Source organism: Cupriavidus sp. 21MJTG02-4, from assembly GCF_057798975.1.
The window spans coordinates 1-56,793 of the sequence record NZ_JBYOJP010000001.1 but is presented as its reverse complement, the minus strand read 5'-3'; the positions used below and the strand labels follow the sequence as shown (position 1 = coordinate 56,793).

General features: G+C 65.5%; 53 protein-coding genes and 1 tRNA gene (1 of these 54 only partly in view). 17 read left to right on the top strand and 37 right to left on the bottom strand.

Annotation, left to right across the window (positions count from 1 at the left end; genetic code table 11):
- The 12 genes from AC3FKH_RS00270 to AC3FKH_RS00215 all read right to left on the bottom strand — a co-directional run.
- On the bottom strand, positions 1-726 hold the 5' portion of the coding sequence (locus tag AC3FKH_RS00270; protein ID WP_483710478.1) for a lysophospholipid acyltransferase family protein. The gene continues 27 nt to the left of window position 1, outside the view; the window shows 726 of its 753 coding nt (coding positions 1-726); the start codon lies at positions 724-726; the stop codon falls past the left edge of the window.
- Between the two features lie 33 nt (positions 727-759).
- Entirely contained in the window at positions 760-1,338 is a 579-nt protein-coding gene (gene gmhB / locus AC3FKH_RS00265) for a D-glycero-beta-D-manno-heptose 1,7-bisphosphate 7-phosphatase (RefSeq protein ID WP_488671974.1), read from the bottom strand.
- A 38-nt stretch (positions 1,339-1,376) separates the two neighbouring features.
- Entirely contained in the window at positions 1,377-3,509 is a 2,133-nt protein-coding gene (glyS, locus tag AC3FKH_RS00260; protein WP_488671972.1) for a glycine--tRNA ligase subunit beta, read from the bottom strand.
- Between the two features lie 35 nt (positions 3,510-3,544).
- A complete protein-coding gene (locus AC3FKH_RS00255) occupies positions 3,545-4,177 on the bottom strand; it encodes a hypothetical protein (RefSeq protein ID WP_488671970.1) in 633 nt (210 codons plus the stop codon).
- Positions 4,174-5,130 carry a glycine--tRNA ligase subunit alpha gene (glyQ, locus tag AC3FKH_RS00250; RefSeq protein ID WP_488671968.1) on the bottom strand — a complete coding sequence of 319 codons (957 nt, stop codon included), beginning with the start codon at positions 5,128-5,130 and terminating at the stop codon, positions 4,174-4,176. The genes AC3FKH_RS00255 and glyQ overlap by 4 nt, the downstream gene beginning before the upstream one ends.
- 510 nt (positions 5,131-5,640) lie before the next feature.
- Complete coding sequence (lnt, locus tag AC3FKH_RS00245; protein WP_488671966.1) at positions 5,641-7,215, bottom strand: apolipoprotein N-acyltransferase; 1,575 nt, start codon at positions 7,213-7,215, stop codon at positions 5,641-5,643.
- A complete protein-coding gene (locus AC3FKH_RS00240) occupies positions 7,212-8,093 on the bottom strand; it encodes an HlyC/CorC family transporter (RefSeq protein ID WP_483710484.1) in 882 nt (293 codons plus the stop codon). Before AC3FKH_RS00240 ends, lnt begins: the two co-directional genes overlap by 4 nt.
- Positions 8,094-8,223: 130 nt before the next feature.
- Positions 8,224-8,979 carry an rRNA maturation RNase YbeY gene (ybeY, locus tag AC3FKH_RS00235; RefSeq protein WP_488671965.1) on the bottom strand — a complete coding sequence of 252 codons (756 nt, stop codon included), beginning with the start codon at positions 8,977-8,979 and terminating at the stop codon, positions 8,224-8,226.
- Positions 8,980-9,978, bottom strand: a complete 999-nt coding sequence (locus tag AC3FKH_RS00230; RefSeq protein ID WP_488671963.1) for a PhoH family protein — start codon at positions 9,976-9,978, stop codon at positions 8,980-8,982. It abuts the gene before it with no gap.
- 23 nt (positions 9,979-10,001) lie between these two features.
- Entirely contained in the window at positions 10,002-11,354 is a 1,353-nt protein-coding gene (gene miaB / locus AC3FKH_RS00225) for a tRNA (N6-isopentenyl adenosine(37)-C2)-methylthiotransferase MiaB (protein ID WP_488671962.1), read from the bottom strand.
- A gap of 83 nt (positions 11,355-11,437) precedes the next feature.
- Entirely contained in the window at positions 11,438-11,824 is a 387-nt protein-coding gene (locus AC3FKH_RS00220; RefSeq protein WP_488671960.1) for a hypothetical protein, read from the bottom strand.
- 106 nt (positions 11,825-11,930) lie between these two features.
- Entirely contained in the window at positions 11,931-13,622 is a 1,692-nt protein-coding gene (locus AC3FKH_RS00215; protein ID WP_488671958.1) for a ClcB-like voltage-gated chloride channel protein, read from the bottom strand.
- A 291-nt stretch (positions 13,623-13,913) separates the two neighbouring features.
- On the opposite strand from AC3FKH_RS00215, the gene AC3FKH_RS00210 reads away from it, so the two are divergent.
- Together AC3FKH_RS00210 and AC3FKH_RS00205 are read left to right on the top strand one after the other, a co-directional pair.
- Positions 13,914-15,422 carry a DEAD/DEAH box helicase gene (locus AC3FKH_RS00210; protein WP_488671957.1) on the top strand — a complete coding sequence of 503 codons (1,509 nt, stop codon included), beginning with the start codon at positions 13,914-13,916 and terminating at the stop codon, positions 15,420-15,422.
- A gap of 19 nt (positions 15,423-15,441) precedes the next feature.
- A complete protein-coding gene (locus AC3FKH_RS00205; RefSeq protein WP_488671956.1) occupies positions 15,442-16,482 on the top strand; it encodes a serine/threonine protein kinase in 1,041 nt (346 codons plus the stop codon).
- Positions 16,483-16,524: 42 nt separating this feature from the next.
- On the opposite strand, the gene AC3FKH_RS00200 is transcribed toward AC3FKH_RS00205, so the two are convergent.
- Positions 16,525-16,962 carry a universal stress protein gene (locus AC3FKH_RS00200; protein WP_488671954.1) on the bottom strand — a complete coding sequence of 146 codons (438 nt, stop codon included), beginning with the start codon at positions 16,960-16,962 and terminating at the stop codon, positions 16,525-16,527.
- 355 nt (positions 16,963-17,317) lie between these two features.
- Between AC3FKH_RS00200 and AC3FKH_RS00195 the strand changes: the two genes are divergently transcribed.
- Positions 17,318-18,385, top strand: coding sequence for a CaiB/BaiF CoA transferase family protein (locus AC3FKH_RS00195; protein ID WP_488671953.1), 1,068 nt, complete (start codon positions 17,318-17,320; stop codon positions 18,383-18,385).
- Positions 18,386-18,562: 177 nt separating this feature from the next.
- Positions 18,563-19,201, top strand: a complete 639-nt coding sequence (locus AC3FKH_RS00190) for a LuxR C-terminal-related transcriptional regulator (RefSeq protein ID WP_488671952.1) — start codon at positions 18,563-18,565, stop codon at positions 19,199-19,201.
- Positions 19,202-19,395: 194 nt separating this feature from the next.
- Here AC3FKH_RS00190 and AC3FKH_RS00185 read toward each other — a convergent pair.
- The 5 genes from AC3FKH_RS00185 to AC3FKH_RS00165 all read right to left on the bottom strand — a co-directional run bounded on the left by AC3FKH_RS00185 (position 19,396) and on the right by AC3FKH_RS00165 (position 24,206).
- A tRNA-Met gene (locus tag AC3FKH_RS00185) sits at positions 19,396-19,472 on the bottom strand.
- A 151-nt stretch (positions 19,473-19,623) separates the two neighbouring features.
- On the bottom strand, positions 19,624-21,318 hold the full coding sequence (locus AC3FKH_RS00180; RefSeq protein WP_483710495.1) for an MFS transporter: 1,695 nt from the start codon (positions 21,316-21,318) through the stop codon (positions 19,624-19,626).
- 267 nt (positions 21,319-21,585) lie between these two features.
- The gene (locus tag AC3FKH_RS00175) at positions 21,586-21,906 is read right to left on the bottom strand and encodes a DUF4212 domain-containing protein (RefSeq protein WP_488671950.1); all 321 of its coding nucleotides are present in this window, start codon (positions 21,904-21,906) and stop codon (positions 21,586-21,588) included.
- A complete protein-coding gene (locus AC3FKH_RS00170) occupies positions 21,903-23,447 on the bottom strand; it encodes a sensor histidine kinase (RefSeq protein ID WP_488671948.1) in 1,545 nt (514 codons plus the stop codon). Before AC3FKH_RS00170 ends, AC3FKH_RS00175 begins: the two co-directional genes overlap by 4 nt.
- Positions 23,448-23,516: 69 nt before the next feature.
- Complete coding sequence (locus AC3FKH_RS00165) at positions 23,517-24,206, bottom strand: response regulator (RefSeq protein WP_488671946.1); 690 nt, start codon at positions 24,204-24,206, stop codon at positions 23,517-23,519.
- Between the two features lie 268 nt (positions 24,207-24,474).
- Between AC3FKH_RS00165 and recA the strand changes: the two genes are divergently transcribed.
- The 9 genes from recA to AC3FKH_RS00120 all read left to right on the top strand — a co-directional run bounded on the left by recA (position 24,475) and on the right by AC3FKH_RS00120 (position 34,778).
- Positions 24,475-25,536: a recombinase RecA gene (recA, locus tag AC3FKH_RS00160; protein WP_483710499.1), complete on the top strand. Its 1,062-nt coding sequence runs from the start codon at positions 24,475-24,477 to the stop codon at positions 25,534-25,536.
- Between the two features lie 106 nt (positions 25,537-25,642).
- Positions 25,643-26,113, top strand: coding sequence for a recombination regulator RecX (gene recX / locus AC3FKH_RS00155; RefSeq protein ID WP_483710500.1), 471 nt, complete (start codon positions 25,643-25,645; stop codon positions 26,111-26,113).
- Positions 26,114-26,397: 284 nt separating this feature from the next.
- A complete protein-coding gene (locus tag AC3FKH_RS00150; RefSeq protein WP_488671943.1) occupies positions 26,398-27,072 on the top strand; it encodes a DUF2889 domain-containing protein in 675 nt (224 codons plus the stop codon).
- A gap of 87 nt (positions 27,073-27,159) precedes the next feature.
- Complete coding sequence (gene sucC, locus AC3FKH_RS00145) at positions 27,160-28,329, top strand: ADP-forming succinate--CoA ligase subunit beta (protein ID WP_211948887.1); 1,170 nt, start codon at positions 27,160-27,162, stop codon at positions 28,327-28,329.
- 88 nt (positions 28,330-28,417) lie between these two features.
- On the top strand, positions 28,418-29,299 hold the full coding sequence (sucD, locus tag AC3FKH_RS00140) for a succinate--CoA ligase subunit alpha (protein WP_483731297.1): 882 nt from the start codon (positions 28,418-28,420) through the stop codon (positions 29,297-29,299).
- A 273-nt stretch (positions 29,300-29,572) separates the two neighbouring features.
- The gene (locus AC3FKH_RS00135) at positions 29,573-30,268 is read left to right on the top strand and encodes a TerC family protein (protein WP_488671941.1); all 696 of its coding nucleotides are present in this window, start codon (positions 29,573-29,575) and stop codon (positions 30,266-30,268) included.
- A gap of 319 nt (positions 30,269-30,587) precedes the next feature.
- Positions 30,588-31,040, top strand: coding sequence for a pilin (locus AC3FKH_RS00130; protein ID WP_488671939.1), 453 nt, complete (start codon positions 30,588-30,590; stop codon positions 31,038-31,040).
- A 61-nt stretch (positions 31,041-31,101) separates the two neighbouring features.
- Positions 31,102-32,886: a PglL family O-oligosaccharyltransferase gene (locus tag AC3FKH_RS00125; RefSeq protein WP_488671937.1), complete on the top strand. Its 1,785-nt coding sequence runs from the start codon at positions 31,102-31,104 to the stop codon at positions 32,884-32,886.
- A 128-nt stretch (positions 32,887-33,014) separates the two neighbouring features.
- Positions 33,015-34,778 carry a PglL family O-oligosaccharyltransferase gene (locus AC3FKH_RS00120; protein ID WP_488671935.1) on the top strand — a complete coding sequence of 588 codons (1,764 nt, stop codon included), beginning with the start codon at positions 33,015-33,017 and terminating at the stop codon, positions 34,776-34,778.
- Between the two features lie 4 nt (positions 34,779-34,782).
- Here the strand turns inward: AC3FKH_RS00120 and AC3FKH_RS00115 are convergent, their stop codons facing one another.
- Together AC3FKH_RS00115 and AC3FKH_RS00110 are read right to left on the bottom strand one after the other, a co-directional pair.
- Positions 34,783-35,313: a hypothetical protein gene (locus tag AC3FKH_RS00115; protein ID WP_488671933.1), complete on the bottom strand. Its 531-nt coding sequence runs from the start codon at positions 35,311-35,313 to the stop codon at positions 34,783-34,785.
- Complete coding sequence (locus AC3FKH_RS00110) at positions 35,310-35,801, bottom strand: hypothetical protein (RefSeq protein WP_488671932.1); 492 nt, start codon at positions 35,799-35,801, stop codon at positions 35,310-35,312. Before AC3FKH_RS00110 ends, AC3FKH_RS00115 begins: the two co-directional genes overlap by 4 nt.
- A gap of 481 nt (positions 35,802-36,282) precedes the next feature.
- On the opposite strand from AC3FKH_RS00110, the gene AC3FKH_RS00105 reads away from it, so the two are divergent.
- On the top strand, positions 36,283-37,347 hold the full coding sequence (locus tag AC3FKH_RS00105; protein WP_488671930.1) for a GGDEF domain-containing protein: 1,065 nt from the start codon (positions 36,283-36,285) through the stop codon (positions 37,345-37,347).
- Between the two features lie 51 nt (positions 37,348-37,398).
- Here AC3FKH_RS00105 and moaC read toward each other — a convergent pair whose 3' ends face one another.
- Positions 37,399-37,878 (bottom strand): cyclic pyranopterin monophosphate synthase MoaC, encoded by a 480-nt coding sequence (gene moaC, locus AC3FKH_RS00100; RefSeq protein ID WP_488671928.1) that lies wholly within the window; start codon positions 37,876-37,878, stop codon positions 37,399-37,401.
- 73 nt (positions 37,879-37,951) lie between these two features.
- Between moaC and AC3FKH_RS00095 the strand changes: the two genes are divergently transcribed.
- On the top strand, positions 37,952-39,739 hold the full coding sequence (locus tag AC3FKH_RS00095) for a beta-barrel assembly-enhancing protease (protein ID WP_488671926.1): 1,788 nt from the start codon (positions 37,952-37,954) through the stop codon (positions 39,737-39,739).
- Positions 39,740-39,750: 11 nt separating this feature from the next.
- On the opposite strand, the gene AC3FKH_RS00090 is transcribed toward AC3FKH_RS00095, so the two are convergent.
- The 5 genes from AC3FKH_RS00090 to AC3FKH_RS00070 all read right to left on the bottom strand — a co-directional run bounded on the left by AC3FKH_RS00090 (position 39,751) and on the right by AC3FKH_RS00070 (position 43,272).
- Positions 39,751-40,329, bottom strand: a complete 579-nt coding sequence (locus AC3FKH_RS00090; protein ID WP_488671924.1) for a DUF2946 family protein — start codon at positions 40,327-40,329, stop codon at positions 39,751-39,753.
- Between the two features lie 35 nt (positions 40,330-40,364).
- Complete coding sequence (locus AC3FKH_RS00085; RefSeq protein WP_488671923.1) at positions 40,365-41,432, bottom strand: hydrolase; 1,068 nt, start codon at positions 41,430-41,432, stop codon at positions 40,365-40,367.
- Positions 41,433-41,484: 52 nt separating this feature from the next.
- Positions 41,485-41,925, bottom strand: coding sequence for a YybH family protein (locus AC3FKH_RS00080; RefSeq protein ID WP_483710514.1), 441 nt, complete (start codon positions 41,923-41,925; stop codon positions 41,485-41,487).
- Positions 41,926-41,942: 17 nt separating this feature from the next.
- Complete coding sequence (gene waaF / locus AC3FKH_RS00075; RefSeq protein ID WP_488671920.1) at positions 41,943-42,965, bottom strand: lipopolysaccharide heptosyltransferase II; 1,023 nt, start codon at positions 42,963-42,965, stop codon at positions 41,943-41,945.
- Positions 42,966-43,077: 112 nt separating this feature from the next.
- Complete coding sequence (locus AC3FKH_RS00070) at positions 43,078-43,272, bottom strand: zinc-finger domain-containing protein (RefSeq protein WP_483731322.1); 195 nt, start codon at positions 43,270-43,272, stop codon at positions 43,078-43,080.
- 239 nt (positions 43,273-43,511) lie between these two features.
- On the opposite strand from AC3FKH_RS00070, the gene AC3FKH_RS00065 reads away from it, so the two are divergent.
- On the top strand, positions 43,512-46,478 hold the full coding sequence (locus tag AC3FKH_RS00065) for a DEAD/DEAH box helicase (RefSeq protein ID WP_488671919.1): 2,967 nt from the start codon (positions 43,512-43,514) through the stop codon (positions 46,476-46,478).
- Between the two features lie 180 nt (positions 46,479-46,658).
- On the top strand, positions 46,659-47,663 hold the full coding sequence (locus tag AC3FKH_RS00060; protein ID WP_488671918.1) for a Bug family tripartite tricarboxylate transporter substrate binding protein: 1,005 nt from the start codon (positions 46,659-46,661) through the stop codon (positions 47,661-47,663).
- A 158-nt stretch (positions 47,664-47,821) separates the two neighbouring features.
- On the opposite strand, the gene AC3FKH_RS00055 is transcribed toward AC3FKH_RS00060, so the two are convergent.
- From AC3FKH_RS00055 to pgk, 11 genes are all read right to left on the bottom strand, one after another.
- Positions 47,822-48,142, bottom strand: coding sequence for a hypothetical protein (locus AC3FKH_RS00055; protein WP_488671916.1), 321 nt, complete (start codon positions 48,140-48,142; stop codon positions 47,822-47,824).
- A gap of 11 nt (positions 48,143-48,153) precedes the next feature.
- On the bottom strand, positions 48,154-48,789 hold the full coding sequence (locus tag AC3FKH_RS00050; protein ID WP_488671914.1) for a type VI secretion system amidase effector protein Tae4: 636 nt from the start codon (positions 48,787-48,789) through the stop codon (positions 48,154-48,156).
- A 2-nt stretch (positions 48,790-48,791) separates the two neighbouring features.
- On the bottom strand, positions 48,792-49,355 hold the full coding sequence (locus tag AC3FKH_RS00045; protein WP_488671912.1) for a PAAR domain-containing protein: 564 nt from the start codon (positions 49,353-49,355) through the stop codon (positions 48,792-48,794).
- A gap of 207 nt (positions 49,356-49,562) precedes the next feature.
- The gene (locus tag AC3FKH_RS00040) at positions 49,563-50,054 is read right to left on the bottom strand and encodes a GrpB family protein (RefSeq protein ID WP_488671910.1); all 492 of its coding nucleotides are present in this window, start codon (positions 50,052-50,054) and stop codon (positions 49,563-49,565) included.
- Positions 50,055-50,072: 18 nt separating this feature from the next.
- The gene (locus tag AC3FKH_RS00035; protein WP_488671908.1) at positions 50,073-51,059 is read right to left on the bottom strand and encodes an L-threonylcarbamoyladenylate synthase; all 987 of its coding nucleotides are present in this window, start codon (positions 51,057-51,059) and stop codon (positions 50,073-50,075) included.
- Between the two features lie 39 nt (positions 51,060-51,098).
- On the bottom strand, positions 51,099-52,343 hold the full coding sequence (locus AC3FKH_RS00030) for a 5-(carboxyamino)imidazole ribonucleotide synthase (protein WP_488671906.1): 1,245 nt from the start codon (positions 52,341-52,343) through the stop codon (positions 51,099-51,101).
- A 38-nt stretch (positions 52,344-52,381) separates the two neighbouring features.
- On the bottom strand, positions 52,382-52,879 hold the full coding sequence (purE, locus tag AC3FKH_RS00025) for a 5-(carboxyamino)imidazole ribonucleotide mutase (protein ID WP_488671904.1): 498 nt from the start codon (positions 52,877-52,879) through the stop codon (positions 52,382-52,384).
- 16 nt (positions 52,880-52,895) lie between these two features.
- Positions 52,896-53,804, bottom strand: a complete 909-nt coding sequence (locus tag AC3FKH_RS00020) for a phosphoribosylaminoimidazolesuccinocarboxamide synthase (protein WP_488671903.1) — start codon at positions 53,802-53,804, stop codon at positions 52,896-52,898.
- A gap of 102 nt (positions 53,805-53,906) precedes the next feature.
- Positions 53,907-54,971, bottom strand: a complete 1,065-nt coding sequence (gene fba, locus AC3FKH_RS00015; protein WP_488671901.1) for a class II fructose-bisphosphate aldolase — start codon at positions 54,969-54,971, stop codon at positions 53,907-53,909.
- A gap of 111 nt (positions 54,972-55,082) precedes the next feature.
- Positions 55,083-56,519, bottom strand: a complete 1,437-nt coding sequence (gene pyk / locus AC3FKH_RS00010; RefSeq protein ID WP_488671899.1) for a pyruvate kinase — start codon at positions 56,517-56,519, stop codon at positions 55,083-55,085.
- Between the two features lie 38 nt (positions 56,520-56,557).
- Positions 56,558-56,793, bottom strand: a 236-nt coding sequence (gene pgk / locus AC3FKH_RS00005; RefSeq protein ID WP_488671897.1) for a phosphoglycerate kinase, incomplete at its 5' end; no start/stop codon positions are given.

Here is a 56,793-nt window from a genome sequence, read left to right as displayed (position 1 = left end):
CGGCGCGTCGATGCGGCGCATGTCGCGCTCGATCCAGTCGCGCACTTCCTGGTTGAGCTGGTCGGCCGTCTTGTTGGCCGACGGGATCGACGGCCCGATCGAGATCGTGATCATGCCCGGGTACTTGAAGAACGAGTTGCGCGGCCACACCCGGCCCGAATTGACGGCCATCGGAATCACCCATGCGCCGGTTTCCACGGCGAGCCGGGCGCCACCGCTCTTGTAGCGCGGGTTCTCCAGGCCCGACGGCGTGCGCGTGCCTTCCGGGAACATGATGATCCATGCGCCCTCGGCCAGGCGCTCGCGGCCCTGGCGCGCGGCGGAGGAGAACGCCTTGATGCCTTCCTTGCGGTTGATATGCACCATCTTCAGCAAACCGAGGGTCCAGCCGAAGAACGGCACCAGCAGCAGCTCGCGCTTGAAGACGAAGCACAGTGGCTTGGGCATCAACGCCACATAGGCGATGGTCTCCCATGCGGACTGGTGCTTGGAGAGCAGCACCACGGGCTTGTCCAGCATGGTGTCCATGTGCTCCCGCCCTTCGATCTGGTAGCGGATGCCGCAAATCACACGCGCCGCGCCGATCGCCAGGCGGGTCCACCCGCGCACGAAATCGAAGCGCCGCGCGGCATTCATGAACGGGAAGACGATAAAGCAGACGGTTGCGTAGGGTGGTGTCAGCACCAGCAGGTACAGCGCAAACAGAAGGGAACGCAAAAAGGTCATCGAGGGGGCGCTTGATGGGGGTCAGCAGGGAATTCAGGAAGAAGCCGGGCGCGGCGCGGCGTCGCCGCCGGCCAGCCAGCGGGCGAAGGCGCGCAGATCGTCGTGAACGCGCGTGCCGGGCGGCAGGCCGCCCTTGTCCAGGGTCTTCTGGCCCTTGCCGGTCAGTACGAGGTGCGGGGTGCAGCCGACCGCCACGCCGGCCTCGAGATCGCGCAGCGAGTCGCCGACGATGGGCACGCCCTTGAGTTCGATGCCGAAGCGTTCACTGATCTGTTCGAGCAGACCGGACTTCGGCTTGCGGCAGTCGCAGGCGTCGGCCGCGGTATGCGGGCAGAAGAACACGGCGTCGACACGCCCGCCAAGGTTGGCCAGCGCCTTGTACATCTTCTCGTGCATGGCGTTGAGCGCGCTCATCTCGAACAGCCCACGCCCGATGCCGGATTGGTTGCTGGCGATCACCACGCGGTAGCCGGCCTGGTTCATCATGGCGATGGCTTCCAGGCTGCCTTCGATCGGCACCCATTCGTCGGCCGATTTCACGAACTGGTCGCTGTCGAGGTTGATCACCCCGTCGCGGTCGAGGACGATGAATTTGGGCGGTGTCTGCGGCATGTCTGGTTTCCGGTGTGGCGTGCGGCGTGCAGCCTGGGTCAGGCCGCCAGCTTGGAGATGTCAGCCACGCGGTTGGCCAGCGCATGCAGCGAGGCCAGCAGCGCGAGGCGGTTGGCGCGCAGCTGCGCGTCCTCGGCCATCACCATCACGTTGTCGAAGAAGCCGTCCACGGCCTCGCGCAGCTGGGCCAGGTCGCGCAGCGCGCTGGTGAAGTCGCCGCGGGCGAAGGCCGCTGCCACGGCCGGGCGCACCTGTTCGATGGCGCCGTGCAGCGCGCGCTCGGCATCTTCCTGGAACAGGGCCGGGTTGACGGCGGCGATGTCCTGCGCGGCGTCGGCGTTCTTTTTCAGGATGTTGGTGATGCGCTTGTTGGCGGCGGCCAGCGCTTCGGCTTCCGGCAGCGCGGCGAAGGCGCGCACGGCTTCCATGCGGCCGAGCACGTCGTGCAGCTGCTGCGGGCGCAGGCTGACCACGGCTTCGACTTCATTGGTGGTGTAGCCCTTGTCCTTCAGATAGCCGCGCACACGGTCATAGAGGAAATCGGCAATCGCCTCCGGAGCCGCCTTGACGGCCGGCACGCCGGCAAAGGCCTGCTGCGTCAGCGCGAGCAGCGCGTCGACCGACAGCGCCAGCGGCTTCTCGATCAGCATGCGCAGGATGCCCAGCGCATGGCGGCGCAGCGCGAACGGGTCTTTCTCGCCGGTCGGCTGCAGGCCGATGCCCCAGATGCCGACCAGCGTTTCCAGCTTGTCGGCCAGCGCCACGGCGGTGCTGACGGCGCCTTCGGGCAGCGCGTCTCCGGCAAAGCGCGGACGATAGTGCTCGGAGCAGGCCAGCGCCACGTCCTCGGCTTCGTCGTCGTGGCGGGCGTAGTAGGTGCCCATGGTGCCTTGCAGTTCGGGGAACTCGCCGACCATATCGGTCAGCAGGTCGGCCTTGGCCAGTTCGGCGCCGCGCATGGCAGCGGCCTTGTCCACGGCGACGCCGGCCGCGTTGAGCGCGTCGGCGATGTGGCCGGCAATCTGCTGCAGGCGCTGCACGCGATCAAGCTGGGTGCCGATCTTGTTGTGGTAGACCACGCTCGCCAGCTGCGGCACGCGCGAGGCCAGCGTCTTCTTGCGGTCCTGGTCGAAGAAGAACTTGGCGTCGGCCAGGCGCGGGCGCACCACGCGCTCGTTGCCCGTGATGATCGACTGCGGCGTTTCCGTGGCGAGATTGGAAACGATCAGGAAGCGGTTGCGCAGATGGCCTTCGGCGTCGGTCAGCGCGAAGTACTTCTGGTTGGTCTGCATCGTCAGGATCAGGCATTCCTGCGGCACCGCCAGGAAGGCTTCCTCGAAATGGCAGGCGTAGACGACCGGCCATTCCACCAGCGAGTTCACCTCGTCGAGCAGCGCATCGGGCATGACGACCTGGTCCGCGCCGGCGGCCTTCAGCAGCTGTTCGCGAATCGACTCGCGGCGCTGCGCGTAGCTCGCGATCACCTTGCCCTGCTGCAGCAGCGCGTCCGCATACTGCGTCGCGTGCGGGATCTCGATCGCGCCGTGCGACAGGAAGCGATGGCCCTGCGTCAGGTTGCTGGCCTGCAGGCCAAGCAGGGAGACCGGCACGATCTCGCCGCCGAACAGCGCCACGAGGCGGTGCGCGGGGCGCACGAAATGCACAGTGTCGCCGCTCGGACGCTGGTAGCTCATCACCTTCGGGATCGGCAGCTTGCCGATGGTGTCATCCAGCGCGGCCTGCAGGCCGGCGGCCAGCTCCGCGCCCCGGGCGGTGTAGCGATAGAAGAAGGCCTCGGCCTTGCCGTCGGAGGCGCGCTCCAGCGACTGCCAGTCGATTTCCGGCACGCCGACGGACTTGGCCAGCGCGGCCAGCTTCTTGGCCAGCGGCGCGGTGGGTTCGCCATTGGCGCCCAGCGCCACGGACAGCGGCAGGACCTTCTCGCGCTGCTCGCGGTCCGGCGCGCTGCGGCGTACGCCGGATACCAGCGCGGCCAGGCGGCGCGGCGAGGCATAGGGCGTGACGGCGGCACCGTCGTCAAGCAGGTCACGCTCGCGCAGTCCGGCGAACAGGCCCTGCGCGAAGGCCTCGCCCAGGCGCGACAGGGCCTTGGGCGGCAGCTCTTCGGTGAACAGTTCGATCAGCAGCGAGTCGGTCATGGGTTGCGACATGAATCGTTTCCAACAAGTTGTGGCACGCCCTGCAATCAGCAGTGCGGCTCGAGATTAGGTTCTACACCGGAGAGCAGCCAGAGGCCGTTCTGTTGCCGGAATTGCAGGGTGGTGAACGCGCATTGCGGCACGGCGACGGCACTTGCCGCACCGTTGCCGGCGGCGCGGCTGCCCGCGGCCGGAAAGCGCGCCTCGATACGGCGCAGGCGCTTGTCGTAGCGGATCTCGTCGATGCGCCCGCCCACCCAGAAATCGATCTTCGGCGGCAGCTGCGCGGCCGAATAGTAGGTGCGCATGACGCGGCGCGGCTTGCCGTTGCGGATTTCCGTATCGGTCCAGGTCAGCGGATAGCGAATCGCGCTTTCGTACGCGCGCAGCGGCACGCGGTGCCAGCCCAGATCGCGCGAGCCCGACAGGTCGCATGCGAACGACCGCACCAGCTGTGTCCACTGGTCGAGCGAGTTCAGCGACGGCTGCCAGTGGCGCGCCATGGCGACCTGCAGTGCCTGCGGTTCGGCTTCGCATACATTGGACAGATCGGCCGGCAGCAGCAGCGCTTGCGGGCTCGGCGCGGGCTGGGTCTTGGCACGCGCGGCGGCACCGCCCGTCAGCCCCAGCACTGCCATGACCATGGCGCAGCACAGCGCGCTGCGCGTCAGCGTCGTCATGCCTTGGCCCCGCCGCACATCGGGAAGCCCAGCGCTTCGCGCGAATCGTAATAGGCCTGCGCGACCTGGCGCGAGAGATTGCGGATGCGGCCGATATACGCGGCGCGCTCGGTCACGGAAATCGCCCCGCGCGCGTCCAGCAGGTTGAACGTGTGGGCGGCCTTGAGCAGCTGTTCGTAGGCGGGCAGGGCCAGGCGAGGGCCGGTGCCAGCTTGCGCTTGGGCGCCGCTGTCGGCTGTCTCGCCGGCATTGCCCATCAGGCGCTTGGCCTCACTCTCATGTTCGGCGAAATGGCGGAACAGGATTTCGGTGTTGCTGTGCTCGAAGTTGTAGGTGGACTGCTCGACTTCGTTCTGGTGGTAGACATCGCCATAGGTCAGGCGGCGTGTTTCGCCGTTCTCCTGCCACTCGGTCCAGACCAGGTCATAGACGTTCTCGACCTTCTGCAGGTACATGGCCAGGCGCTCGATGCCGTAGGTGATCTCGCCCGTGATCGGCTTGCAGTCGATGCCGCCGACCTGCTGGAAGTAGGTGAACTGCGTCACCTCCATGCCATTGAGCCAGACTTCCCAGCCCAGGCCCCATGCGCCCAGCGTGGGGTTCTCCCAGTCGTCCTCGACGAACCGGATGTCGTTCTGCTTCAGGTCCAGCCCCAGCGCTTCGAGCGAGCCGAGGTACAGCTCGAGGATGTTCTCCGGCGCGGGCTTGAGCACGACCTGGTACTGGTAGTAGTGCTGCAGGCGGTTCGGGTTCTCGCCATAGCGGCCGTCCTTGGGACGGCGCGACGGCTGCACATAGGCCGCGCGCCAGGGCTCCGGCCCGATCGCGCGCAGGAACGTGTGCACGTGCGAAGTCCCCGCGCCGACCTCCAGATCGATGGGTTGCAAGAGTGCGCAGCCCTGCCGGTCCCAGTAGGCCTGCAGGGTCAGAATCATTTGTTGGAAGGTCAGCATAGGAAGACTAGATCGGGAGTCCCGCCGCAATGCCGCGCCATTCAGGGCGCGGGCTGCAGTCAAAGTGCAGCGGGCGACGCATACGGTTGGTGCCAAACCCTGAATTCTATCGGGTTTTTGGGCGCCGGCCTGCCTTTGCGGGCCGCGGCGGCATGTCGGGCTTTCGCAACGCATGGGGAAAACACCGACGGGGGATTCAGGCTTGGGGTGCCCTTGCCGATAACGTTTTTGTATACAGTATGAGTAAGCAACCAGTTGTCAGAGTTGCTAAGAACCACCAAATGATGGGGACACGGTCATGGCATTACTTTCTCGCAAACCTTATCTGCTCGCCATCGCGGTCATGATCGCCGCAGCAGCTGTGACGAGCCTGCTCGCCTGATTCGGCGGCGACTGGAAGGAGATGGCATAGCCAGGCAACACCGCGGCGATGGCGGGCCTGGACGCGCACCGCACTACCCGTGACGGACGCGCCCTGGCAAACCTGCTGCCTGTGACCCGGCAGTCAGTTCAGCGTGCGCGCCGCGCGCGCCAGGCGGCCAGCGCAAGCGCGGCGGCAAACCAGGCCAGCACCGGCACATTTCCCCAGCGGATATAGGGCGTCAGCCCCTCCATGCCTTGCACCTGGGCCGTCAGCGTATCGACGGTAAAGGTCGGCAAGCGCGCCTGCACCTTGCCATCCGGCGTCACCACGGCCGTCATGCCGGTATTGGTTGCGCGCAGCATCGGGCGACGCATTTCCAGCGCGCGCATGCGCGAAATCTGCAGATGCTGGTCCAGCGCGATGGTGTCGCCGAACCACGCCAGGTTGGTCAGGTTCGCCATCATGTTGGCGGGCGCGGACTGGTGCCGCAGCGTCTGGGCGATTTCCTCGCCGAACAGATCCTCGTAGCAAATATTGGGCGCCACGCGGATGCCGCGCACCGGCATCGGCGGCTGCTCGAGGCCGCCGCGCCGGAAGTCGCCGAGCGGCATCTTCATCATGTCGACGAACCAGTGGAAACCCAGCGGGATGAATTCGCCGAACGGCACCAGGTGGTGCTTGTTGTAGCGGTAAAGCCCGCGTGACAGCGGGCCGATGCCGAATACGCTGTTGGTGAAATCGACCGGCGAATCGGCGCCGGCGGCGCCGAACAGCACGGCGGTGCCGGACTTTTCCATGAAGTCGCGCATGGCGACTGCAACGTCGACCGGCAGATCCTGCAGGATGACCGGGAACGCCGTTTCGGGCGTGACGATCAGGTCGGCCGGCGTGGCGGTGATCATGTCGCGGTACAGCTCGATCGAGCGCTGCACGCCGGCCTGCTCGAACTTGATGTCCTGCGGCACGTTGCCCTGCAGCAGCCGGACCGTGATCGGGCTGCCCGCAGGCGTGGTCCACGCAACCGGCGCCAGCGCTGCACCGGCGATCGGCAGCGCCGCGACGAGCACGGCGGCCACAAGGCCGCGGCCGCCGGCGCGATGCCCGAATGCACGTACGGCCAGCACCAGCAGCGCGGCCACGGTAGCGGCCAGCGCGCCGATGCCGTACACGCCGAACAGCGGCGCGAAGCCGGCCAGCGGGCCATCGGCATGCGCATAGCCGCCCGACAGCCACGGGAAGCCGGTGAAGACCACGCCGCGCAGCCACTCCGACAGTCCCCAGGCTGCACCGAAGGCCAGCGGGGTCCAGATCGACAGCCGCGGCAGGCGCGTGGCAAGGCGATGCCAGGCCGCGCCGGCCAGCGCCGGGTAGAGCGACAGGAAGGCGCTGAACAGCACCACGGCAAGCGCGGCCATCCAGGCCGGCATCTCGCCGTAGACATGCATGCTGATGTAGAGCCACCAGATGCCGGACAGGAACCAGCCCAGGCCGAAGGCATAGCCGGTGGCGGCCGCCACGCGCGCGCGCGGGGCATCGGCGATCAGCGCGGCCAGGCCGGCCAGCGACAGGATCTGCAGCCACCACCAGTCATGCGGGGCAAAGGCCTGGGTGTGGGCAATGCCAAGCATGCCGGCCAGCAGCAGGCGGGTGAGGATCGCGGTGGACACGCGCTCGCGTGCCGCGCCGGACGTGCCGGCCAGCACCGGGGCCGGGCGCTTCATGCGTCGGCCAGGTGGTTCGCGGGCGACTCGCGGTGCACGAGCAGCAGGTGGACCTGGCGCGCGTCGGCGCGCAGGACTTCGAAGCTGACCGGCGGCAACGTGATGATCTCGCCGCGATGCGGCACGTGGCCGAGATGGTTCGACAGCAGGCCGCCCACGGTATCGACGTCGTGGTCGGAGAACGCCGTGCCGAACACCTCGTTGAACTGCGAGATCTCGGTCAGGCCATGCACGCGCCAGCCACCATCGGGCAGGGGCAGGATGTTGTCCTGGTCCTCGTCGAGATCGAACTCGTCCTCGATGTCGCCCACGATCTGTTCCAGTACGTCTTCGATGGTGACCAGCCCGGCCACGCCGCCGTATTCGTCGACGACGATGGCAATGTGGTTGCGGTTGTTGCGGAACTCGCGCAGCAGGATGTTCAGGCGCTTGGATTCCGGAATGAACACCGCCGGGCGCAGCGTCTCGCGCAGGTCGAACTGCTCGTCGGTGTAGTAGCGCAGCAGGTCCTTGGCCAGCAGGATGCCGATGATATTGTCGCGGCTGCCTTCATACACCGGGAAGCGCGAGTGCGCCGTATGCTGCATGAAGGGGATGAAGGTCTGCGGCGCGTCCGCGATATTGACCATATCCATCTGCGAGCGCTGCACCATGATGTCGCGCGCGGTCAGTTCGGAGACCTGGAACACGCCCTCGATCATGGAGAGCGAATCGGCGTCGATCAGGTTGCGCTCATGCGCATCCTGCAGCACGGCAAGCAACTCCGCGCGGGATTCGGGCTCAGGGGAAATCAGGTCGGTCAGGCGTTCGAGGAGCGATCGGGGACGATCGGACTGCCTGAATTGGGCAGGCTTCGAACTGGGATAGGGGTCGTTCATTTCGCGGCAAGCGCGTGGTGGAGATCGTCTGAAGGATACACTAAAAGGCCGTCGACTCTCGTGACACAGCCGGCCGATGGGGCCGGCTGTGTGCGGGCGGACTCACTTCAAGTGCGAAGTGGCGCCGCGTTCAGTGCGCGACCGGACTGCGGTCGTCGCGGTACGGATCGTCATAGCCCAGGGCCTGGAGCGTTTCGGTCTCGATCGCTTCCATTTCCTCGGCTTCACCGTCGTCATCGTGCTCGTAGCCTTGCGCGTGCAGCACGCCATGCACGATCAGGTGCGCATAGTGCGCTTCCAGCGGCTTGCGCTGCTCGCGCGCTTCGGCTTCCACCACGGGGCAGCACAGCACGATGTCGCCGGTGACCGGGTCGTCCTCGGTCTCCGCGTAGGCAAAGGTCAGCACATTGGTGGCGTAATCCTTGTCGCGATAGGTGCTGTTGAGCTTGCGGCCTTCGTCTTCGCCAACGAAGCGAACGGTCAGGGCGGCGTCCGCGTACAGCGCCGACGTCACCCAGGTCTCGATCTGCTTGCGCGAGGGCAGGCCGGCGCGCTTGCCGACGCCGTCGCCTTGCTGCACTTCCAGTTCCAGCGCGGGCGGCGTGGCGGGCGTGCCCGTCGTGGTGACGACCGGCGTCGCGGTCACGGCCACCGACAGCGCATCGTTGTTGTCCGGGCGCACCAGCAGGCCGGCCTGCTGGCGCGTGTCGGTGTGCTCTGCGAGCAGGGCCACCACGCCGTCGGCGGCCTGGGACAGGTCGACGGTCAGGCTGCGGCCATCGGGCAGCTGCACGCGCACGGCGTGGGCGGCGCTCTTGCGCGCGCGGCCTTCGCCATCGAACAGGGTCAGGCTGATGCCGGAAGACTGGGCTTTCTTGGATTTCACTTACGCGTCCTTGTGCTGGGCGTGGTATTCGTCATAGGCGTCGACGATGCGGGCCACCAGCGGGTGGCGCACGACGTCGATGCTGGAAAAGCGCGAGAAGGCGACGCCGCGCACATCGCGCAGCACGTGCTGGGCCTCCACCAGGCCGCTCTTCTGTCCGCGCGGCAGGTCGATCTGCGTGGTGTCGCCGGTGATCACCGCCTTGGAGCCGAAGCCGATGCGCGTGAGGAACATCTTCATCTGCTCGGGCGTGGTGTTCTGCGCCTCGTCGAGGATGATGAAGGCGTGGTTCAGCGTGCGTCCGCGCATGTACGCCAGCGGCGCGATCTCGATCATCTGGCGCTCGAACATTTTCTGCGTGCGGTCGAAGCCGAGCAGGTCGTAGAGCGCGTCATACAGCGGGCGCAGGTACGGGTCGACCTTCTGCGCGAGATCGCCGGGCAGGAAGCCCAGGCGCTCGCCGGCTTCCACGGCCGGGCGCGTCAGCACGATGCGCTTGACCGTGTCGCGCTCGAGTGCATCGACTGCGCACGCCACAGCGAGATAGGTCTTGCCGGTACCCGCCGGGCCCACGCCCAGCGTGAGGTCGTGCGACAGGATGTGGCGCAGGTACTCGCGCTGCGTGGCGGTGCGGCCCTGCAGCCCGGAGCGCCGCGTATGCAGTACCGGGGAGTCGTCCTCGAACTCGGTGGTGCCGTTCTCGTTGTCGGCCTGCGGCAGGTAGCTGCCGTGCGCCGAGATCTGGCGGGTCTCCACCAGGCCCAGCTGCACGTCGTCGATCGACAGCGCGGTGCGCGCCTCGTTGTAGAAGCGCTCCAGCGCGAGGGCGGCATCCTGCGCGTTGGTCCCGCGCACGGTCATGCGATGGCCGCGGCGCTGGATGGTCACGTCGAGCGCCTGTTCGATCTGGCGCAGGTTCTCGTCGAGTGGGCCGCACAGGTTCTGCAGCCGCGTGTTGTCGTCGCGCGGGGCGACGAATTCTGCGGTAGGAATCTTCATTCTGGCGCGTGGGGTGGCTTCGCTCATTGGCGCACCACGATCTCGCCGCGCAGCGAGTGCGGGAACGCCTGCGTGACCGATACGTCGACCATCTGGCCGATCATGCGGTCGCGCTGCGCTTGCGGTACGCCCGGCAGCGCGAAGTTGACCACGCGGTTGTTCTCGGTGCGGCCGTGGAGTTCGGTCGGGTCCTTGCGGGACGGGCCTTCGACCAGGATGCGCTGCACCGAGCCGACCATATTGCGGCTGATGCGCTGCACGTTCTCTTCGATCGTGGCCTGCAGGTGTTGCAGCCGGCGCAGCTTGACCTCGTGCGGCGTGTCGTCGTGCAGGTTGGCCGCGGGCGTGCCGGGGCGCGGGCTGAAGATGAACGAGAACGAGGTGTCGTAGCCGATTTCTTCGACCATCGCCATCAGCTTGTCGAAGTCGGCTTCGGTTTCGCCAGGGAAGCCGATGATGAAGTCCGACGACATCGACATGTCAGGTCGCAGCGCGCGCAGCTTGCGCACGATGCTCTTGTATTCGAGCACGCTGTAGCCGCGCTTCATCGCCATCAGCACGCGGTCGGATGCGTGCTGCACCGGCAGGTGCAGGTGGTTGACGAGCTTGTCGCAGCGGCCATAGAGCTCGACCAGCCGGCTCGTGAATTCCTTCGGGTGGCTGGTGGTATAGCGGATCCGTTCGATGCCGGGGATCTCGGCCACGTACTCGATCAGCAGCGCGAAGTCGGCGATCTCGCTGGTGCCGCCCATGGCGCCGCGATAGGCGTTGACGTTCTGGCCCAGCAGCGTGACTTCGCGCACGCCCTGTTCGGCCAGGCCGGCCACTTCAGCCAGCACGTCCTCGAACGGACGCGAGACTTCCTCGCCGCGCGTGTACGGGACCACGCAGTAGCTGCAGTATTTCGAGCAGCCTTCCATGATCGAGACGAAGGCACTCGGGCCTTCCACGCGGGCCGGCGGCAGGTGGTCGAACTTTTCGATCTCGGGGAACGAGATATCGACCTGCGACTGGCCGGTGCGCTGCTTGCGCGCGATCAGGTCGGGCAGGCGGTGCAGCGTCTGCGGGCCGAACACCACGTCGACATACGGCGCGCGCGAAACGATGCTCGCGCCTTCCTGGCTGGCCACGCAGCCGCCCACGCCGATCACGAGATCGGGCTTGGCGGCCTTGAGCGCCTTCATGCGGCCCAGTTCGGAGAACACCTTCTCTTGCGCCTTTTCGCGCACCGAGCAGGTGTTGAACAGGATCACGTCGGCGTCTTCGACGTTGTCGGTGGGTTCCAGCCCCTGGCTGGCGCTCAGGACGTCGACCATCTTGTCCGAGTCATACTCGTTCATCTGGCAGCCGTACGTCTTCACAAATACTTTCTTCATGGTGCCGGTCTCAGTGGTTCACCTGGGGGCATCAGGGTGTGGCAACAACACGGACGGCGCATGCGCCTCCGTACTTCGGTGGGTCAGGACTTCGCTTTCAGCGCCTTCTGTTCCTGTTCGCTGAGCACCCATGCGGTCAGCAGCTGGCCGTACAGGTCGAGCTTGTAGCGCACCGGCAGCTTCTGCCCGGCGATGGCAGCCATGTTCATCAGCTCGTTGTCGGTGCTGAACACGCGCAGGCCCGGCGCCACGCCGATGGTCTTGCCATCGAGCGTGACCGTCTGCGGTGCGCCTGCCGACGGCGTGGCGACAACCAGCTTCGCCTGCGGCGCATCGACCGGGATCACGCGGATCGGCTGCGCCATGGCGCCGGCTGCACCGAGCCACAGTGCCGTGCCCAGCGACAGGGCCAGCAGCGGCTTGAAAAAACGCGATGAAGCACTCCGACGCAGGGAACGGCCAGCGGGCATATTGGCTCCGGAAAGGGCGCAGCTCAGGTTGAGATGGGGGCGGAAGGGCAACCGGGTATTTTACCCCGTTCGACCGGCACCGTGCCGTGCCGGATGGCCGCGTCGCCTAGAACAGACAAGATGCCTCTTGCAGCACACGTTGCTTGGAGACCGTGCCCATCAGCTCGCGGCTGTCCGCATCGCGCACCAGCGGAATGCGGTTGATGCCGTGCGCGGCAAAGACCTCCAGCGCGTCGCGCAGCCGCGATTCCGGGGTCAGCGACGGGAAGTCGCGCTCGGCCAGCGCCAGCACGCCGGGGGCGGAATTTTCGCGCTGCGCGCGTTGCAGCGCGTGGATCGACAGCGCGCCCAGCAGGCGGCCATCGGGCTCGACCAGGTACAGGTAGCGGGTGCCCGTCTCGGCAAACTTGTCGGCCGCGGCGGCCAGCGAGGCATCCGGCGCCAGCGTGGTATCGGTCGGATCGCACAGCCCGGCCAGCGTCATGGCGCGCGCGTGCTCTTCGGCGGCGGAGGCATGGGCGCGCTCGGCAATCACGCTGTAGAGCGACAGCGTCTGGCAGCGTGAGGCCGTGTAATACGCCGCCACGGCGCCGATCATCGAAGGCAAGAGCAGCGCGGGCGCAAGCGTCATCTCGAACACCATCAGCACCGACATCAGCGGCGCCTGGCTGGTCGCCGCAAGAAAGGCGCTCATGCCGACCAGCGGCAGCACCGGCGAGGCCGGTGCGCCGGGCACCACGGCCTGCATGACGATCGCCAGCAACTGGCCCAGTGCCGCGCCGACGAACAGCGAAGGCGTGAACACGCCGCCGACCGCGCCGGAGCCCATGCTGATGACCGTCGCGACCAGCTTGGCCAGCAGCACCAGGCCCACCGAAACCGTCAGCGGCTGTTCCTGCAGGATGGTCTGGATTGTCGAGAAGCCATTGCCGACGACTTCAGGCACGGCCATGGCCAGCACGCCCACCAGCGCGCCGCCCAGCGCCAGCCGCGCCACTGGTCCGCCGGGCACTTGGGCGAAGCGCCCGCGCGCCTTGCTCGCGGCGCGCAGGAACAGCGCGCCAACGATGCCAGCGGTGACGCCGAGGCCTGCCGCGGCCAGTATCAACTGCGGGCGCAGGTCCGGCTCGATGTGCAGGCCCGGATACAGGGGCTGGAGGCCGCCATGCCACTGGCTGACCATGGCGCCCGCCACCGAAGCCAGGAACAGCGGCATGAGCCGTTGCACCGCTAGTGCACCGAACACCACTTCAGCCACGAACACGGCGGCCGATAGCGGCGTGTGATAGACCGTGGCCAGTCCGGCGGCGGCACCGCAGGCGGTCAGCATGCGGCGCATGTTCGAGGCGCCATCGGGCCGGCCGATGCGTGTCGAGGGAAACAGTGAGCCGCACAGCGCGGCGAGCTGGATCATCGCGCCTTCCTTGCCGACGGAGCTGCCGCTGACGATGGAGCAGAACGACGACAGCGAGCGCAGCAGCGTGACGCGCACCGGCAGGCGGCCACTGCCGTTGGCCACGGCTTCCATGTAGTCGGTCGCGCCGCCGCTGCCGGAAAAGCGGTTGGCGGCGGAGAGCAGCAAGCCCGCCAGCGCCCCGCCGACGGCCGGCACCACGATGCGCCAGGCCAGCGCCAGCCCGGCAAACACGGCAACCACGTCCGCGTTGCTGGAGAAGATGACAACGCCGGCCCGTTCCAGGGCTTCCTTGAACAGGGTGGTCGCTATGGCTGCCAGAATGCCGACCGGAATCGCCGCGAACAGCGTGACTTCCTGGTCTTCAAGGAATCGGAACCGCATGAGTGCTTGCGTGGGTGGCGCGACGCCGCGCCGTCGCCCCGGGACGGGTGGTGGCCGCATGATAGCGCAGCGCCACACCCGCGCGCCGCGTGCCGGTGTGTATCAGCCGGCACGGCACGCCCATGTGCCGAAAAGGTTTGCCCTTGGCTGTTACACTACCGACCTTTGTTTCGTAAGCGGATGCCGCCGGCCCCCGCTTCGCCGGTCCCCCGACCGGCGTTGTTTCAGATCACACAGGTCGCCTGCTGGCTGGCGCGCCCAGCGCGCAGCAGACGGCCGAAGCATCCATTCATGTCTTTCTCCGAACTCGGCTTGTCCGACAAGCTTGTGCGGGCCGTGGCCGAACAGGGCTACACCACCCCGACTCCCATCCAGGCCCAGGCAATTCCCGCCATCCTCAAAGGCGGCGACCTGCTTGCCGGCGCCCAGACCGGTACCGGCAAGACGGCCGGCTTCACGCTGCCGATGCTGCAACTGCTGTCCGAATCCGGCGCGCAGCGCCCGGGCCGGCCGGTGGTGCGCGCGCTGGTGCTGACCCCCACGCGCGAGCTTGCCGCCCAGGTGGAAGAAAGCGTGCGCAATTACGGCAAGCATCTCAAGCTGCGCTCGATGGTGATGTTCGGCGGGGTCGGCATCAACCCGCAGATCGAACAATTGCGGCGCGGCGTGGACATCGTCGTGGCAACGCCTGGCCGTCTGCTCGACCATGTGTCCCAGCGCACGATCGACCTCTCGCACGTCGAATTGCTGGTGCTCGATGAAGCCGACCGCATGCTCGACATGGGCTTTATCCACGACATCCGCAAGGTCCTCAACGTCCTGCCGCCGAAGCGCCAGAACCTGTTGTTCTCGGCTACGTTCTCGGACGAGATCCGCGGGCTGGCGGACCGGCTGCTGAACAACCCGGCTTCGATCGAGGTCGCGCGCCGCAACACCACGGCCGAGACCGTCGAGCAGCGCGTCTATCCGGTGGACCGCGAACGCAAGCGCGAACTGCTGGCACACCTGGTGCGCCAGCATGACTGGCACCAGGTGCTGGTGTTCACGCGCACCAAGCACGGCGCCAACCGCCTGGCCGAGCAGTTGACCAAGGAGGGCCTGTCGGCGCTGGCGATCCACGGCAACAAGAGCCAGTCGGCGCGCACGCGCGCGCTGTCGGAATTCAAGGCCGGCACGCTGCGCCTGCTGGTGGCGACCGATATCGCAGCGCGCGGCATCGACATCGACCAGTTGCCGCACGTGGTCAACTTCGACCTGCCCAACGTGCCCGAGGACTATGTGCACCGCATCGGCCGTACGGGCCGCGCGGGCGCGGAGGGCGAGGCGATCTCGCTGGTCTGCGTGGACGAGCACGGCCTGCTGCGCGATATCGAACGCCTGATCAAGCGCAAGTTGGAGCAGACGGTACTGCCCGGCTTCGAGGTGGATCCGAGCATCGCGGCGGAGCCGATCCAGAAGGGCCGCCAACAGCGTGGCCAGGGTGGCGGCGGTGGTGGCGGTGGTGGCGGACAGGGCGGTGGACGTGGCCGCGCCCAGCCCAAGGCGGCAGCGCCCGCGGCAGGCAAGCCAGCACAACCGCGCCAGCGTTCTGCCCAGAATGCGCCACGTGGCGGCGCCAGCCATGCCGGTGGCGAATCCGGCCGCGGGCAGGGTGGCGCAAGCCGCAATGCCGCGCCGGCCCAGCCGCGCAGCGCAGGCCAGCCGCGGCCGACGCAGGAAGGCGCCGGCGCCCCCGCACGCAACCGTCGCCCGGCGCAGGCCGCGCTGCTTGGCGGCACGCCGGCCAAGCGCGGGCGCTGAGCCCTCCAGGCCCGAAGGCATGAGCGCACGTCACGCATCCGGCGACAGCGGCATCCCGTTCGCGGGGCTGACGCCCGAGCTGATCCTCGATGCGCTCGAGTCGGCGGGCATGCGCCCAGACGGCCGGCTGCTGGCGCTCAACAGCTACGAGAACCGGGTCTGGCAGATCGGCATCGAGGACGCCAAGCCTGTGGTGGCCAAGTTCTATCGGCCCGGCCGCTGGCCCGACGCGGCCATCCTCGAAGAGCATGCCTTCGTGCAGCAACTCGCCGATGCCGAGATTCCCGCGGTGCCGGCGCTGGCCGGACCGGACGGCAGCACGCTGCAACGCCATGAAGATTTCCGCTTTTCGGTCTTTGCCCGCTGCGGCGGCCGCGAACCCGCGCTGGACCGCACCGACACGCTGACCTGGCTCGGCCGTTTCATCGGGCGCATCCACGCCGTGGGTTCTACCCATGCCTATCAGGCGCGACCGGTGCTCGACGTGCAGACCTTCGGCGTGGCATCGCGCGACTGGCTGATCGCACACGACTGTATCCCGGCCGATCTGCGCGAACCGTGGCAGGCAGTGGTGGACCTTGCGCTGGACGGCGTGCGCCGCTGCTATGACCGCGCCGGCGACGTGCGCCTGCTGCGCGTGCATGGCGATTGCCATCGTGGCAACGTGCTGTGGATCGACGGCGACGACGCCCGGGCCACGGGGCTGGCCGCCGCAGGTCCGCATTTCGTGGATTTCGACGATAGCCGCATGGCGCCCGCCGTGCAGGACCTGTGGATGCTGCTCGAAGGCGACCGTGCCGCCATGCAGGACCAGCTGGCCGATATCGTCGCGGGCTACGAAGACTTTGCCGAGTTCGCGCCACGCGAACTGTGGCTGGTGGAAGCGCTGCGCACGCTGCGGCTGCTCCATTACAGCGCCTGGCTGGCCAGCCGCTGGCGCGATCCCGCTTTTCCGGCGGCGTTTCCGTGGTTCGGAACGGCGCGCTACTGGCAGGACCGCATCCTGGAATTGCGCGAGCAAGTCGCGCTGATGGAAGAAGCGCCCCTGTGGGGCGCCTGAGACTCTGCTGGAACGGCGAGGTAGCGGTCGACCCGCTCCCCTTCAGCCCTTTTCGGGCGCCTTGACCAGCAGCACCGGGCATGGCGCCTGCGCCAGCACGCGGCCCGCCACGGATCCGATCACCGCATCAAAGAACGAGCCCCGGCCGTGCGTGCCCATGACGACGGCCTGTGCATCCGCCGAGCGCGCGTAGGCGACAATGCGCTCCGGCGCGAAACCGTGCAGCGCATGGCGCTCGAACGGAATGCCGGCCGCAGAAAGAATCTCGCACACGCCGGCCATGGCCTTGTCGCTGGCCTCCTGATGCCAGGCGTCGATGGTTTCCTTGCTGACAAAGGCGCGGACCTGTCCGCTGACTTCGGGCGCGACGTGCACCACATGGACGGTAAAGCCGCTTTGCAACAGCTTGCCTTCGGCGATGAAGCGGGCGGCCGCGTCGCTGAAGGCCGATCCGTCGGTGGCGAGCACGATATTGGTCATGGCGGGAATCTCCTGGAGGGGGCGCTGAACGGACACGCCAGGTTATAGGATAGGCAGGATCGGCGCCGCGGATCGATGAAGCGGCGGCGGGCCGTCCCTCACCATCATGGCAGCAAGTCTTTCGCCACAATCAGATTTAGATCAAGTGACTCGGAGATTTCCTCTTGCGGTTCCAGTGTGGAAATGCAGCAGGATATGTCAAGGCGCCTGACACATTTAGCCATTGCCGCCCACTGGTAAGCCCGCTTAGCATGTGCCCAGCCCGGCTGGCGCTGCCGCGACATGGCGCCCGGCCTTTCTACCCCAGAACATCAGGCGATCCGGCGGGCCGGACGCGTCGACGGAGACAGCAAACATGAGTGAAAGCGGCAACCTCCTGCCCCTGCGTGGCGTCAAGGTAGTGGAATTCGAAGGGATCGGTCCGGGGCCGCTGTGCGGTGCCATGCTGGCTGGCCTTGGCGCGGAAGTTACGCTGGTGACCCGTCCGGTTGCCCCGGATGCGCGGCGAATCCTGCGTGGGCAGAACGTGCCGGCAGAGATGGAACTCGAGCATGGCAAGACCGTGGTGCAGCTCAACCTGAAGTCTCCGGAGGACGTGGCTGCCGCGCTGGACCTGGTGGCCGGCGCCGACGCGCTGATCGAGGGACTGCGCCCGGGCGCCATGGAACGCCTGGGGCTGGGTCCGGCGCAATGCCATGCGCGCAACCCGCGCCTGGTCTACGGCCGCATGACCGGCTGGGGCCAGACCGGCCCGCTCGCGCACAGCGCCGGGCACGACCTGAACTACATTGCGCTGACCGGCCTGCTGTCGATGGCCGCGCGCGACGGCGCGCTGCCGATGGTGCCGCCCACGGTGGTCGGCGATGCCACGGGGGCGCTCGGCCTGGCGTTCGGCATCACCAGCGCCATCCTGCACGCGCGTTCGAGCGGGCAGGGCTGCGTGGTGGATGCGGCGATCACCGACATCGTCGCCATGCTCGGTTCGCTGGTGCAGGTATCGCGCGCGGCCGGCACGCTGGGCGGCCCGCAGCCCAGCGCCTTCCATGACTCCCCGTTCTACGATGTCTATGCGTGTGCCGATGGCCGCGCCATCACGCTCGGCGCGCTCGAGCCGCAGTTCTACCGCGAACTGCTCGAGCGCCTCGAACTCACGGACATCGATCCGGCCGCGCAGTATGACCGCGCGCAGTGGCCGACGGTGAAGGCGCGCATCGCGGCGCTGATCGCTTCGCGTCCCAGCACGCACTGGGAATCGCTGCTCGGCGGTACCGACGTCTGCTTTGCCCGCGTGCTCACGCTGGACGAAGCGGCACGCCATCCGCACAACCAGGCGCGCGGCACCTACCGCCTGCACCGCCAGGGCGATCGCGAAGTCGCGCGCTCCACGCCGGCGCCGCGCTTCTCGCCGGCCAAGCCGTCCTGAGCGGGAGCTGACCGCGTTACGGGAGGCGGGCGTATAGCGCGCCCCGAGCCCGCCCCGGACGCAGAAATTCTTCGGCTCGGTTGCGACAAGTATGCATGCAAATGCAGCCGTTTCGCCGATCCGGCGTGGAGCCCACGACCTAATCTTCGCGGTAGTCCTTCAACAAGGAGCCGCGCGTTGGACCCCACCTCGTTCGATGAAGCCCTGATCGTCGATGCACGGCCTGCGCCGCCCGGCGAGGCATCGTGGCAGATCGCCCATGCGCTCGGCGCGCGCCGGACGCTGCTGGCCGACAACGTGCGGCTGGCCCGGCAGCTGGTGCGTGATCGCCAGCCACGGCTCGTGGTGATCGAGCTGGACACGCTTGGCCAGGCCGGCATCGCGCTGATCAGGCGGCTGGCCACCGGCTATCCGGCGGTGCGGCTGCTGGTGTTGTCCGACAGCGATGCCACGATGGCGCCGGTGCAGGCGCTGCGCGCAGGGGCCCATGGCTTCGTGTCGCGCCAGCGGGACCTGGCGGAAATGGTCCAGGCCGCGCAGGGCGTGATGTCGGGCTACCTGGTGTTTCCCACGCAGACGCTGGAAGCCGCACGCCTGCTGCGCCTGCCGTCTGCCGGCAGGCTGGCGCGGCTGACCGAGCGCGAACTCATGGTGCTCCAGTACCTGGCGCGCGGACACTCGAACAAGGAGATCGCCGCGCTGCTGCTGATCAGCAGCAAGACCGTGAGCACCCACAAGACCAACATCATGTGCAAGCTGAATGTGGAGTCCGTCGTCGAGATGGTCGACTATGCGCGACGGCACCGGTTGCTGTGATGGCTGTCCCTGGTAGGTCAGGTGCCACCGGACCACGCCGAGATGGCAGGCGAGACCGAGCGCGGGAAGTGCGGCCATTCTGAATGACCGCGTCGCAGTAGCGTAGTCGCTGGCGAAGACGGGACCGCTTAACGGAACCCGGAACCCGGAAAGACAAAGGGGGTTAGCTTGCGCTAACCCCCTTTGAGAATAGATGGTGGCGAATCAGGGACTCGAACCCCGGACCTGCGGATTATGATTCCGTCGCTCTAACCGACTGAGCTAATTCGCCAACAGAGACCGCTATTCTACCGGGAATTTACGACCTGTCAACACCTCTTTGAAAAGATGATGACACGGGCGTGAAAAGAAAACCGGCAGGCCTTGCGGCCTGCCGGCTGGAGCGACCGATTACCGGATCGGTCTTGCCTCAAAGGGTTGGCTCAGTCGTTCGCGTAGATATCCACGTCCTTGGTTTCGCGCACGAACAGCGCGCCGATCACGAAGGTGACTGCGGCGATGATGATCGGGTACCAGAGGCCGTAGTAGATGTTGCCGTTCTGCGCCACGAGCGCGAACGAGATGGTGGGCAGCAAGCCGCCGAACCAGCCATTGCCGATATGGTAGGGCAGCGACATCGAGGTGTAGCGGATGCGCGTCGGGAACATCTCGACCAGCATCGCCGCGATCGGGCCGTAGACCATGGTCACGTAGATCACCAGGATCACCAGGATCACCAGCACCATGATCGTATTCATCTGGGCCGGATCCGCCTTGGTCGGGTAGCCGTGCGCGGACATCTCGGCGCCGACGGCCTTCTTGAACTCGGCGATCTGCTTCTTGCTGGCGTCGTCGAACGCGCCCGTGGTCACCGTGGCGTCGAAGGACTTGATCTCCTTGTCGCCGATCTTCACCGATGCCACCGTACCGGCCGGGGCGGCTACCACTTCATAGCTGGCCGATGCCTGGGCCAGCGTACGCTTGACGATGTCGCACGAGCTGCGGAAGTCGATTTCGCGGGCGATCGGGCTGCCCTGGAACGAGCAGCTTGCCGGATCCGCGGTGACCACGATCTGTGCCGACTGCTGGGCGCGTTCCAGTGCCGGGTTGGCATAGTGGGTCATCGCCTTGAACAGCGGGAAGTAGGTCAGCACGGCCAGGGCGCAGCCGATCATGATGATCCACTTGCGGCCGATCTTGTCCGACAGCGAGCCGAAGAACAGGAAGAACGGCGTGCCGATCACCAGCGCGCCGGCGATCAGCAGGTTGGCCGTCTTGGCGTCGACCTTCAGCACCTGGGTCAGGAAGAACAGCGAGTAGAACTGGCCCGTGTACCAGACCACGGCCTGGCCGGCGGTCAGGCCCAGCAGCGCCAGGATCACGATCTTCAGGTTGCGCCACTGGCCGAAGGATTCGGTCAGCGGAGCCTTCGAGGTCTTGCCTTCGGCCTTCATGCGCTGGAACGCCGGCGATTCGCTCATCGACAGGCGGATGTACACCGACATGGCCAGCAGCAGGATCGAGACCAGGAACGGAATGCGCCAGCCCCAGGCGTCGAAATTGGCGCCGGTCAGTTCACGGCACAGCAGGATCACGATCAGCGACAGGAACAGGCCCAGCGTCGCGGTGGTCTGGATCCAGGCCGTGTAGGACCCGCGCTTGCCGTGCGGCGCGTGTTCCGCCACGTAGGTGGCGGCACCGCCGTACTCGCCGCCGAGCGCCAGGCCCTGCAGCATGCGCAGTGCGATCAGGATGATCGGGGCGGCCCAGCCGATGGTGGCAAAGCCGGGCAGCAGGCCGACGATGAACGTCGACAGGCCCATGATCAGGATCGTCACCAGGAAGGTGTACTTGCGGCCGATCATGTCGCCGAGGCGGCCAAACACCAGCGCGCCGAAGGGGCGCACGATAAAGCCGGCGGCGAAGGCCAGCAGTGCGAAGATGAAGGCGGAGGTGGGATCCAGGCCGGCGAAGAACTGCTTGGCGATCACTGCCGCCAGCGAGCCGTACAGGTAAAAGTCATACCACTCGAACACCGTGCCGAGCGACGAGGCCAGAATGACCTTCTTCTCCTCGGTCGTCATCGGCGCATGTTGCGCGCTGCCTCCAGGCATCGCTACGTTCTGCGGGTTTGCCATGTTGTTGTCTCCCTCCGTCTGAAATGGTTCACCGGCGAGGCCGCGGACGCACCGCAAGACATGGCGCGCTGCGGAGCCATAGGCACCGGAGCTGCATGGATTTTGGGAGGCGAAACTTACTGAGTTCTGACAGATTTCCGCCGTCTGGCGCGCAAAGCGTCGGGGTATACGCTAGCCCGCACAGCGCATGAACCGGCACTTTTGTTGCTGCATTGCGAGGAGGCAAGTGCGGCGAACGCCGTGCGCTCGCGCTATGCCGGCTTGGTGCTAAGCAGCATCCTTGCCGGCGTCCGCATTGATGCCCTGCGAAGGTGGGGGAGCGTCGGCGGCGCCCTCGTCAGCTTCGTCGTCGGACCGGTTCATGCGCCAGGCATAGAGCGCGGTCATCAGGACGTAGACCACCAGCGCGCCCTGGGCCCCCATCCAGAACGAGAACGGCCAGCCGAAGAAGTCAAAGCGCAAGTCGCGGGCGAACCAGCTGACGACGAAGGTGACCACGAACCAGATCGCGAGCAGTGCGCAGATCCAGTGCTGGTTGCGCCGCCAGGCGCGCTTGAGCGCCGGATCGGGCGGGGCAGGCGTGCTCATGCCGCCAGCTCCGGTGCCGGCTGCCGCAACGTGATGCGGAACCGCGCGCCGGCCAGCCGAGGCTCCTGCTGGTAGACGTGGTCGTCGATCCGGATTTCGCCGCCATGCTGCTGCACGATCTCCCGGACGATGGCCAGGCCCAGGCCGCTGCCTTCGGTGTTGGTGCCCAGCACGCGATAGAACCGTTCCATCACGCGCTCGCGGTCCGCCGGCGCAATGCCCGGCCCGGTGTCCTCCACATCAAGATAGGCGAATGGTTCGAACGCATCGGCGCTGACGCGCACGGTGGCATGCCCGTGGGGCGGTGTGTAGCGGATGGCGTTGTCGATCAGGTTATTGAGCATTTCGGTGAGCATCAGGCGATTGCCCTGGACCATGACCGGATGGTCGCTGGCATCGAGCCCCAGGTCGATCTGCCGGGCCCAGGCGCGCGGCAGCCAGTCCTTCACCACGTCGCGCGCCAATGCGGCCAGGTCGAGCGCGGCCATGCTGCCCGCGCCAGCCAGGTTCTCCATGCGCGCGAGCGACAGCAACTGCGTGACCAGGTGCGCCGTGCGTTCGGAACTGCCCGCAATCTGCGCCAGCGACCGGCGCAATTCCTCCGGCGACTGGTCGCGCTGCGCCAGTTCCGCCTGCATGCGCAGTCCGGCCAGCGGAGTCTTCATCTGGTGCGCGGCATCGGCGATAAAACGCTTCTGCGTCTGCACCGACTGGTCCAGCCGCGCCAGCAGCTCGTTGAACGACGCGACCAGCGGCGTGATCTCTTGCGGCGCGGCGCGCTCGTCGATGGGGCTGGTATCGCCGGGATTGCGCGCGCGGATACGCTGCTGGATCGCCGTGAGCGGCGCGAGCCCGCGCGTGAGCCCGAACCACACCAGCACCACGGCCAGCGGCAGGATCACGAACTGCGGCAGGATCACGCCCTTGATGATCTCGTTGGCGAGACGCGCGCGCTTGTCGAGGGTTTCTGCCACCTGCACCAGCACGGGCTGGGTACCGCCGACGTTCTTGAGATCGACATAGGTGTAGGCCACGCGCACGTCGTTGCCCGCCACGCGGTCATCGCGCAGGGAGACCAGGCCGGGATGGCCCTGGTCTTCTTCGGATGGCAGCGGCAGGTCGTGGTCGCCGGCGACATACTCGCCGCGCTTGCCGACGACCTGGTAGTAGATGTTGTCGGTCTCGTCCGCGCGCAGGATCTCTCGCGCCGACAACGGCAGTTGCAGCGTGACGCGCCCGTTCACTTCGCGGACCTGCTGCGACAGCACGATGGCGCTGGCTTCGAGTGCGCGATCAAACGGCCCGTTGGCGATCGACTTCGCCACCAGGTACGTGACGGCGATGCTCATCGGCCACAGCAGGAGCAGCGGCGCCAGCATCCAGTCCAGGATCTCGCCGAACAGCGAGCGCGGGGCGGGGTGGGCGGTGCTTTCCTCCAGATGGGGCAGGGCGTCGGCCAGGTCGTCGGGATCGGAGGCGCCGGAAGGGGGCGCGGGATCCTTGGCGGGCCGATGCCGCCATGGCAGTCGCAGCTGGCTCATCTCGGTAAAGGTTGTAGGCGGTTTCGGTCGAGTGATCGGCTGCGTGGACGGGAACGGCGCGCGGACGCCTTAGTTCGGGGCGGCCACGGCCGGCTGGAATTTTTCCAGGCAATAGCCCAGTCCGCGCACGGTGGCGATGCGGATGCCGCCGACCTCGATCTTCTTGCGCAGCCGGTGCACGTAGACCTCGATCGCGTTATTGCTGACTTCCTCGCCCCATTCGCACAGGTGGTCGACCAGTTGTTCCTTGGAGACCAGCCGCCCGCTGCGCGTCAGCAGGATTTCCAGTAGTCCGATTTCGCGCGCCGACAGGTCCAGCATCTGATCGTTCATATAGGCAATGCGACCCACCTGGTCGAAGGACAGGGGGCCATGGCGCATCAGCGTGGCGCCGCCGCCTGCGCCGCGTCGTACCAGCGCGCGCACCCGGGCCTCAAGTTCGGTCAGCGCGAACGGCTTGGCCATATAGTCGTCGGCGCCCAGATCCAGGCCCTTGACGCGCTCGCCCACGCTGTCCGCGGCGGTCAGGATCAGCACCGGCAGCATGGCGCCGCGCGCGCGCAGGCGCTTCAGGACTTCCAGGCCCGGCATGCGCGGCAGCCCCAGGTCCAGGATCAGCAGGTCGAAATTCTGGGTCGATAGCGCGGAATCGGCCTCCAGGCCATTCGTGACATGGTCGACGGCATAACCGGAGTGACGCAACGAGCGCGTCAGGCCGTCGGCCAGCACATCGTCATCTTCGGCGATCAGAATGCGCATGGTTGTCTCCACCACGGCCGGCATTGCCAGCCGCCACGCAAACAATGCGGACAGGGCTTGCCAAGCATACTGTTTTTTTATACAGTACCCGCACATTCCGCGCAGGCCGCAGCAGAAGGCGGCTGTGCAGGCAGTCGGGTGATTTTGCAGTTGAGGCGCAAGATCGGTAAACCGGTCGGCAGCAATCGGAAAAGTCTGAAATGCCGGTGCCGCGCCACATTCGACCCTTTATACCACCATTGACTCAACATTTGACTCAAGGACGACCATGGACGACAAGAAGGCAGGTGCCGGCGTGAGCGCCGAGAAGCAGAAGGCGCTTGCCGCCGCGCTCTCCCAGATCGAGAAGCAGTTCGGCAAGGGCTCGATCATGCGCCTGGGCGATGGCGAGGTCGAAAAGGATATCCAGGTGGTGTCCACGGGCTCGCTCGGCCTGGACATCGCCCTTGGCGTCGGCGGCCTGCCGCGCGGGCGCGTGGTCGAGATCTATGGTCCGGAATCGTCGGGCAAGACCACGCTGACGCTGCAGGTCGTGGCCGAAATGCAGAAGCTGGGTGGCACCTGCGCCTTTATCGATGCCGAGCACGCGCTCGACGTCAACTACGCGGGCAAGCTGGGCGTGAACGTCGGCGACCTGCTGATCTCGCAGCCGGACACCGGCGAGCAGGCGCTGGAAATCACCGATGCGCTGGTGCGCTCGGGCTCGGTCGACCTGATCGTCATCGACTCGGTGGCCGCGCTGGTCCCCAAGGCCGAAATCGAAGGCGAAATGGGCGACTCGCTGCCCGGCCTGCAGGCGCGCCTGATGAGCCAGGCGCTGCGCAAGCTGACCGGCACCATCAAACGCACCAACTGCCTGGTGATCTTCATCAACCAGATTCGCATGAAGATCGGCGTGATGTTCGGTTCGCCCGAAACCACCACGGGCGGCAATGCACTGAAGTTCTATGCCTCCGTGCGCCTGGATATCCGTCGTATCGGTTCGATCAAGAAGGGCGACGACGTGATCGGCAACGAGACCAAGGTCAAGGTGGTCAAGAACAAGGTGTCGCCGCCGTTCCGCGAGGCCTTCTTCGATATCCTCTACGGCCAGGGTATTTCGCGCCAGGGCGAGATCATCGACCTGGGCGTGGACGCCAAGATCGTCGAGAAGTCGGGCGCCTGGTACAGCTACAACGGCGACAAGATCGGCCAGGGCAAGGACAATGCGCGCGAGTTCCTGCGCGAGAACCCGGACATTGCCCAGGAGATCGAGAACAAGGTCCGCACCGCGCTGGGCGTGGCGCCGATGAATGGCGTGCAGGCGGCCGCGGTCGTGGAACAAGACTGAGCGCTGCCGAGAGGCACGCTCCAGGGGCTGGCGCATTGCCGATGCGCCAGCCTTTTTTGTTTCCCGCCTTACCCGAATTCCGAATTCCGAATTCCAAATTGCGCCGATGGCCACCCGACCCCCGCTTTCCCTCAAGGCCCGCGCCGTAGGCTACCTGTCGCGCCGCGAGCACAGCCGGGCCGAACTGGCGCGCAAGCTGGCGCCGCACGCGGAATCCCCCGAGCAGCTCGAACAGCTGCTCGACGCGCTCGAGCGCGAGAACTGGCTGTCCAACCAGCGCTTTGCCGATAGCCTGCTGCACCGGCGCGGCAGCCGCTACGGTGCCGCCCGCGTCATCCAGGAGGCCAAGACTCACCAGCTTGGCAGCGAGCAATTGGGCGAATTGCGAGATCGCCTGCGTGAGTCCGAGCCCGAGCGCGCGCGCGAGGTCTGGCGCAAGCGCTTTGGCACCCCGCCCGCCACGCCGGAAGAGCGGGCCAAGCAGATCCGTTTCATGATGGCGCGCGGTTTTTCGCGCTCGGTCATCGGCAAGGTGATCCAGGGCGCCGAGGACGAGTATCCCGACGGGATGGAATAGGGGGCGGCCGGCCCGCGTATCGGGCCTGTGTTCAGGGCAATACCAGTACTGGCGACAAGTGTATTCGGCCGTATGCCGGCTACGCCGCGGGCCGAGTCCGCCACCGGGAGCGGCCATATGGCTTTTATCCGCCGGTTTTCCGCTCCGGTTGGCCGACAATCCGGCGCCGACACTTGGCGCATGCGGATGTTCCCGGGCAAAGCGGTCCGGCATGTTAAACTCTTCGGGTTTTTCGGCGCCGTTGCCTTTCCACGGTACCTTGCCCCCGTATTCCCAGTCTGGTCATGCCTCTTTCCCAGCCCGTCAACCGTTCCCTGCGTCATACCCGCGCCATTACGGCCCAGGCTTACCTCAGGGAAGACGGCTTGTGGGACATCGAGGTCAACCTGACCGACACCAAGCCGCGTGACATTGACCTGGCGGGCGGCCGGATCCGACCGGTTGGCCAGCCACTGCACGACCTGTGGCTGCGCGTCACGATCGACGAGCAACTGAACGTGCTGGATGCAGAGGCTTGTTCCGACTGGGTGCCGTATCCGACGCAATGCGACCAGATCGGCCCGGCTTACCGCAAGCTGATCGGACTGAACCTGCGCAAGGGCTTCCGCAAGGCGGTGCGCGATCGCCTGTCGGGCATCCAGGGCTGCTCGCACCTGACCGAAGCCGCCGGCGTGCTGCCTAGCGCCGCAATCCAGGCATTCGCGGGCGAAGTCATCAGCATTCGCGATGGTGCCGACGACGATCCCAATCCCGAACCCCCTTACCAGTTGAACGGCTGCCACGCGCTGCGTTTCGATGGCGAGGTGGTTCGAGAGTTTTACCCACGCTGGTATGGTCACCAGCCGAAGCCCAAGGTTCGGGCCGAGGCGGAGCAGGCCGCTGCTAACACGCCTCAGGCGCAAGCGGCTGCCGGCCACGGCAATGTTCCGTACGACCGGCCAACCGGCACTTCCGGCTGATCCTCAGGATCGGCCACGGACGAGAGAGTTCGTCTTCTTTCAGATTCTTCCCTTCTACCTTTTACGCCTACCCGAAAGGAAACACGCATGAATATCCATGAGTACCAAGGCAAGGAAATCCTGCGCAAATACAATGTGCCGGTTCCGCGCGGCATCCCCGCGTTCTCGGTTGCCGAGGCCCTGAAGGCCGCAGAAGAGCTTGGCGGCCCGGTTTGGGTGGTCAAGGCACAGATTCATGCGGGTGGCCGCGGCAAGGGCGGCGGCGTGAAGGTTGCCAAGAGCATCGACGACGTCAAGACCTACGCCACCAACATCCTGGGCATGCAGCTGGTCACGCACCAGACCGGTCCGGAAGGCAAGAAGGTCAACCGCCTGCTGATCGAAGAAGGCGCCGACATCAAGAAGGAACTGTACGTTTCGCTGGTGGTGGACCGCGTTTCGCAGAAGATCGCCCTGATGGCATCGAGCGAAGGCGGCATGGACATCGAGGAAGTCGCTGCCCACACCCCGGAAAAGATCCACACGCTGATCATCGAGCCGTCGACCGGCCTGACCGACGCTGACGCCGACGACATCGCCCGCAAGATCGGCGTGCCCGACGCATCGGTGGCCCAGGCTCGCCAGGCCCTCCAAGGCCTGTACAAGGCGTTCTACGACACCGACGCTTCGCTGGCCGAAATCAACCCGCTGATCCTGACCGGCGAAGGCAAGGTCATCGCGCTGGACGCCAAGTTCAACTTCGACTCGAACGCGCTGTTCCGTCACCCGGAAATCGTCGCCTACCGCGACCTGGATGAAGAAGACGCCAACGAAATCGAAGCCTCGAAGTTCGACCTGGCCTACATCTCGCTGGACGGCAACATCGGCTGCCTGGTGAACGGCGCCGGCCTGGCCATGGCCACCATGGACACCATCAAGCTGTTCGGCGGCGAGCCGGCCAACTTCCTCGACGTGGGCGGCGGTGCCACCACCGAGAAGGTGACCGAAGCCTTCAAGCTGATGCTGAGCAACCCGAACGTTGAAGCCATCCTGGTCAACATCTTCGGCGGCATCATGCGCTGCGACGTGATCGCCGAAGGCGTGATCTCGGCGTCGAAGGCCGTGAACCTGACGGTGCCGCTGGTGGTCCGCATGAAGGGCACCAACGAAGACCTGGGCAAGAAGATGCTGGCCGATTCGGGCCTGCCGATCATCGCTGCCGACACCATGGAAGAAGCCGCCCAGAAGGTTGTGGCTGCTGCCGCCGGCAAGAAGTAATCCGGGCGCCGAAACCACATTCAAGCGGACTGGGGCAGCGCGCGTGGCTGCGTGCCCGTGCTGCCAGAGCCAAGCAAAGGAATAACGTATGTCGATTCTGATCAACAAAGACACCAAGGTCATCACCCAGGGCATCACTGGCAAGACCGGCCAGTTCCACACCCGTGGCTGCCGTGACTACGCCAACGGCAAGAACTGCTTCGTCGCAGGCGTGAACCCGAAGAAGGCCGGCGAAGACTTCGAAGGCATTCCCATCTACGCCAGCGTGAAGGATGCCAAGGCCCAGACCGGCGCCACCGTTTCCGTCATCTACGTGCCGCCCGCAGGCGCCGCTGCCGCCATCTGGGAAGCCGTTGACGCCGACCTGGACCTGGTGGTCTGCATCACCGAAGGCATCCCCGTGCGCGACATGATGGAAGTCAAGGACCGCATGCGCCGCGAGAACAAGAAGACCCTGCTGCTGGGACCGAACTGCCCGGGCCTGATCACGCCGGACGAAATCAAGATCGGCATCATGCCGGGCCACATCCACCGCAAGGGCCGCATCGGCGTGGTGTCGCGCTCGGGCACGCTGACGTACGAAGCCGTGGGCCAGCTGACCGCGCTGGGCCTGGGCCAGTCGTCGGCTGTCGGTATCGGCGGCGACCCGATCAACGGCCTGAAGCACATCGACGTCATGAAGATGTTCAACGACGATCCGGATACGGACGCCGTGGTCATGATCGGTGAGATCGGCGGTCCGGATGAAGCCAATGCGGCCCACTGGATCAAGGACAACATGAAGAAGCCGGTGGTTGGCTTCATCGCTGGTGTCACTGCGCCTCCGGGCAAGCGCATGGGCCACGCCGGCGCGCTGATCTCGGGTGGTGCCGACACCGCCCAGGCCAAGCTGGAAATCATGGAAGCCTGCGGTATCACGGTGACCAAGAACCCGTCGGAAATGGCTCGCCTGCTGAAGGCCAAGCTGTAAGTCACACATCCAGGCCCGGCGCGCTCATGCGGCGCGCAAGGCCCTGTGTGGAACCGCTCCGGCGTGGCTGGGAGCGGGATTGCCCCCGCCAAGTGCGGGGGCAATGTCATTGTGGCGAAGGGCTTCCTAGGGTATTTCCCGAGAAGTTTGCCTCTGACTTGAAATCGAATCGAAAGGTTCGCACGCTATACATGTCTGTTTTTTCAGACATCCGAACTGCCGCAATCGGGCGCGGTCGGACATATTAGATAGAAAACCTCGAGGAGCACTGCCGTGGAACTGCTGTCTTCCACCACGTTCTGGATTGCGTTGGGATCGATCATCCTGACCAACATTGTCCTGTCCGGCGACAACGCGGTCGTTATCGCGCTCGCCTCGCGCAACCTGCCGCCCGCGCAACAGAAGAAGGCCATCTTCTGGGGCAGCGCCGCCGCCATCATCATGCGGGTGGTGCTGACGGTGGCAGCCGTCAAGCTGCTGAGCCTGCCGTACCTGAAGATCGTCGGCGCCGTGCTGCTGGTCTATATCGGCGTGCAACTGCTGACCGGCGAAGATGACGAAGACGGCCACGACGCCAAGGACAACATCTGGCAAGCCATTCGCACCATCCTGATCGCCGACCTCGTCATGTCCCTGGACAACGTGGTGGCCGTGGCTGCTGCCGCGCAGAAGGGCCCCGAAGGCAGCCAGCTGATGCTGCTGATCCTGGGCCTGGGGCTGTCGATCCCGCTGATCGTGTTCGGCAGCACGCTGCTGCTCAAGGTCATGGAGCGCTTCCCGATCATCATCGTGCTGGGCGCCGCGCTGTTGGGCTACCTGGCTGGCGAAATGCTGGTGAGTGATCCGATCGATGCTGCGTGGTTCGAACTCAATGTGCCGCACGCCCACCTGGTGTTCGGTATTGCCGGGGCGATCCTCGTGGTGGTGGTCGGCAAACTGATGAGCCGCCGCGCTGCGCAGACGGCCTGACGAAGCGGGCGTGCTGAACGCCGCATAGCAAAGGGCAGCCCTGGTGGCTGCCCTTTCTGCTGATGGATGCCCGGAAATTCGGGACTAACTTATGTGAGTTATCGCATATTTTGTCGGTGTGCCAGGAGACATTGGCAGACAACTGACAATTTTTGGTGCTGGAGCATGGGTGCACGTTTAGCGGGTGACGAAATTTGTCGCCTGGCCCCCTGTTAGTGGGGTATCGATGCCTGGCACAGTACCTGCTCTATCCTCCCCGCACTTCACAAATCGAAGACGTGCAGTGCATCAACCTAAAATCTCTTCGAGGGGTCATCTCATGCAACGGGTACAACAAATCAAAAAGCTGGGCCGTCGGGTCCAGAAGGGCTTTACGCTGATCGAACTGATGATCGTGGTGGCGATCATTGGTATTTTGGCGGCGATTGCGATTCCGCAGTATCAGGATTATGTGACGCGTAGCCGTTGGTCGGATGTGTATTCGCAGGTGGCGCCGCTCAAACAAGCTATTGCGCAATGTACGCAAACCAATGCAGGTGGTTTGGGCAGCTGCGACTCCGTTCCGAAACTGACCAGTGAAGTCGGCTATGCGACGTTGCCGGCGCCGGCCAACGCCTCGGTTTCGATCGGGACGGGTGCAGCCATCACCATGGCTGCACAGGGCCAATTGGGTACGGGCTGTAGCGTTATCCTGACCCCTACGCTGACTTCAAACGCTGTAACCTGGGCTGCTTCCAATTCGGGTTGTACCAAGTCGCAAACGGGCGTTTAAGCTACTTTGCTGTGAATCGAAAGGGCATCCTTGGATGCCCTTTTTTCATGAGAATCGTTTCGTGAAATCTGGATTCGATGAGTGGAATCTGAGGGTGGCGATGGTGTTATGTAGCGCCATCTGGTCAGCACCGTTTTTGGTGGCGCCGCATACGTTACCCATATCGACCTTCTATGCGGAGTCACTTGCGATTGCTATAGCCATTTTAGTGGGTATCCTAGCAATAGCGACTGGTGTAAGGCAGGGGGATTCGTTGCCGATTGCCGCTGCTGTAGCGGCACCGACTGGTTTTATCGTCGTCCTGCTAGTACAACTGGGCATGACTCGTGCTGGGCGGCCGGTGGAGCCTTTTCTGGCAGTTTTTTTTGCACTGTGTGCGATAAGTGCCATTCAGGCTGGTGTGTTGTTTGGCCAAGACCGCGAGGCGGTCAAGCGTTTGCTACAGGCATGCGCGGTCGGAACCCTGGCAGCTGGATTGTTCTCGTCTGGCATTGCCTGGTTACAGGCGTTTGGACTGGAGTCCCACTACCTCCCATGGATTGCTGAGTTTCCGCCTGTTCCCGTTGGCGCGGGACGAAGACTATTCGCCAATCTCTACCAGGCCAATCACTTCGGAACCGTATGCTTACTGGCGGTGGCCAGCGTCGTCTATCTGCGTCGTGTTGGCAAATTAAGCCGCCTGACACTGATTTCCTCATTGCTCATTCTGGGTATTGGGGCGGCATTCACGGCATCGCGTACTCCGCTAATTCAAGCCGCAGTAATTGTCGTCTGCGCGACAGCAATGGCGCGCATGCGACTCAGTTCGAGACATCCTTATGCCGGATGGTCGCGGGCATCGTTGTTTGGCCTGTTGCCCTTTGGCTTTCTGCTGCTCGCTGTGATGTTTGTAGGTTGGCTCAACCAGACTTTCGAACTTCGACTCGCAAGTTCGTCTGTCCAGCGTATGGCGGGTGAGGGAGGGATTTCACTAAGGTTGGCGTTGTGGCGGTATGCCACCGAGGTTTTTCTTCAACACCCGCTATTTGGTGTCGGCTGGGGGGAATATGTTCGCGCCCAATTCTTGATTGCAGATCGTCTAGGCCCCGTAGAGATGGCCAACAACGCGCACAACATTGTGTTGGATCTGCTCGCCAAAACAGGTCTCATTGGCGCCATTGTTGTATTCCTGCCGTTCATGCTGTGGGCTTGGCGCGTTATTCATGAGGTACGCAAGAACAATACCGATATAGAGCGCTTATATTGTCTTACCATGGTTGCCGTGGTGGCGGTCCATGCAATGTTCGAGTTTCCTCAGAACTACGCATTCTTCCTACTGCCAGTCTGCTTATTGGTTGGTCTGGCTGAAACACGCAATTGGCGTGGCATGACGAAGGCGCTATCACTGAGTGCGAGCGCTGCTCTGCTTGGTATCATGGCTATTGGACTCGTGTTCGCGGGTTTCGATTATCGGAAGGCCGAGGTTGCATATCGGCCTCGCGGTGAGTTGCTTTATTTCGCTAACCCGGCATTCATTTATGCCGACTGGGCGCGATATGGCTTGGTAAGCCAGATGCCGCTCGACAAGGAACTCTTGCCGGAAAAGATCTCGATGCATGAGAGTGCACTTGCTATTTCGGCGTCTCCGAACTTCATCCGCCGGTACATTATCCTTCTGGCTTTGGACGGACGCACCGACGATGCCCTGCTTCAGGTCAAGCGGCTCCGGTCTTTCGCCTTGGACCAGTTCAACCAGCAGTACGAGTGGCTTGTTGGCATGTGCGACGAACAGAAGGGCCAGGTAAGCGAGTTCAAGGCGCGCTTGTTGGCGCTGTACGGTCCACCTAGCCCACAGAACGCGAAGTAATATTGAGGCAAGCCTATTCGCATTCCCAGGTGTGCATTGGCTAGCGTGACGGTCGAAGGGGCTTCGGATATGATCCGCCTCTTCGACAGGTTACGGACAGAACCCAGCTGGCCGCAAGCGAATGCTTTATGCCTTTGTCCTTTGTATTAGTTCTTCCGTTGCTGGTCTCCCGGCACACTTTGCCGCTTGCAACGTTCTACGGCGAGTGGCTTAGCGCAGCGCTTTTCTGCACAATCTGTTTGGTGTCGTTCGTTCGGAATCGCGATGTGCAAGATAATAGATCCATACCATGGATCGCAAATCTGCCGATCTGGTTACTAATTGTTAGCTTTCTCCAGATGGCCTCCGGGTCTCCGGATATCACAGGAAGCCGTCTTGCTACTCAACTGACGCTTGTGGCGGGCGCAATTGTTATGGTCGCGACGTGGCATCGGGATCAGTCGGTTTCCGGAAGTCGACTGAACGTCGCCACAGCTCTCGCGACTGCTTTCCTCTTCGCCGGCCTTTTCGGCTCGTTGTCTCAGTGGGTCCAACTCTTCCATCTCGAACCCCACACCTTCGGCCTAGTCTCCTCCTACTTCTACGACGACAACCGCCGCCTCTGGGGCAACGTCAACCAGCCCAATCACCAGGCCACCATCGACGGCATGGCATTGGTCGCCGCAACATGGCTAGCCTCGCGCGGCAAGCTGCGTTTCCCGATGTGGCTGGTTGCCGTGATCCTGCTGGAAAGCGGCATCGTCCTGTCAGGCTCACGTACTGGCGTCCTGCACGTGGGCATCGCTGCGCTCTACGCCCTCATCGCCGCATGGCTTGCGCGCGGTGCTCGACGCGATATCGATCCCATGCAGAGACCGGTCGGCCTTCTGGCAGCGGCAATCGCCACGGTCGTCGTCCTGCTGGCGCTACAGCCGACCATCAAGGCCGCAAGCCACGCCTTCGACTGGCGCCTGTTCGATACCGTCGCACAACTAAAGTCCGCGGACCAGACATCCGCACGCCGCGCACTGTGGACCCACGCCTGGGCCATGTTCCGCACGCATCCATGGCTGGGCGTAGGCTGGGGCGAATTCGGCTGGGCCCAGTTCCAGCAGTTGCCGCAGGTCGGCGTGAAGGTCGAGATGGCCCTGCATTCCCACAACGCGATACTCGACCTGCTGGCCAAGACTGGTATTGTCGGGACAGCAGGCGTGGCCATTGCGTTGGCGGGATGGTTGTGGCGCGTGGTGCGTGTCCGGCTGGTGCGGGCGAATAACGACGAACGAGCGCAAACCGTCGTCGTCCTGACATGGCTCGCCATGCTGTGCGCGCATTCGATGCTCGAGTATCCGCTGCACTACCTGTACTTCTTCCTGCCGTTCTGCTTCATGCTGGGCTGGCTCGAACCGCGCGGTTTCGGGCGATGGCGCATGCCGCGCTGGCTGTCGCTAGGATTGCTGGCGGGGTTCGCCGCGGTCAGCGCGATCGTGCTCGCTACGATGTGGCAGGACTACCGGCGTGCCGAGGCGCGCGAGTATGCCAGCCGCGAGCGTCGTGTCACGCTGCCGATGCCTGCGTACTGGTTCCGCCAATATGCGGCGGCCGATGTCGCCGAGCGCGCCATCATCACGCCCGCCAATGCCGCACAACTGTTGCCTTCCCATATCGCCGCCGTGCATCTGCTGCCGACGCCGACGATGATCGCCCGCACCGCATGGCTGATGGCGCTGACGGGTGACCCCGCGCAAGGGCGCGCGTGGCTGGAGCGCCTGCGCTTCTACTATGTGGGGGATGAACCGGCACAGTACGCCGCGCTCGAACAGGCCTGTCGCGACGTCGACGATACGGCGCGTCCGCGCGAGTTCTGTCGATGGATCCGCGAGCAGGCGCGGCGCATGCCCGATCAGGGCTGACCGCTCAATACGACCCACCGTACCCCGGTGGCGGAGGCGGCGGCGGATAGTAATAAGACGGCGCCGGTCGCGCCGCCGTTGCCATGTTGCCGTGGACCGGCACGCGGTGGCCGCTGGCATACATGCACTGGAGATAGGCCGCATCATAGTGTTGTTGCGTGCCATAGCCCGAGTACTGCGCATTGCCCGCGCCGAACGCCGCACCGGTCAACAGACCCACGCCGGCGCCCACGGCTGCGCCCTCGCCGCCGCCGAATGCCGCGCCCGCGGCGGCGCCCAGCGCGGTACCGACCACCGTGCTGCCCACCGCACTGGTATTCGCCGCCTGCGCGGAACTGACGCCGCCTACCTGTCCGAATGCGTACTGGCGGCAGTTGCCGTCGTCCGCCCGGAACTGGTCAAAGCTCTTGCCGGTACCGGGCAGCACCATGACGGAGGGGCCCGATGGCATCACGGCGCAAGCACCCAGTGCCAGCGTTGCCACAATCAGTGCCACAGCCTGCGAACGACGGATAAGGTAAGCACGTGCCTTCATGACGACACCCCCGGCGCAGGCGATTCAGGGGTGGCCGAACCGGACGGCGGCTGGGCCGGCACCTTCTGCCAGCCGCCAGGGCAAGCGTGGATATAGGGGTAATAACCTTCGGGCTGGTTGCAGTGGTACCACCAGGCCTGGGCCGGTGCTTCCGGCATGGCGCCTTCAGGTCCGGGCGCGGCGACCGGTCCGTCGGGACCCTGTTCGATGTATTGCGGCGGTGACGCCGGCGCGGCCATGACTGCTGGCGGATAGTAGTAAGGGTACGGATAGTAGCCATAGGGATACCCGCCGTACACGAATCCGGGGCCGAAATACACGCCCACGCCGACACGCGCAGGGTAGTAGCCGCCGCGATAGTAACCACCGTGGTAATAGCCACCGTGATAGCCGCCGCCATGGTAATAGGCCCGGCCGGCGACTGCCGCGCCGCTGGTGGTGACCGCCGCCAGAGCCAGCGCCAACTGGCAAAGCTTGCGCCCGTTCATCGAACTCACCCTATGCGAATGCGCCAGGCCGCGCCGGCACTGCGGTGCCGGGGCCTGTCCGGCCATGCTGGCCTGATTGATATTGAATACCAATTTACGCCCGCTGGCGGTGCCGCAGGCACCGTGAAATGCGGCGTTACCTTTATTACGGCACGATGCGCCGACCGTACGCCGGGCGATCCACCGTCCCCCGGGGCGTTGCAAAACGCACTTTGATTTTTCTACTTCACCGCACCGCGGCTGAATTTGTAATAAAGTGTTTCGAAGTTATCACGCACACAAGACCGTGAACCTCGAATCCCCATCTGAATTTGCCATTGACCCGTTGCGCGTGGAGTTCCGCCAGGCAGAAACTGAGCTGGCATTCCAGCGCCACCACCTGACGCGCAGCCGGTCGTCCCTTCATCTGACACTGCTGTTCTGCTCGGCCTTCTATCTGGCCTTTTCGATGACGGATGTCGCGGCGCTGGGCTATGGGCGCGTGGCGCTGGTCCTGTTCGTCGGCCGCATGCTGGTCGCGATCACGGCAGTCATGGGCCTTTATCTCCTGCGCGACGAGTCCGAATCCATCGTGGCGCACTGGTTCGTGGCCAGTGCTGCCGAGGTCGTGGGCATGGCAACCTTCATGCTGATCGTCTGGTACCGGCCCAGCGAGATCCCATGGCACGCGATGTCACTGTGCATCATGCTGATCGTCGTCTATATCTTCATTCCCAACCGGCTGGTCATTGCAAAGGGCATCGCTATCGCTGCCACCGCGGTCTTCATCCTGATCGCGGTGGAGAAGGGTAACCTGACCCATTCGGATGCCCTGACCATGACGATGCTCTTGCTGCTGGCCAACAGCTTCGGGATGGTGGCGGCCCGCCGCTACCATCGGCTATGGCGCGACGAGTACCGCTCGCTGATCGAGCTGAAGCACCAGTCGACCCGGGACCATCTCACCGGGTGCTACAACCGGCGCCATTTGCATGAAACGCTGCTGCCAATGGAAATTGCGAGGGCGGAGCGGTACAAGCATTGGCTGACCCTCGTGGTTTGCGATATCGACCACTTCAAGCGCATCAACGATACCTTCGGCCATCAGACCGGCGATGCCGTGCTTCAACATGTGGCGGACCTGCTTCAGGCGATGACGCGCCGGCATGTCGATAGCGTGGTGCGCTACGGCGGGGAAGAATTCCTGCTGGTCCTGTCGCAAACGGACCTTGACGGTGCCTTGACCGTTGCCGAGCGGTTGCGAGCGGCGATTGTGGATAATCCGACCGCCGACGCCGCCAGCGGCAACATCCCGACAACGGCCAGTTTTGGCGTGCTGGCCGTGGATTTTTCCGTGGCGAGGCACGGTGCCACCGAAAAGACTTTGATTGCCGCAGCCGACGCCCTGCTGTATGAAGCCAAGGAAGCGGGCCGCAACAGTATCCGGTGCAGCGAATGGTCCGATGCAGCCGTCGGGCGCGTGACCGGTTCTCTTCCGCTGACGATTTACGATTCAGGATCGTCGGACGGGCATCGGCTTCTTGCCGACTGGACAGAGGCGCCGTAGACGAGGCATTGCGAATCGCCGATGGCTGCCTCCGGTTGTCATGGCTTCGGTCTAAGCGCCAGCCACCCAGTCGCCTGACTTTCCGCCATGCTTCTCCAGCAATTGCACACCGCCCATCACCATGCCCCGGTCCACCGCCTTGCACATGTCGTAGATGGTCAGCAGCGCGACCTGCACGCCGGTCAGCGCCTCCATCTCCACACCCGTCTGCCCGCGCGTTTCGGTGCGTACCGTGCAGGTAACGCTGGCGTTCGCCTCGTCCAGCGCAAAGTCCACCGCCACCTTGGTCAGGCCGATCGGGTGGCACAGCGGAATCAGGTCGGCGGTACGCTTGGTCGCCATGATCGCGGCGATCCGCGCGATGCCCAGCACGTCGCCTTTCTTCGCGGTGCCGTCGCGCACGAGCGCAAAGGTATCGGGCAGCATGGTGATGGTGCCGGTGGCCACCGCCACGCGATGGGTGCTGGCCTTGTCGCCGACATCGACCATGTGGGCCTGTCCGGCGGTATCGAAATGGGTGAGCTGCGTCATGGCGGGTTCCTGTACGGCAACGTGCGGCAAACCGCTAATGGGAACGGCTTGCGGAGGCCGCTATCATAGCAACATGCCCAAGACCCCATTGCTTCGCAGGCCCGGCCCCGCCGGCCTTTGCGGACGGCCAGGCGCTGCGCCTGCCGGCCCGGCATCACATGTCCCGGCACGGCATGCGAGGCCATGGCGCCGCTCGCTGGTGGCGCTGATCGCGCTGACCATGGTGACTCCCGCGTGGCCGCAGGGCAGCGCGCCGGCGGGGGCGTCGGGCGCCGCGGCCAAGGTGGCGATCGCGCCCCCCGTCGAAACCAGCGACCAGGTCTACGATAACCTCAACCGCAGCGTCAAGGCGGGGCAGAAATCCGAGTTCGGCCTGCGCACCAATAATCCGGTAGTCGATGTTGGCGGCGTCCAGTTGCCGGACATGGGCGATCCGTCCACGGCGGCACTGTCGCCGGACATGGAAAAGCGCCTGGGCGACCGCATCATCCGCGATATCCGGCGCGATCCGGCCTATGTGGCCGACCCACTGCTGTCCGACTATCTGAACGCGCTGGGCTACCGGCTGGTGCAGGCCGCGCGGCGCCAGAGCATCTCGGGTTCGAACGGCTCCGGGACCTTCGCCACCGGCTTCGACCTGTTTGCCGTGCGCGACCGCAGCATCAACGCTTTCGCGCTGCCGGGCGGCTATGTCGGCGTGCATACCGGTCTGCTGGTGCAGTCCGAGACCGAGTCGGAACTCGCGTCGGTGCTCGGCCACGAAATCGGCCACGTGATGCAGCGCCATATCGCGCGCGGCATCACCCAGCAGGACCAGTCGATGTGGATCGCACTGGCCTCGATGGTGCTGGCGGGGCTGGCGGCCACGCGCAGTCCCGATGCCGCCGCCGCGCTCGCCATGGGCGGGCAGGGCGCGGCCATTGCCAACCAGCTGTCCTTCTCGCGCGGCGCCGAGCGCGAAGCCGATCGCGTCGGCTTCCAGATCATGACGGCTGCCGGGTTCGATCCGCAGGGCATGCCCGACTTCTTCCAGCGGCTGCAGCGCTCATCGGGTACGGCCGAGAATTCGGTGCCCTCGTATGTACGCACCCACCCGCTTACGTCCGAGCGGATTGCCGACATGCAGGATCGCGTCAGCCACGTGATGGCCCGCAAGGTGTCGAACACGCCCGATTACGAGTTTGCGCGCGTACGCGCCCGCGTCATCCAGGAAAGCTCGCCCAGCGATCTGCAGAACTTGCGCAATGCCATACGCGCCCAGCTGGCCAGCGCCTCCGTGGTGCGCTTGCCGGCGCTGCACTACGGCCTGGCCTTTATCGAACAGCGCCTGGGCCGCTACCCGGCCGCCGAGCAGGAGCTGGCGGAGTCGCGCCGCCTCTACGGCAATATTCCCGGCGCCAGTTCGGGCAGCCCGATGCTCGACGTGATGGCGATCGAACTCGCGCGCCAGCAGGGCCGCGTGCCGGAGGCGATGAGCCAGGCCACGGCATCGATGAAGGCCTTCCCGCTGTCGCACGCCGTGGCGCTGGCCTATGCGGACACGCTGCTCGGCACCGGCCAGTACGATGCGGCGGTCGCGTTCCTGCGCGAGCGCACGCGGCAAGAGACCGGGCGCAGCGAATGGTGGGACATGCTGGCGCGTGCCTACGCCGGACAAGGCAAGCGTGTGCAGCAGCACCAGGCGCTGGCGGAGAAGTATGCGATGGAGGGCGCCTTCCAGGCCGCGATCGAACAGCTGCAGATCGCGCGCAAGGCCGGCGATGGCGATTTCTACACGTTGTCCGAGGTCGACGCGCGCCTGCACCAGCTCCAGCGGCAATACCGCGAGGAACGGCAGGACAACAAGGGCATCCCCAACTGAATCCGGTCAGCTCAGGCCGCCGGCGGCCGCGGGTCGCGCAGGAAGCCGAAGCGCTTCGGCACTTCGTCGGCGGCAATCGGTTCGATCGGGATGTCGCGGCCGTCATGGTGGAACAAGCCGAGGTCCGCGCCGCACGCGTTGCCATGCCATTCGCATGCGCCGCTGAAGAGGTCGAGGTCGTGGTCGTGCAGCAGCGCGGCGTGCGCATCACCGTCCTCACCTTCAATCCTGCCTGTCAGCACGACATTGCCCTGTTCATCGGCATGGCAGGCCTGCACGTCGAACGCGCGTTGCGTGGTCGTGCGCAGCCTGCCTTCATGCAGCCGCACGATCCACGGCGCATAGGCCAGCGACACGAAGACGCGCTGCGGCCCGTTCTGGAAATACCACGCGCCGCGCTCGTCATGCAGGTAGTTGCGCTCGATGAACGCGACCAGCGTTTCATGCCGGATCGGGTCGCCCGTCAGGCCGTGTTGCTGCGCGAACTCATTGCGCAGGCGCCATTGGCCGCGGCGATCCAGCGCCAGCCAGCCGTAGCAGTGGGGCACATCGGGCCAGCGCGCCAGCGCTTGCCGGACTGAATCATCCATGGTCGTGTCTCCTCGTTGCGTGCGCGCCGCCGGCGTCAGGACATGCTGTCGAAGAAGCGCAGGATCCGTGCAGGCAGCCATTCGATATGTCCGCTGAACGGCAGCAGTGGCAACTGTCCCAGCAGGCCGGCGCGCGGTGTCATGAAGCCAACGTGCCCGCCGTGCTCGGGCTGTTCCAGCCAGACCTGCGGGCCGACGTCTGCGGGGCCCGGCAGATACTGTGCCGGCAGGAAAGGGTCATTGCGCGCGTTGAGCACCAGCGTGGGCACGGTAATCTCGCCCAGCACGGGTTTGCTCGACGCGCGTTTCCAGTAGTCGTCGGTATCGCGAAAGCCGTGCAGCGGCGCGGTCACGATGTTGTCGAATTCGTACAGGTCGCGGCTTGCCAGCATGGCGTCGCGGTCGAACAGGCCGGGAAACTGCTCCAGCTTGGCCAAAGACTTGCGCTTGAGCGTCTGCAGGAACATGCGTGTGTAAAGCATGTTGAACCCGGCGGACAGCGCCGCGCCGCCGGCGGCCAGGTCCAGCGGCGCCGAGATGGCCGCGGCAGCGCTGAGATAGCGAGCTGCGCTGCCCTCTTCGCCAAGGTAACGGAGCAAGGCGTTGCCGCCCAGCGAGATGCCCACCGCCAGCATCGGCCTGCCATCGGCGCAATGCTCGCGGCGCAGGCGTTCCAGGACCCAGCGGATCTCGGCGGAATCGCCCGAATGATAGAAGCGCGGCGCGCGATTGAGTTCGCCCGAGCAGCCACGGAAGTGCGGGATCACGCCCTGCCAGCCGCGCGGCTGCAGCGCGTGCATCAGTGCCTGCGCGTAGTGGCTGCCGGAGTCGCCCTCCAGCCCGTGGAACATCACCAGCAGCGGCGTGTTGGCGCGCATGGCGTGCGTGGTCCAGTCCAGTTCGATGAAGTCCTGGTCCGGCGTTTCCCAGCGCTCGCGGCGAAAGTGCACGCGCGGCGGCCGTTGCGTAAAGCGCGCGGGAATGATGGTCTGGGCGTGCCCGCCGCGCAGCCACCACGGCATGGCGATGCCATCGCCATAAGCGTGGGCGGATGGGATGGCCTGGGTGGTGGAGGGCAGGCGATGGTGCGGAAGCTGCGTCATGCCGGCTGGATCATGCGAAGGACCGCGCGCAGGCGCGCGGCTGGGGCGGCTTTCAGTGCAGCGCCTGTCCCGGCGCCGCGGCCACGGAGGCTACCTGCACGGCATTGGCCGGGCTGCAGTGGATATGTGCCAGGCGCCAGCCCTCGTGGTTCTGCATCAGCACGTAGGTGGTGTGCACGTACAGGTCGGCCTCGACCCGGTCCGCGCCGAAGCGCAGGGCCTCGGTCACGTCGAAGATCGACACGCCCAGCGACGCATGGCTGCTGGTCTCGATGGCATCGATCAGCACCGGCTGTTCTTCGAGCAGTTGCAGGAACGCCTGGCGCAGGTGTTCATGGCCGATCAGGCGCTGGCCGTCAGGCATGATGCAGGTGATCGAGTCTTCGTCGAGCCACAGCCGCAGCGCGCCCTCGGCATCGCGCAGTTTCATGGCCTCGCGGAAGGCCTGGACAATGTCTTCCGCGGAATCGAACAGACGGGCAAAACGGGGCATGGTCGCGATGTCAGGAGTCAGGGCCGGTGCAGCAGCTTGCGCAGCTCGACGAACACCATCTCGGGTTCGATGTCCTTCAGGCAGCGCAGGTGTCCCAGCGGACACTCGTGTTTGAGGCACGGACTGCATTCAAGTTGCAGCCACATGATACTCGCAGCCTGTGACAGGGGCGGCGTCCGGCGCGGATCGCTGGAGCCGAACACGGCCACCTGCGGCCGGTTCAGCGCGGCGGCGACGTGCATCAGGCCGGTATCGTTGCAGACCGCGGCCTCGGACAGCGCAAGCAGGTCGATGGCGTCGTCGAGCGAGGTCTGTCCGCACAGGTTGCGCACGAACGGCGCTTCTTTCGTGATCTCGGCCGCGGCGTCCGCGTCGGCTGCCGCGCCCAGCGTGATCATCTGAGCATACGGGTACGAGCGTCGCAGCATCTGCGCCAGCCTGGCGAAATGCGCGGCCGGCCAGCGCCGCGCGGGGCCGAAGCCGGCCCCCGGGCAGAACGCGATCAGGCGTGTCTGCGGCGGGATGCCGAAGCGCTGCGCGGTGGCGGCAATGCGCGTCGGGTCGGTGCGCAGGTGTGGCTCGGACAATTCCGCCGGCGGCTTGGCGCCGGGCCGCAGCGCCAGGCGCGCGTAGTGCTCGGCCATGACCGGGCGGCCGTTGCGCGGCGGGTTGGCATGGCTCACGTTCAGCATGCCGAAACGCGATTCGCCACGGTAGCCGACGCGCAGCGGGATGCCGGCGAGCCATGGGATCAGCGCCGACTTGAGCGTCTCCGGCAGCACGTAGGCCATGTCGTAGCCTTCGTTCTTGAGCTGCTGGGCAAACATGAAGCGGCCCGAGAGCTGCAGCTTGCCGTGCGTCAGGTCGCTCGGAAAGACCCTGCCCATCTCCGGCATGCGTGCCAGCACGGGGCCGACCCATTTGGGCGCAAGGGCATCGATGACAAGCCGCGGATGGCGTGCCTTGAGCAGCGCCAGCAGCGGTTGGGCCATCAGCGCGTCGCTGATCCGGTCGGGGGCGATGACGAGGGCTTTTTTCATGAATGGGGCGAAGCTTGCCCGCGCTTGAGCGCGGCGGGCGGAAACGTCAACGCCCCGGAGCGCCGCCAGGCGGCCCGGAGCGTCGGGGTGCTGCGGGAGCGGCGCGGGCCGCTCAGTGGTGGCCCTTCAGCACGGTGCCCGGCTTGAGCTTGTACACCGTGCCGCAGTACGGGCACTTGGCTTCGCCGGTATCGGCCACATCCAGGAAGACGCGCGGATGGTAGTTCCAGGCCGGCGTGTTGGCGGTGGGGCAGTGCAGCGGAATGTCTTCAGCGCCGATTTCTACGATGTTGGCGGTTTGCGTCATGGTGTTGCGGGGTGTCGTGCTTCGGATTGGGTCGGGCTGTCGCCGTGCCGGCCAGGCCGGATGGAACGTCAGCCACTTCTTGTCTGGTTTGCCGATCCCACCGGAAACCCGGCTGCGGCAAAAGCACACATTGTAAGCTGCGGGGACATGGGTGCCAACGCGGCAGACGGGGAAAGGCGGTCTAAAATGCCCGCTTTCCCGTTGTTCTTCCCCAAATTCCTCTGTCCGCACCGGTTCCCGTGCCCTCCGCCCTCCCTCCCGAACCCGCAGCCGGCCCCGACAGCGGCTTGCCGGCCTGGCAACAGGCGCTGGAAGCGCTGCAGGGGCTCGCCCGCGGCAGCGCGGCCGCCGGCAACGCACCCGATCGCCGCTTGCTATGGGCATTGACGCTGGATGCCGACGGCGCCGTCGCCGCGATCGAGCCTCTGGCGCAGACGCGCGGCGCGCGCGGCTGGGGCCAGCCCCGGCCCATCGCGCTGGCGCGCGTGGCGGAGGACGGTCAACTGCAACCGTGGGATGCGCGCGTCGCGCAAGCCATCCGGCGCGACCAGTCGCACAACCGGCGCTACGTGCTGGACCGGGCGGCGGCCATCGTCGCACTGATTGGACATCCGGCCGTGGTGCTGGCCCGATCGCCGGAGCAGTCGCTGGAGGTGATCGAAGGATCGCCCGCGCTGGAGGCCGTCCATACCGACGGCCGCTATGTGTTGCGCATCTATCCCCCGCTGCGCGAAGCGCCAGACATGGACGCCTTCTTGCCCGCTGCGGCACGACAGGATGCCGAGGCCCTGCGCCAGATCACGGTACTGCGCGATGGGCCGCAGCGGCTGCGTGTGATTCGATTCACGCCCGCACAACAAGGTGCGGCACGGCTGATTGCCGACGGTCTCGCCATCCCGGAAGCCGGCCGCGTGCAACTGGATCGCACGCTGCGCGCGCTGGCCGGGCATTTCCAGGTCGAGGCGGACCCGACCGGCGCAGTGCGCGAACTTGAGCCCGAGTCGCGGCTGCGCGCCGAAGTGGCGCCGCGTGGCCAAGGCATCGCGCTGCGGCTGGTGGTCACGCCGCTGGGGCCGCTCGGCCCGCGCCTGGCGCCGGGCGCGGGGCGCGAGCGGCTGATGGCCAACGTGCGTGGCGAAACGCTGGCCACGCAGCGCGACCTGGAGGCCGAGCTGGCCCACGTGGCCGAGGTCTTCGCCGAACTGCCGTTCCTGGTGCCGCTGGCGCCGCCCGGCGGCGAGCACAACTGGGTGCTCGACGATCCCGAAGACGCGCTGGCGGTTGTGGAGGCCCTGCCACGCCGGCCCGCCGTGCAGGCGCTGGAGTGGCCGCGCGGCAAAGAGATGCGCGTGGTAGCCGCGGACCTGCCGCAGCTCAGCGTGGCCGTCGAAACCCGCAACGCCTGGTACCGGCTGGTGGGCGAGCTGCGCGTGGCCGAGGGGCTCGTGCTCGAACTCGGCAAGCTGATCGAATGGACCGGCAGCCACGCCGGCCGCTTCGTGCCGATGGGGCAGGGCGTCTACATAGCACTCACGCGCACGCTGCGCGGCCGCTTGCGCGACCTGGCCAGCGTGGCCGACCGTGTGCCCGATGGCATCCGCGTGCCACTGATGGCGACGCCGTGGCTGGACGACGTGCTGGCCGGCGCGGGGATCGATCCCGATGCGCATTTCCGCCAGCGGCTCGCGCGGCTGCGCGCCGCGCGCGAGGCGGATATCGCCGTGCCGGCCAACCTGGCAGCAGAACTGCGCCCGTACCAGCATGACGGCTTCCGCTGGGCCATGACGCTGGCCGCGGCCGGGCTCGGCGCCTGCCTGGCCGACGACATGGGCCTGGGCAAGACGCTACAGGCTCTGGCGGTGCTGCTGGCCCGGGCGGGCGGCGGTGCGGGCCTGGTGGTTGCGCCGACCTCCGTGTGCGGCAACTGGGCCGCCGAGGCTCGGCGGTTCGCGCCGACGCTGAACGTGCATGTCTATGCCGAGGGGGAACGCGAGACCCTGCTCGCAAAAGCCGGCGCCGGCGACCTCGTGATCGTCTCCTACACACTGCTGCAGCAGGCGCATCACGCGTTCCGCGCGCGCGAGTGGCACACCGTCGTGGCCGACGAGGCGCAGGCCATCAAGAATGCCGCTTCCCGCCGCGCGCGGGCGCTGTTCGACCTGCCGTCGGGCTTTCGCATGGCGCTGTCCGGTACGCCGGTGGAAAACCGGCTTTCCGAACTCTGGTCGGTGATGCGCTTCTGCAACCCGGGCTTGCTCGGCTCGCTCGCACGCTTCAACGAGCATTTTGCCAATCCGATCGAACGCAGCGGCGCGCTTGAAGTCCGGCAGCGGCTGCGCCGCATGATCGCGCCGTTCGTGCTGCGCCGGACCAAGGCGCAGGTGCTCGACGATCTGCCGGCGCGCACCGAGGTGGTCATCCGCGTGGAGCCTGAGCCGGTCGAGGCCGCCCATTACGAAGCGCTGCGCCGCCAGGCCCAGTCCGACGCCGAAGCCGCGCTGGCGCGTGTCGAAGCCGCGCGCAAGGCCACGCGCGGCGCACCGGAAGGCGCGCGTGCCAGGGCCATCGCGCAGGCACAGTTCCAGGCGCAGGCGCGCATCCACGTGCTGGCGCAACTGATGCGGCTGCGCCGCGCCGCCTGCGATGCGCGGCTGGTCACGCCCGAGATCGGGCAGGAGGGCGCCAAGCTGCGCACCTTCGTCGAACTTGCCGGCGAACTCGCGGCCAACGGGCACAAGGTGCTGGTGTTCAGCCAGTTCGTGGACTTCCTGCGCCTGCTCAGGCAGGTACTGGAGCGCGCGGGCCTGGCGCTCCAGTACCTGGACGGCGCCACGCCGGCCGCGGAGCGTACGCGGCGCGTGGCGGCCTTCCAGTCCGGCGAGGGCGATGTCTTCCTGATCAGCCTGAAAGCCGGCGGTTTCGGCCTGAACCTGACGGCTGCCGACTACGTGATCATCGCTGACCCGTGGTGGAACCCCGCCGCCGAGGACCAGGCCATGGGCCGCGCCCATCGCATCGGCCAGTTGCGTCCCGTCACGGTGTACCGGCTGATTACGGCGGGGACGATCGAAGAGCGCATTGTCGAGTTGCACAAGGACAAACGGGCGCTGGCCGATGGCGTGCTGGAGGCCGACGAGGACGCCGTGGCTGGCATCGGCGCGGCATTGCCTGACGTCGATGAGCTGGTCGGGCTGCTGCGGCGCTGAGCGTTGCTGCGGCACGACCATATGCCGGTTCGGCATACCTTCAAGCGAACTCGGTCGTTTGGTTTTGGCCCGAACATTGCTATCGTGTGGCTTTCGGTCCAGGGCGCCAAGACCCTGGCTCGTGATGGCGTCGCGCTGTTCCGGCGCCCTTGTCATTCCTTTCCTTCGACGGTGCCCCCTATGTCCCGCCTGCCCTTGCGCTTCTCGTTCCGTTCCGCTCTCCAGCTGACTGCCGGCCTGGCCGCCGCCTGCGCCATTGCCGCGCCCGCCCAGGCGCAAGGCGAATGGCCGAACCAGCCGGTGACGATCCTGATGGGTTTCACCGCCGGATCCGGCGTGGACATGGTGGGCCGCGCGCTGCAGGAATCGCTGCAGAAGTCGCTCAAGACAACGATCATCTACGACTACCGTCCGGGCGCTGGCGGCAACGTGGCCTCGGAAGTCGTGGCGCATGCCAAGCCGGACGGCTACACGCTGCTGCTGGGCACTGCAGCCACGCACGGCATCAACCCGGCGCTGTACAAGAGCCTGCCGTTCGATGCCGACGCCGATTTCACGCCGATCGCGCCGCTGGTTGAAGTGTCCAACGTACTGACCATCAACCCGGCCGTGATTGACGTGAAGTCGGTCAAGGAGTTCATCGAGAAGGTCAAGGCCAATCCTGGCAAGTACAACTATGCGTCAACGGGCAACGGCACCGGCACGCACCTGGCGTTCGCAGAGTTCAATGCGCGCGCCGGCCTCGATATGGTCCACGTCCCGTACAAGGGCGGCCCCGATGCATTGCAGGCCGTGCTCAAGGGCGAGGTCTGCTGCATCTTCAACCAGGTTCAGAGCGTGCTGCCGCAATATCGGGCTGGCAAGGTGCGTTTACTTGGCGTAACAACGAGCAAGCGTGTGCCGGTGGTACCGGAAGTGCCGACCATCGCGGAAAGCGGACTGTCCGGTTTCAACAGCACCATCTGGTTCGGCTTCTTCGGGCCGAAGGGACTGGACCCGAAGATCTCGCGCAAGATCAACGATGCAGTGAAGGTCGCGCTGGAAACGCCGGCGATCCGCCAGAAGCTGATCGACGCGGGAAATTCGCCGCGTGTGGAAAGCGTGGATCAGTTCCGGGCGACGGTGAAGGCGGATCGGCAGAAGTGGGCGGGGGTGGTGAAGACGGTGGGGGCTTCGATCGATTGAGAGGGATGGATTGCCTTGCCCTCGAGCGGGCAAGGCAGCGTCAAGCGTCCTGGCATGCGTCCGCGTGTGAATGGGTGGAGCACATATCAGCGTAGCAGTAGATTACCGAAGCAACTTGTTCCTCTATCGTTGCCACGTTGCGATACTAGACGCCGAGGTTAGAAATGGATGAGAGTGCGCCGTAGCAAACCGACTTGATGAGCATATGCCAGCCAGAACATCGTGAGAATGGCAAGCTCCATCCACGACAATAGAACCACCTTTCGCCGGAGCGTCGTCGGCCAAGCCAACGTAATGCCCGAGGCAAAGGGAGTTCCCAGATAGATGGGAATGCTCACGTTGTGCATCCACGTGGGACATCCTTCTGCACATGCCGGAATATTCCACGCTGTCGCGGCATAGGTTGGAATCAGTAGTAGCAGACATCCCGCAGCAAAGCCGACGATGAAGAGTCCAGTCTTCTTAATGAGCCGATTCATGGTGGACTGCATCATTGAATGCTGAAAAGCCAAATTGTTCTGGCTAGCCCAAGGTCAGAATAGACTGTGGGAAAGTAGTTAACGCCCAGCCTGAACCTCAAGATATTTGCAAGAACACCCGAAATCCCGTTGCTCGTGAGCGCTTCGCCATTCCACAAATCGATGTGTCCTCCGGAAGCGGTGTCGGCTGAATCGCTATCGCGTTCCCAATATTCGCCAAAGAAGATAATCCCGGTCCGGCCTCGTACCTTGTCTTGCCAGTCCGGCCCAGTCACCACGTCCGGCCTTTCCGGCAATCCCGCAAACGGCTTCAGACATAACCATTGAGCCATCTCGTCCGCACGTGTAGCAGTCGGTTTGCCATCCAGAAGGATGCGTCCAAGCGTCGATTTTCCGCGGCCCGGCCTAACAGTCTTCTGCGAGAAGGATTTCATGTCGATGCCAATACGATGCAGGGTTGCGCTGAGCCGGATGGCGCATTGATTGGAGTGAGTCCTTTCGGGATCGCTGTAAGGCTTGCCTGTGACGTAGTTGTCCCAGAGCCGTCGGAAGGTAACCGGCTGAATCTTCAAGTTGAGGGTCGAGCCAGCAACTGGGTTTGTCCGGACAGCGCGGCTGCCGGCGGCGGCTAGCGATTGCGCCGGCATGGTCAGCCTCGCGCCAGGGCATCGTCGCCCCAGAAAATCTCGTAGGCGCCGAGGCTCTCTGTGGCAATTCGCGGCATCATGCCCGCACCATCCAGCTTGCCGCTGAAACGGCGCCCGTCAGCGGTTTCAATAAAGAACGGCAACCCCGCGAGGCTGCCTGACTGGCCCAGGTACGAAAGCTGGACGGCTTCGTCGTAGCTTCCAGTTTCCCCCGGAAAATTGCTTTGGACGGGATGTTTGGCGAACCCTTGCGCAACAAGCTCATCGTGCGTGAAGACATGGGACATGCCCGTCATCGAGTGAAGTAGTCGCGGTGGGGGATTGCACCGGCAGATGCAGAGATCGCCATCGAGCGCATCCTTCCTGCCGTGGAATGAGTTGTTATGGTGCGGGCCAATGCAAAGGATACGACCCGTAGTCTTGCAGGCGGGGCACCAGACGGCATCGCCTTCCAGCGCGAGCGGTATCCCCATCTGGGTCATTCGGGCGTCAGTGGCGCCAACCACTACGCCGTTGCTGGTGGTCTTGTCGCCTTGTACGAGGTTATGCCGGATATGCTGATTCAAGGGATGCTCCTTCATTGTCCGAGGGCGCATCTATGCGTATAGCGTCGAGTAGGTGCTATTGGAATCGGCAGATACTTAAAAGTTGATGGCCAATCGGCTTGGGATAGCAACAGGCTTCGAAATTGCCGGAACTCCCGGGCCAAACGATGTAGCCCTTTGCACGGCTCGCCCCCCCCCGATTAGCAGCGGACGGCGGGCCTCCATCATTCACCGCAACGCTTCCGCGATGAAGGCGTCCTTCGCTTTCCGGTAGTCGATCATCGACTTGCCATCGAAGGCGAGTTTGAGAGCGTTGTAGCGACGAACGAGATCTGGATTGGCTCGCAATGCATCCACAAAACGGTGGAAGAAATCGAAAGAGCCATCTCTGGCCACCAATTGAATTCCTACGTGTAATGCTCGCCCCAAACCCTCGAAGGCGGAGAATTCCTGGGTTCTCGCTGAGCCAGCATTGCGGGAAAAACGCGTGGCGAGAATGGCATCGGCACGCTCGAATTCGGCTTGACTGACTCGGATAACAATGTCGAGGTCGCCCTTCGTCAAGCAGCCCGGGATGGCAGTGGCGCCAACATGAAGGACCTCGATGGAAGACGGAAGCATCTCGATGAGCGTACGCTTCATGCCCTCAAATGTAGCCTGTGCTGCCAGGCAGGCAGCTTCCAGGTCAGGCACAAGCGTAAGCGTTTCGTGATGCGCCACGTTGCCAATCCTCCGGTCCTACCCCCCAAACGCCGCCGCCGCCCTCTGCAACCGATCCCTGACCCCAGCCCATTCATGCCCTTCCGGCAGCGGTTCAAACACCAGTCGCGCGTACCCCTGCTTGTCGAGCTTGCGCAGCAGCCGATATAGCTCGCGCGCGTAGGCCGTAGCATCCGCGGGCGCCTGCACCCAGGTGCAGCGCGCATCGTCGATCGGCGCACGCCCAACCCACGCCACGCGCGCATTGGTGCCAAGCGAGGCTAGTTGTGCCTTCAGTTCGCCCGCATCGGCCAGCACCAGCGGGGTATGCGGCGCGTAGTGCGCCTTGAGCGTGCCCGAGGCGCGTGGCGCCGCAGCGTCGGGAGGCAAGGGCGCTTCGCCAAGCACCGCCGCCATCATCGCCGGCGTGATCGCGCCCGGCCGCAGCAGCACGGGGCCAATGCCCTGGTCCAACCGCGACAGGTCGACGATGGTGGATTCGATTCCAACTTCAACGCCATCGCCTTCCAGCACATACACCGCATCGCCGAACTCGTCGCGCACATGCTGCGCCGTGGTCGGGCTGACCTGGCCGAACTTGTTGGCCGAGGGCGCGGCAATGCCGCCACGGCCGCGCTTGAAGCGCGACAGCAGCGCTTGTGCTACAGGATGCGAAGGGCAGCGCAGGCCGATGCTGTCCTGCCCGCCAGCCACTGCCGCATCGATATGCGCGGCACGCTTGAGGATCAGCGTGAGCGGGCCGGGCCAGAACGCTTCAATCAGCTTCTCTGCGGCTTCCGGCACCTCGTCGACCCAATAGCCGATGTCCGCGCCGTCCACCACATGGACGATGACAGGATGGTTCGACGGCCGGCCCTTGAGCGCAAAGATGCGCGCCACGGCTTGCGGGCTCTCCGCGTCGGCGCCGAGTCCGTACACGGTTTCAGTGGGAAAGGCGACCAGCTGGCCGTCCTCCAGCAGGCGGACCGCTTCGTCCAGTTCGGCGGCCGTGGGCATGCGTGACATCGTGTTCCTGGAAGCTTGCGTGGCAGTGTTGCGGGTGGTTCAGACGGGGATATGCAGCGCTTGCTCGGCCACCTGAAACGCCTGCTCGGCGGCCTCGGCGTTGTCGCCGATGCAGTTCACGTGGCCCATCTTGCGCGACGGACGCGCGTCGCTCTTGCCGTACAGGTGCAGCTTGGCGCCGGGCTGGGCCAGCACTTCATCCCATGCGGGCGTGCGCTCCAGGCCGAACTCGAACCACACATCGCCAAGCAGGTTCAGCATCTTGCCGGCCGAATGCTGGCGCGTGCTGCCCAGCGGCAGGCGCGCCATGGCGCGCACCTGCTGCTCGAACTGGCTGGTCTCGCAGGCATCCATGGTGATGTGGCCGGAGTTGTGCGGGCGCGGCGCCATCTCGTTGGCGATCAGCGAGCCATCGGTCAGCACGAAGAACTCGATGCACAGCACGCCGACATAGCCCATCTCGGTGGCGATGGTGGCAGCGGCGGCGCGGGCGCGGTCGGCGATGTCGGCCGATACGCTGGTCGACGGCATCGTCGTCGAGAACAGGATGCCGTCGCGGTGCACGTTTTCGGCCAGCGGCCAGGTCGCGGTGCTGCCATCGGCGGCGCGCGCGGCCAGCACCGAGACCTCGTAGGCCAGCGGCAGCATCTTTTCCAGCACGCACGGCACGTGCTGCATGGCCTTCCACGCGGCGCGCACGTCTTCGCGCGTCTTCACGCGGGCCTGGCCCTTGCCGTCGTAGCCCATGCGGGCGGTCTTCAGAATGCCGGGCAGCACCGTGTCGGGCAACTGGTCCACGTCCGCATCATGCTGGATGACCCAGTGCGGCGCGGTCGGCACGCCGGTACGCTCCGCGCACGAGGCAAAGAACTTCTTCTCGCCGATGCGGTTCTGCGCGATCGACACGCAGTAGCCGCGCGGCGCGACGAACGAGCCGAGCTGTTCGAGGCGATCCAGCGACAGCGACGGCACGTTCTCGAACTCCGTGCTGACGGCCTGGCACAGCCGGGCCATCTCGGCCAGCGCGGCCTCGTCGGTGTAAGGCGCGCAAATATGCTTGTCGGCCACGGAGCCGGCGGGGCTTTCCTGGTCCGGGTCGAGCACGCAGACGCGATAGCCCATGCTCTGCGCGGCATGCGTGAACATGCGGCCAAGCTGACCGCCGCCGAGCATGCCGAGCCAGGCGCCGGGCAGGATGGGCGCGCTGGGGTTGTCGACGCCGAATTCGGCGCGCGACTCCGGCGTGTGGGCTTCGGAGAGGTAGGGGTGGATATCGGTCGGCATTGCTCGGTTCCGTGGTTTCCGGGGTTACAGCGCGAGAATTACAGCGGCAGCGTCATGGCGCGCGCAGCTTCAGTCTGCTTCGCGCGAAATGCTTCCAGCGCGCTGGCCAGCGCGTCATCGGTGGTGGCCAGCGTGGCGATGGCGTGCAGCGCCGCGTTGGCGGCGCCGGCTTCGCCGATCGCGAACGTCGCCACCGGCACGCCCTTTGGCATCTGCACGATCGACAGCAGCGAGTCCTCGCCGCGCAGGTACTTGGACGGCACCGGCACGCCGAACACCGGCACGATCGTCTTGGCGGCGATCATGCCAGGCAGGTGCGCGGCACCGCCGGCACCGGCGATGATCGCGCGGATGCCGCGGCCGCGCGCGGTCTCGGCATAGCGAAACATGTCGTCGGCCATGCGGTGCGCCGAAACGACCTGCGCCTCGAACGGCACGCCGAAATCCTTCAGCATGGCCACGGCGTGCTGCATCACGTCCCAGTCGGAACTGCTGCCCATTACGACGCCGACGACCGGCTTGTCTTGCTTGCTCACGTCCTGTTCTCCGGGCTTACTGCAGTTCTTCGCCCGTCAGACGCGTCAGCGCCTCACGGTACTTGGCCGCGGTCTTCTCGATCACCTCGTCCGGCAGCTTCGGCGCCGGCGCGGTCTTCGGCCATGGCTTGCCGTCGATGCGCACGGCTTCGAGCCAGTCGCGCACGAACTGCTTGTCGAACGACGGCGGGTTGGTGCCCAGCTGGTAAGAATCGGCCGGCCAGAAGCGCGACGAATCGGCGGTCAGCACTTCGTCCATCAGCGTCAGGGTGCCGTTCTCGTCCAGGCCGAATTCGAACTTGGTGTCGGCGATGATGATGCCGCGCGTGGCGGCGTACTCGGCCGCTTCCTTGTACAGGCGGATCGAGATGTCGCGCATCTGGCGGGCCAGCGCCACGCCGATGCGTTCCTCGACTTCGCCGAACGAGATGTTCTCGTCGTGCTCGCCCATCTCGGCCTTGGCGGCCGGGGTGAAGATCGGCTCGGGCAGCTTCTGCGCGTTCTGCAGGCCGGCCGGCAGTTCGATGCCGCATACCTTGCCCGTCGCCTGGTAGTCCTTCCAGCCGCTGCCGGCCAGGTAGCCTCGCACCACGGCTTCCACCAGGATCGGCTTCAGGCGCTTGACCACCACGGCGCGGCCCTGCACCTGCGCGACTTCCTCGGCCTTCACCACGGTTTCCGCGGCGACGTCGGTCTCATGGTTCGGCACGATATGCGCGAGCTTGCGGAACCAGAAATTCGCCATCTGGTTCAGCACGCGGCCCTTGTCGGGGATCGGCTCGCCCATGATGACGTCGAAGGCCGACAGGCGGTCGGTGGTGACGATCAGCAGCTTGTCTTCGCCGACGGCGTAGTTGTCGCGCACCTTGCCGTGGCCAAGCAGCGGCAGCGATTGGATGGAGGACTGGTAGAGAGCGTTAGGCATGGTGGTTCCGTTAAAACGGCGAAGCCGCCGGGCACTGAATGCTGCCGCGGCGGCCGGAACGTCAAACCGCCATCCACATGCGCGGATGGCGGTCAGGGGACATTACTGCACAACCTGGGCAAGCTTGCCCGACTTGTACTGGCTGGCGATATCCGTCAGCGACACCGGCTTGATCTTGCCGGCCTGGCCTTCGCAGCCGAAGGCGATGTAGCGGGCCTTGCACACCTGCTTGGCGGCTTCGCGGGCCGGCTTCAGGTATTCGCGCGGGTCGAACTTGCTCGGGTTTTCGGCGAAGAAGCGGCGGATCGCGCCGGTCATGGCCAGGCGGATGTCGGTGTCGATGTTGATCTTGCGCACGCCGTACTTGATCGCTTCCTGGATTTCCTCGACCGGCACGCCGTAGGTTTCCTTCATGTCGCCGCCGAACTTGCGGATCTCTTCCAGCAGTTCCTGCGGGACCGACGACGAGCCGTGCATCACCAGGTGGGTGTTGGGGATGCGCGCGTGGATTTCCTTGATGCGGTTGATCGCCAGGATGTCGCCGGTCGGCTTGCGCGTGAACTTGTAGGCGCCGTGCGAGGTGCCGATGGCGATGGCCAGGGCGTCGAGCTGGGTGGCCTTGACGAAGTCGGCGGCCTGCTCGGGGTCGGTCAGCAGCATCGAGTGGTCCAGCTTGCCTTCGGCGCCGATGCCGTCTTCCTCACCGGCTTCGCCGGTTTCCAGCGAGCCCAGGCAGCCCAGTTCGCCTTCGACCGTCACGCCGATCGCGTGCGACAGCGCCACGACCTTGCGGGTCACGTCGACGTTGTACTCGTAGTCGGCCGGCGTCTTGCCGTCTTCGCGCAGCGAGCCGTCCATCATCACGGACGAGAAGCCCAGGTCGATCGCGGCCTGGCAGATCGCCGGCGACTGGCCGTGGTCCTGGTGCATCACCACCGGGATGTGCGGGTAGGCTTCGACCGCGGCTTCGATCAGGTGGCGCAGGAAGTGTTCGCCGGCGTATTTGCGGGCGCCAGCCGAGGCCTGCATGATGACCGGGGCATTGACCTCGTCGGCCGCCTGCATGATGGCCTGGACCTGCTCGAGGTTGTTCACGTTGAATGCCGGCAGACCATAGCCGTTTTCGGCAGCGTGGTCGAGCAGCTGGCGCATCGATACGAGTGGCATGTCAAAACTCCTGAAGGTAAATGGGGTGTCTCTGTATCTTGTTCTGCTGGCGCTTTGCGCCATGCCGGGCGGCCGGGCCGTTCTGCACAGCCTGCCGCCGCAAAAACTGCATCAACTTCCTACCCTGACAATCTTGAGGGTGTTGGTGCCACCTGGCTGGCCCATGGGCTCGCCGATGGTCAGCACGATGAAATCGCCGCGCTGCACCACGCCCTGCGCGAGCAGCAGCTCTTCGGCCTGCTCCAGCGCGGTGTCGCGGTCGGTGCTGGCCTGCAGCGGCAGCGGCACGACGTTGCGGTACAGCTGCATCTTGCGCTGCGACGCCACGTTGGGCGTCATCGCATAAATCGGCACGTGGATGCGGTGGCGGCTCATCCACAGCGCGGTCGCGCCCGAATCGGTCAGCGCGGCAATCGCCTTCACCTGCAGATGATAGGCGGTGAACAGCGCCCCCATCGCCACCGACTGGTCGATGCGAGAGAAGGTCTGGTTGAGGAAGTCCGTGTCGAGCTGCACCACCTCTGACTTCTCGGCTTCGATGCAGACCGCGGCCATCGCCTCGACGGTTTCCACCGGGTAGCGGCCCGCGGCGGTCTCGGCCGACAGCATCACGGCGTCGGTGCCGTCGAGCACGGCGTTGGCCACGTCGGACACTTCGGCGCGCGTCGGCACCGGGTTCACGATCATGCTTTCCATCATCTGCGTGGCGGTGATGGTCAGCTTGTTGGCCTCGCGCGCCAGCTTGATCATGCGCTTTTGCAGCGCCGGCACGGCGGCATTGCCGACTTCCACGGCCAGGTCGCCGCGGGCCACCATGATGCCGTCCGAAGCCTGCAGGATCTCTTCCAGCACGCCCGGGTTGATGGCCTCGGCGCGCTCGATCTTGGCGATCATGCGCGCCTTCTGGCCGTGCGGCTGGCCGGCCACGGCCGCGAGCTGGCGGGCCATTTCCATGTCGGTGGCATTCTTGGGGAAGCTCACCGCGACATAGTCCGCGCCCAGGGCCATGGCGGTCTTGATGTCGTCCATGTCCTTGGCCGTCAGCGCCGGCGCCGACAGGCCGCCGCCCTGGCGGTTGATGCCCTTGTTGTTGGACAGCTCGCCGCCAATGCGAACGGTGGTGAAGATCTCGTTGCCGAGCACGCGGTCCACCACCAGCACGATCAGGCCGTCGTTGAGCAGCAGCAGGTCGCCCGGGCCCACGTCGCGCGGCAGGTCCTTGTAGTCCAGGCCGGCGCGACCTTCATTGCCGAGCTGGCACGCCGAATCGAGCACGAACGGATCGCCAGGCTTGAGCGTGATCTTGCCATTCTCGAACTTGCCCACGCGGATCTTCGGGCCCTGCAGGTCGGCCATGATGGCCACCTCGCGCCCGCACGCCTGCGCGGCTTCGCGCACCAGCTTCGCGCGGTCGATATGGTCCTGCGCGGTGCCGTGCGAGAAGTTCAGCCGCACCACGTCCACCCCTGCCGCGATCATGCGCGTCAGCACTTCCAGCGAACTGGAGGCGGGGCCGATGGTGGCAACGATCTTGGTCGAGCGGGTCATGGCGGGAGATCCTTGTGCGGACATGGGCGAATCTGGCCTCAGCCGGCCGCGCGTTGCTCCAGCACTTCGAACGCGGGCAGCTTCTTGCCTTCCAGGAATTCCAGGAACGCGCCGCCGCCGGTCGAGATGTAGCCCACGCGGTCGGCAATGCCGTACTTGGCGATGGCGGCCAGCGTATCGCCGCCACCGGCGATCGAGAAGGCCTTCGAATCGGCGATGGCTTCGGCCAGCACCTTGGTGCCGTTGCCGAACTGGTCGAACTCGAACACGCCCA

Excerpts from the sequence above, each read along its gene's own strand:
- gmhB (WP_488671974.1), bottom strand. The coding sequence starts at position 1,338 with ATGCCGCAGACACCGCCCAAATTCATCGTCCTCGACCGCGACGGGGTG.
- glyS (WP_488671972.1), bottom strand. The coding sequence starts at position 3,509 with ATGTCGCAACCCATGACCGACTCGCTGCTGATCGAACTGTTCACCGAA.
- AC3FKH_RS00255 (WP_488671970.1), bottom strand. The coding sequence starts at position 4,177 with ATGACGACGCTGACGCGCAGCGCGCTGTGCTGCGCCATGGTCATGGCA.
- glyQ (WP_488671968.1), bottom strand. The coding sequence starts at position 5,130 with ATGCTGACCTTCCAACAAATGATTCTGACCCTGCAGGCCTACTGGGAC.
- lnt (WP_488671966.1), bottom strand. The coding sequence starts at position 7,215 with ATGAAGCGCCCGGCCCCGGTGCTGGCCGGCACGTCCGGCGCGGCACGC.
- AC3FKH_RS00240 (WP_483710484.1), bottom strand. The coding sequence starts at position 8,093 with ATGAACGACCCCTATCCCAGTTCGAAGCCTGCCCAATTCAGGCAGTCC.
- AC3FKH_RS00230 (WP_488671963.1), bottom strand. The coding sequence starts at position 9,978 with ATGAAGATTCCTACCGCAGAATTCGTCGCCCCGCGCGACGACAACACG.
- miaB (WP_488671962.1), bottom strand. The coding sequence starts at position 11,354 with ATGAAGAAAGTATTTGTGAAGACGTACGGCTGCCAGATGAACGAGTAT.
- AC3FKH_RS00220 (WP_488671960.1), bottom strand. The coding sequence starts at position 11,824 with ATGCCCGCTGGCCGTTCCCTGCGTCGGAGTGCTTCATCGCGTTTTTTC.
- AC3FKH_RS00215 (WP_488671958.1), bottom strand. The coding sequence starts at position 13,622 with ATGCGGTTCCGATTCCTTGAAGACCAGGAAGTCACGCTGTTCGCGGCG.
- AC3FKH_RS00210 (WP_488671957.1), top strand. The coding sequence starts at position 13,914 with ATGTCTTTCTCCGAACTCGGCTTGTCCGACAAGCTTGTGCGGGCCGTG.
- AC3FKH_RS00205 (WP_488671956.1), top strand. The coding sequence starts at position 15,442 with ATGAGCGCACGTCACGCATCCGGCGACAGCGGCATCCCGTTCGCGGGG.
- AC3FKH_RS00200 (WP_488671954.1), bottom strand. The coding sequence starts at position 16,962 with ATGACCAATATCGTGCTCGCCACCGACGGATCGGCCTTCAGCGACGCG.
- AC3FKH_RS00195 (WP_488671953.1), top strand. The coding sequence starts at position 17,318 with ATGAGTGAAAGCGGCAACCTCCTGCCCCTGCGTGGCGTCAAGGTAGTG.
- AC3FKH_RS00180 (WP_483710495.1), bottom strand. The coding sequence starts at position 21,318 with ATGGCAAACCCGCAGAACGTAGCGATGCCTGGAGGCAGCGCGCAACAT.
- AC3FKH_RS00175 (WP_488671950.1), bottom strand. The coding sequence starts at position 21,906 with ATGAGCACGCCTGCCCCGCCCGATCCGGCGCTCAAGCGCGCCTGGCGG.
- AC3FKH_RS00170 (WP_488671948.1), bottom strand. The coding sequence starts at position 23,447 with ATGAGCCAGCTGCGACTGCCATGGCGGCATCGGCCCGCCAAGGATCCC.
- AC3FKH_RS00165 (WP_488671946.1), bottom strand. The coding sequence starts at position 24,206 with ATGCGCATTCTGATCGCCGAAGATGACGATGTGCTGGCCGACGGCCTG.
- recA (WP_483710499.1), top strand. The coding sequence starts at position 24,475 with ATGGACGACAAGAAGGCAGGTGCCGGCGTGAGCGCCGAGAAGCAGAAG.
- recX (WP_483710500.1), top strand. The coding sequence starts at position 25,643 with ATGGCCACCCGACCCCCGCTTTCCCTCAAGGCCCGCGCCGTAGGCTAC.
- AC3FKH_RS00150 (WP_488671943.1), top strand. The coding sequence starts at position 26,398 with ATGCCTCTTTCCCAGCCCGTCAACCGTTCCCTGCGTCATACCCGCGCC.
- sucC (WP_211948887.1), top strand. The coding sequence starts at position 27,160 with ATGAATATCCATGAGTACCAAGGCAAGGAAATCCTGCGCAAATACAAT.
- sucD (WP_483731297.1), top strand. The coding sequence starts at position 28,418 with ATGTCGATTCTGATCAACAAAGACACCAAGGTCATCACCCAGGGCATC.
- AC3FKH_RS00130 (WP_488671939.1), top strand. The coding sequence starts at position 30,588 with ATGCAACGGGTACAACAAATCAAAAAGCTGGGCCGTCGGGTCCAGAAG.
- AC3FKH_RS00120 (WP_488671935.1), top strand. The coding sequence starts at position 33,015 with ATGCCTTTGTCCTTTGTATTAGTTCTTCCGTTGCTGGTCTCCCGGCAC.
- AC3FKH_RS00115 (WP_488671933.1), bottom strand. The coding sequence starts at position 35,313 with ATGAAGGCACGTGCTTACCTTATCCGTCGTTCGCAGGCTGTGGCACTG.
- AC3FKH_RS00110 (WP_488671932.1), bottom strand. The coding sequence starts at position 35,801 with ATGAACGGGCGCAAGCTTTGCCAGTTGGCGCTGGCTCTGGCGGCGGTC.
- moaC (WP_488671928.1), bottom strand. The coding sequence starts at position 37,878 with ATGACGCAGCTCACCCATTTCGATACCGCCGGACAGGCCCACATGGTC.
- AC3FKH_RS00095 (WP_488671926.1), top strand. The coding sequence starts at position 37,952 with ATGCCCAAGACCCCATTGCTTCGCAGGCCCGGCCCCGCCGGCCTTTGC.
- AC3FKH_RS00090 (WP_488671924.1), bottom strand. The coding sequence starts at position 40,329 with ATGGATGATTCAGTCCGGCAAGCGCTGGCGCGCTGGCCCGATGTGCCC.
- AC3FKH_RS00085 (WP_488671923.1), bottom strand. The coding sequence starts at position 41,432 with ATGACGCAGCTTCCGCACCATCGCCTGCCCTCCACCACCCAGGCCATC.
- AC3FKH_RS00080 (WP_483710514.1), bottom strand. The coding sequence starts at position 41,925 with ATGCCCCGTTTTGCCCGTCTGTTCGATTCCGCGGAAGACATTGTCCAG.
- waaF (WP_488671920.1), bottom strand. The coding sequence starts at position 42,965 with ATGAAAAAAGCCCTCGTCATCGCCCCCGACCGGATCAGCGACGCGCTG.
- AC3FKH_RS00070 (WP_483731322.1), bottom strand. The coding sequence starts at position 43,272 with ATGACGCAAACCGCCAACATCGTAGAAATCGGCGCTGAAGACATTCCG.
- AC3FKH_RS00060 (WP_488671918.1), top strand. The coding sequence starts at position 46,659 with ATGTCCCGCCTGCCCTTGCGCTTCTCGTTCCGTTCCGCTCTCCAGCTG.
- AC3FKH_RS00055 (WP_488671916.1), bottom strand. The coding sequence starts at position 48,142 with ATGAATCGGCTCATTAAGAAGACTGGACTCTTCATCGTCGGCTTTGCT.
- AC3FKH_RS00050 (WP_488671914.1), bottom strand. The coding sequence starts at position 48,789 with ATGCCGGCGCAATCGCTAGCCGCCGCCGGCAGCCGCGCTGTCCGGACA.
- AC3FKH_RS00035 (WP_488671908.1), bottom strand. The coding sequence starts at position 51,059 with ATGTCACGCATGCCCACGGCCGCCGAACTGGACGAAGCGGTCCGCCTG.
- AC3FKH_RS00030 (WP_488671906.1), bottom strand. The coding sequence starts at position 52,343 with ATGCCGACCGATATCCACCCCTACCTCTCCGAAGCCCACACGCCGGAG.
- AC3FKH_RS00020 (WP_488671903.1), bottom strand. The coding sequence starts at position 53,804 with ATGCCTAACGCTCTCTACCAGTCCTCCATCCAATCGCTGCCGCTGCTT.
- fba (WP_488671901.1), bottom strand. The coding sequence starts at position 54,971 with ATGCCACTCGTATCGATGCGCCAGCTGCTCGACCACGCTGCCGAAAAC.
- pyk (WP_488671899.1), bottom strand. The coding sequence starts at position 56,519 with ATGACCCGCTCGACCAAGATCGTTGCCACCATCGGCCCCGCCTCCAGT.